Origin of the sequence: Halorubrum sp. ASP1, from assembly GCF_005435135.1 — an archaeon.
In the GTDB taxonomy this organism is placed as follows: Archaea; Halobacteriota; Halobacteria; order Halobacteriales; family Haloferacaceae; genus Halorubrum; species Halorubrum tropicale.
This window is the reverse complement of sequence record NZ_SGUA01000003.1, coordinates 167,283-222,608: the sequence shown is the minus strand read 5'-3', so window position 1 is coordinate 222,608 and position 55,326 is coordinate 167,283. Positions and strand designations below refer to the sequence as shown.

At 68.9% G+C, this 55,326-nt stretch carries 53 protein-coding genes, 1 other RNA gene and 1 pseudogene (2 of these 55 running past the window's edge); 15 read left to right on the top strand and 40 right to left on the bottom strand.

From position 1 onward, the window contains the following. Nucleotides 1–1,009, top strand: partial view of a hypothetical protein gene (locus EXE48_RS06030; RefSeq protein ID WP_137710983.1) — the 3' portion only. It extends 446 nt beyond the left edge of the window; the window shows 1,009 of its 1,455 coding nt (coding positions 447–1,455); its start codon lies beyond the left edge, outside the window; its stop codon occupies nucleotides 1,007–1,009. Between the two features lie 68 nt (nucleotides 1,010–1,077). Here the strand turns inward: EXE48_RS06030 and EXE48_RS06025 are convergent, their stop codons facing one another. From EXE48_RS06025 to EXE48_RS05970, 13 genes are all read right to left on the bottom strand, one after another. After that, a complete protein-coding gene (locus EXE48_RS06025) occupies nucleotides 1,078–2,226 on the bottom strand; it encodes a mechanosensitive ion channel family protein (protein ID WP_137710982.1) in 1,149 nt (382 codons plus the stop codon). An 83-nt stretch (nucleotides 2,227–2,309) separates the two neighbouring features. Beyond that, nucleotides 2,310–3,077 (bottom strand): HAD family hydrolase, encoded by a 768-nt coding sequence (locus tag EXE48_RS06020; RefSeq protein ID WP_053770484.1) that lies wholly within the window; start codon nucleotides 3,075–3,077, stop codon nucleotides 2,310–2,312. Beyond that, nucleotides 3,074–3,868, bottom strand: coding sequence for a phosphonate ABC transporter, permease protein PhnE (phnE, locus tag EXE48_RS06015; protein WP_137705047.1), 795 nt, complete (start codon nucleotides 3,866–3,868; stop codon nucleotides 3,074–3,076). Before phnE (EXE48_RS06015) ends, EXE48_RS06020 begins: the two co-directional genes overlap by 4 nt. After that, nucleotides 3,868–4,668, bottom strand: a complete 801-nt coding sequence (gene phnE, locus EXE48_RS06010) for a phosphonate ABC transporter, permease protein PhnE (RefSeq protein WP_053770482.1) — start codon at nucleotides 4,666–4,668, stop codon at nucleotides 3,868–3,870. Before phnE (EXE48_RS06010) ends, phnE (EXE48_RS06015) begins: the two co-directional genes overlap by 1 nt. Beyond that, nucleotides 4,669–5,499, bottom strand: a complete 831-nt coding sequence (gene phnC / locus EXE48_RS06005; protein WP_137705045.1) for a phosphonate ABC transporter ATP-binding protein — start codon at nucleotides 5,497–5,499, stop codon at nucleotides 4,669–4,671. Next, nucleotides 5,500–6,522: a phosphate/phosphite/phosphonate ABC transporter substrate-binding protein gene (gene phnD, locus EXE48_RS06000; protein WP_053770980.1), complete on the bottom strand. Its 1,023-nt coding sequence runs from the start codon at nucleotides 6,520–6,522 to the stop codon at nucleotides 5,500–5,502. Nucleotides 6,523–6,908: 386 nt separating this feature from the next. Beyond that, on the bottom strand, nucleotides 6,909–8,186 hold the full coding sequence (gene hisD / locus EXE48_RS05995) for a histidinol dehydrogenase (RefSeq protein WP_137705044.1): 1,278 nt from the start codon (nucleotides 8,184–8,186) through the stop codon (nucleotides 6,909–6,911). 38 nt (nucleotides 8,187–8,224) lie between these two features. Then, on the bottom strand, nucleotides 8,225–8,434 hold the full coding sequence (locus EXE48_RS05990) for a hypothetical protein (protein WP_053770479.1): 210 nt from the start codon (nucleotides 8,432–8,434) through the stop codon (nucleotides 8,225–8,227). A 9-nt stretch (nucleotides 8,435–8,443) separates the two neighbouring features. Beyond that, nucleotides 8,444–9,409, bottom strand: a complete 966-nt coding sequence (locus EXE48_RS05985) for a phytoene/squalene synthase family protein (protein WP_053770478.1) — start codon at nucleotides 9,407–9,409, stop codon at nucleotides 8,444–8,446. 158 nt (nucleotides 9,410–9,567) lie between these two features. Continuing rightward, a complete protein-coding gene (locus tag EXE48_RS19240; RefSeq protein ID WP_255409708.1) occupies nucleotides 9,568–9,699 on the bottom strand; it encodes an HVO_2523 family zinc finger protein in 132 nt (43 codons plus the stop codon). A 131-nt stretch (nucleotides 9,700–9,830) separates the two neighbouring features. After that, entirely contained in the window at nucleotides 9,831–10,391 is a 561-nt protein-coding gene (locus tag EXE48_RS05980; RefSeq protein ID WP_053770477.1) for a hypothetical protein, read from the bottom strand. Between the two features lie 152 nt (nucleotides 10,392–10,543). Next, on the bottom strand, nucleotides 10,544–11,116 hold the full coding sequence (locus EXE48_RS05975) for a cysteine hydrolase family protein (RefSeq protein WP_137710981.1): 573 nt from the start codon (nucleotides 11,114–11,116) through the stop codon (nucleotides 10,544–10,546). A gap of 120 nt (nucleotides 11,117–11,236) precedes the next feature. Then, nucleotides 11,237–13,483 carry an outer membrane protein assembly factor BamB family protein gene (locus tag EXE48_RS05970; RefSeq protein ID WP_158295106.1) on the bottom strand — a complete coding sequence of 749 codons (2,247 nt, stop codon included), beginning with the start codon at nucleotides 13,481–13,483 and terminating at the stop codon, nucleotides 11,237–11,239. A gap of 115 nt (nucleotides 13,484–13,598) precedes the next feature. On the opposite strand from EXE48_RS05970, the gene EXE48_RS05965 reads away from it, so the two are divergent. After that, nucleotides 13,599–15,338, top strand: coding sequence for an Hvo_1808 family surface protein (locus EXE48_RS05965; RefSeq protein ID WP_137710979.1), 1,740 nt, complete (start codon nucleotides 13,599–13,601; stop codon nucleotides 15,336–15,338). Nucleotides 15,339–15,453: 115 nt separating this feature from the next. After that, nucleotides 15,454–16,611, top strand: coding sequence for a nicotinate phosphoribosyltransferase (locus tag EXE48_RS05960; protein ID WP_137710978.1), 1,158 nt, complete (start codon nucleotides 15,454–15,456; stop codon nucleotides 16,609–16,611). A 40-nt stretch (nucleotides 16,612–16,651) separates the two neighbouring features. Here EXE48_RS05960 and EXE48_RS05955 read toward each other — a convergent pair whose 3' ends face one another. Then, nucleotides 16,652–17,254, bottom strand: a complete 603-nt coding sequence (locus EXE48_RS05955; protein ID WP_121600004.1) for a TIGR00296 family protein — start codon at nucleotides 17,252–17,254, stop codon at nucleotides 16,652–16,654. A 129-nt stretch (nucleotides 17,255–17,383) separates the two neighbouring features. On the opposite strand from EXE48_RS05955, the gene rnpB reads away from it, so the two are divergent. Continuing rightward, nucleotides 17,384–17,746: RNase P RNA component (gene rnpB / locus EXE48_RS05950), an RNA gene on the top strand. A 73-nt stretch (nucleotides 17,747–17,819) separates the two neighbouring features. On the opposite strand, the gene EXE48_RS18390 is transcribed toward rnpB, so the two are convergent. After that, nucleotides 17,820–17,960, bottom strand: a complete 141-nt coding sequence (locus tag EXE48_RS18390) for a hypothetical protein (protein WP_158295105.1) — start codon at nucleotides 17,958–17,960, stop codon at nucleotides 17,820–17,822. 212 nt (nucleotides 17,961–18,172) lie between these two features. Continuing rightward, complete coding sequence (htpX, locus tag EXE48_RS05945; protein ID WP_121600003.1) at nucleotides 18,173–19,042, bottom strand: zinc metalloprotease HtpX; 870 nt, start codon at nucleotides 19,040–19,042, stop codon at nucleotides 18,173–18,175. 140 nt (nucleotides 19,043–19,182) lie between these two features. Here htpX and EXE48_RS05940 point away from each other — a divergent pair, with 140 nt between their 5' ends. Further along, nucleotides 19,183–20,121, top strand: coding sequence for an NAD-dependent epimerase/dehydratase family protein (locus EXE48_RS05940; protein WP_137710977.1), 939 nt, complete (start codon nucleotides 19,183–19,185; stop codon nucleotides 20,119–20,121). A 30-nt stretch (nucleotides 20,122–20,151) separates the two neighbouring features. Here EXE48_RS05940 and arlJ read toward each other — a convergent pair whose 3' ends face one another. The 10 genes and pseudogenes from arlJ to EXE48_RS19345 form a co-directional block, all read right to left on the bottom strand. Further along, nucleotides 20,152–21,888, bottom strand: coding sequence for an archaellar assembly protein ArlJ/FlaJ (arlJ, locus tag EXE48_RS05935; RefSeq protein ID WP_053770470.1), 1,737 nt, complete (start codon nucleotides 21,886–21,888; stop codon nucleotides 20,152–20,154). A 46-nt stretch (nucleotides 21,889–21,934) separates the two neighbouring features. Continuing rightward, on the bottom strand, nucleotides 21,935–23,608 hold the full coding sequence (gene flaI, locus EXE48_RS05930) for an archaellum flagellar ATPase motor FlaI (RefSeq protein WP_053770469.1): 1,674 nt from the start codon (nucleotides 23,606–23,608) through the stop codon (nucleotides 21,935–21,937). 69 nt (nucleotides 23,609–23,677) lie between these two features. Then, the gene (gene arlH / locus EXE48_RS05925; RefSeq protein ID WP_053770468.1) at nucleotides 23,678–24,427 is read right to left on the bottom strand and encodes an archaellum protein ArlH; all 750 of its coding nucleotides are present in this window, start codon (nucleotides 24,425–24,427) and stop codon (nucleotides 23,678–23,680) included. Next, complete coding sequence (arlG, locus tag EXE48_RS05920; protein ID WP_053770467.1) at nucleotides 24,427–24,921, bottom strand: archaellum stator protein ArlG; 495 nt, start codon at nucleotides 24,919–24,921, stop codon at nucleotides 24,427–24,429. Before arlG ends, arlH begins: the two co-directional genes overlap by 1 nt. After that, on the bottom strand, nucleotides 24,922–25,395 hold the full coding sequence (gene arlF / locus EXE48_RS05915; RefSeq protein ID WP_137710976.1) for an archaellum stator protein ArlF: 474 nt from the start codon (nucleotides 25,393–25,395) through the stop codon (nucleotides 24,922–24,924). It lies immediately after the preceding gene. Beyond that, complete coding sequence (locus tag EXE48_RS05910; protein ID WP_137710975.1) at nucleotides 25,385–27,166, bottom strand: FlaD/FlaE family flagellar protein; 1,782 nt, start codon at nucleotides 27,164–27,166, stop codon at nucleotides 25,385–25,387. The genes arlF and EXE48_RS05910 overlap by 11 nt, the downstream gene beginning before the upstream one ends. A 171-nt stretch (nucleotides 27,167–27,337) precedes the next feature. Beyond that, on the bottom strand, nucleotides 27,338–27,925 hold the full coding sequence (locus tag EXE48_RS05905; protein WP_121599996.1) for a chemotaxis protein CheD: 588 nt from the start codon (nucleotides 27,923–27,925) through the stop codon (nucleotides 27,338–27,340). Then, nucleotides 27,922–29,112, bottom strand: coding sequence for a chemotaxis protein CheC (locus tag EXE48_RS05900; RefSeq protein WP_053770463.1), 1,191 nt, complete (start codon nucleotides 29,110–29,112; stop codon nucleotides 27,922–27,924). Before EXE48_RS05900 ends, EXE48_RS05905 begins: the two co-directional genes overlap by 4 nt. Continuing rightward, nucleotides 29,112–29,468, bottom strand: coding sequence for a chemotaxis protein CheY (gene cheY, locus EXE48_RS05895; RefSeq protein ID WP_053770462.1), 357 nt, complete (start codon nucleotides 29,466–29,468; stop codon nucleotides 29,112–29,114). Before cheY ends, EXE48_RS05900 begins: the two co-directional genes overlap by 1 nt. Before the next feature lie 121 nt (nucleotides 29,469–29,589). Then, nucleotides 29,590–31,956 (bottom strand): annotated as a pseudogene (locus EXE48_RS19345) (BGTF surface domain-containing protein). A gap of 208 nt (nucleotides 31,957–32,164) precedes the next feature. Here EXE48_RS19345 and EXE48_RS05885 point away from each other — a divergent pair. After that, complete coding sequence (locus tag EXE48_RS05885) at nucleotides 32,165–32,620, top strand: zinc ribbon domain-containing protein (protein WP_053770460.1); 456 nt, start codon at nucleotides 32,165–32,167, stop codon at nucleotides 32,618–32,620. A gap of 787 nt (nucleotides 32,621–33,407) precedes the next feature. On the opposite strand, the gene EXE48_RS05880 is transcribed toward EXE48_RS05885, so the two are convergent. From EXE48_RS05880 to EXE48_RS05850, 7 genes are all read right to left on the bottom strand, one after another. Then, nucleotides 33,408–34,184, bottom strand: coding sequence for a DUF7500 family protein (locus tag EXE48_RS05880; RefSeq protein ID WP_053770459.1), 777 nt, complete (start codon nucleotides 34,182–34,184; stop codon nucleotides 33,408–33,410). Nucleotides 34,185–34,266: 82 nt separating this feature from the next. After that, nucleotides 34,267–34,938: a flagellin gene (locus EXE48_RS05875; protein ID WP_137710974.1), complete on the bottom strand. Its 672-nt coding sequence runs from the start codon at nucleotides 34,936–34,938 to the stop codon at nucleotides 34,267–34,269. A gap of 2 nt (nucleotides 34,939–34,940) precedes the next feature. Further along, nucleotides 34,941–35,516, bottom strand: coding sequence for a flagellin (locus EXE48_RS05870; RefSeq protein WP_137710973.1), 576 nt, complete (start codon nucleotides 35,514–35,516; stop codon nucleotides 34,941–34,943). Between the two features lie 168 nt (nucleotides 35,517–35,684). After that, nucleotides 35,685–36,347 (bottom strand): flagellin, encoded by a 663-nt coding sequence (locus EXE48_RS05865; protein ID WP_137710972.1) that lies wholly within the window; start codon nucleotides 36,345–36,347, stop codon nucleotides 35,685–35,687. A gap of 2 nt (nucleotides 36,348–36,349) precedes the next feature. Beyond that, nucleotides 36,350–36,940 carry a flagellin gene (locus tag EXE48_RS05860; protein ID WP_137710971.1) on the bottom strand — a complete coding sequence of 197 codons (591 nt, stop codon included), beginning with the start codon at nucleotides 36,938–36,940 and terminating at the stop codon, nucleotides 36,350–36,352. A gap of 347 nt (nucleotides 36,941–37,287) precedes the next feature. Beyond that, entirely contained in the window at nucleotides 37,288–37,896 is a 609-nt protein-coding gene (locus tag EXE48_RS05855) for an SHOCT domain-containing protein (protein WP_137710970.1), read from the bottom strand. A gap of 191 nt (nucleotides 37,897–38,087) precedes the next feature. After that, nucleotides 38,088–38,426, bottom strand: coding sequence for a hypothetical protein (locus EXE48_RS05850; protein ID WP_137710969.1), 339 nt, complete (start codon nucleotides 38,424–38,426; stop codon nucleotides 38,088–38,090). A 187-nt stretch (nucleotides 38,427–38,613) separates the two neighbouring features. Between EXE48_RS05850 and EXE48_RS05845 the strand changes: the two genes are divergently transcribed. Beyond that, nucleotides 38,614–38,952, top strand: a complete 339-nt coding sequence (locus EXE48_RS05845; protein ID WP_137707333.1) for a helix-turn-helix domain-containing protein — start codon at nucleotides 38,614–38,616, stop codon at nucleotides 38,950–38,952. A gap of 27 nt (nucleotides 38,953–38,979) precedes the next feature. On the opposite strand, the gene EXE48_RS05840 is transcribed toward EXE48_RS05845, so the two are convergent. Then, a complete protein-coding gene (locus EXE48_RS05840; protein ID WP_004597593.1) occupies nucleotides 38,980–39,711 on the bottom strand; it encodes an RAD55 family ATPase in 732 nt (243 codons plus the stop codon). 144 nt (nucleotides 39,712–39,855) lie between these two features. On the opposite strand from EXE48_RS05840, the gene EXE48_RS05835 reads away from it, so the two are divergent. Continuing rightward, nucleotides 39,856–40,419 (top strand): HalX domain-containing protein, encoded by a 564-nt coding sequence (locus tag EXE48_RS05835; protein ID WP_053770451.1) that lies wholly within the window; start codon nucleotides 39,856–39,858, stop codon nucleotides 40,417–40,419. A 598-nt stretch (nucleotides 40,420–41,017) separates the two neighbouring features. Here EXE48_RS05835 and recJ read toward each other — a convergent pair. Continuing rightward, nucleotides 41,018–42,436, bottom strand: coding sequence for a RecJ family nuclease (recJ, locus tag EXE48_RS05830; RefSeq protein WP_137710968.1), 1,419 nt, complete (start codon nucleotides 42,434–42,436; stop codon nucleotides 41,018–41,020). Between the two features lie 197 nt (nucleotides 42,437–42,633). On the opposite strand from recJ, the gene EXE48_RS05825 reads away from it, so the two are divergent. The 3 genes from EXE48_RS05825 (at nucleotide 42,634) to EXE48_RS05815 (ending at nucleotide 47,422) form a co-directional block, all read left to right on the top strand. After that, nucleotides 42,634–43,935: an O-acetylhomoserine aminocarboxypropyltransferase/cysteine synthase family protein gene (locus tag EXE48_RS05825; RefSeq protein WP_137705020.1), complete on the top strand. Its 1,302-nt coding sequence runs from the start codon at nucleotides 42,634–42,636 to the stop codon at nucleotides 43,933–43,935. 1 nt (nucleotide 43,936) lies between these two features. Beyond that, entirely contained in the window at nucleotides 43,937–45,220 is a 1,284-nt protein-coding gene (gene metX, locus EXE48_RS05820) for a homoserine O-acetyltransferase MetX (RefSeq protein WP_053770448.1), read from the top strand. Between the two features lie 549 nt (nucleotides 45,221–45,769). After that, the gene (locus EXE48_RS05815; RefSeq protein WP_121599980.1) at nucleotides 45,770–47,422 is read left to right on the top strand and encodes a long-chain fatty acid--CoA ligase; all 1,653 of its coding nucleotides are present in this window, start codon (nucleotides 45,770–45,772) and stop codon (nucleotides 47,420–47,422) included. 44 nt (nucleotides 47,423–47,466) lie between these two features. Here EXE48_RS05815 and EXE48_RS05810 read toward each other — a convergent pair whose 3' ends face one another. Continuing rightward, nucleotides 47,467–47,907 carry a DUF5807 family protein gene (locus tag EXE48_RS05810; RefSeq protein ID WP_053770446.1) on the bottom strand — a complete coding sequence of 147 codons (441 nt, stop codon included), beginning with the start codon at nucleotides 47,905–47,907 and terminating at the stop codon, nucleotides 47,467–47,469. A 337-nt stretch (nucleotides 47,908–48,244) separates the two neighbouring features. On the opposite strand from EXE48_RS05810, the gene EXE48_RS05805 reads away from it, so the two are divergent. The 3 genes from EXE48_RS05805 (at nucleotide 48,245) to EXE48_RS05795 (ending at nucleotide 51,360) form a co-directional block, all read left to right on the top strand. Next, nucleotides 48,245–50,689, top strand: a complete 2,445-nt coding sequence (locus EXE48_RS05805) for a DEAD/DEAH box helicase (protein WP_137710967.1) — start codon at nucleotides 48,245–48,247, stop codon at nucleotides 50,687–50,689. Nucleotides 50,690–50,758: 69 nt separating this feature from the next. After that, nucleotides 50,759–50,971 (top strand): DUF7557 family protein, encoded by a 213-nt coding sequence (locus EXE48_RS05800; protein WP_053770444.1) that lies wholly within the window; start codon nucleotides 50,759–50,761, stop codon nucleotides 50,969–50,971. Then, a complete protein-coding gene (locus tag EXE48_RS05795; protein ID WP_137710966.1) occupies nucleotides 50,968–51,360 on the top strand; it encodes a PIN domain-containing protein in 393 nt (130 codons plus the stop codon). The genes EXE48_RS05800 and EXE48_RS05795 overlap by 4 nt, the downstream gene beginning before the upstream one ends. 6 nt (nucleotides 51,361–51,366) lie before the next feature. Here EXE48_RS05795 and EXE48_RS05790 read toward each other — a convergent pair whose 3' ends face one another. Together EXE48_RS05790 and EXE48_RS05785 are read right to left on the bottom strand one after the other, a co-directional pair. After that, nucleotides 51,367–52,455 carry a molybdopterin-dependent oxidoreductase gene (locus EXE48_RS05790; RefSeq protein ID WP_137710965.1) on the bottom strand — a complete coding sequence of 363 codons (1,089 nt, stop codon included), beginning with the start codon at nucleotides 52,453–52,455 and terminating at the stop codon, nucleotides 51,367–51,369. A 56-nt stretch (nucleotides 52,456–52,511) separates the two neighbouring features. Next, nucleotides 52,512–53,339 (bottom strand): MBL fold metallo-hydrolase, encoded by an 828-nt coding sequence (locus tag EXE48_RS05785; RefSeq protein ID WP_053770441.1) that lies wholly within the window; start codon nucleotides 53,337–53,339, stop codon nucleotides 52,512–52,514. A 124-nt stretch (nucleotides 53,340–53,463) separates the two neighbouring features. Between EXE48_RS05785 and EXE48_RS05780 the strand changes: the two genes are divergently transcribed. Continuing rightward, nucleotides 53,464–54,525: a succinylglutamate desuccinylase/aspartoacylase family protein gene (locus EXE48_RS05780; protein ID WP_137710964.1), complete on the top strand. Its 1,062-nt coding sequence runs from the start codon at nucleotides 53,464–53,466 to the stop codon at nucleotides 54,523–54,525. A gap of 28 nt (nucleotides 54,526–54,553) precedes the next feature. Here the strand turns inward: EXE48_RS05780 and EXE48_RS05775 are convergent, their stop codons facing one another. Both EXE48_RS05775 and EXE48_RS05770 read right to left on the bottom strand, forming a co-directional pair. Beyond that, nucleotides 54,554–55,039, bottom strand: a complete 486-nt coding sequence (locus EXE48_RS05775; RefSeq protein ID WP_053770439.1) for a Tfx family DNA-binding protein — start codon at nucleotides 55,037–55,039, stop codon at nucleotides 54,554–54,556. Nucleotides 55,040–55,165: 126 nt separating this feature from the next. Then, nucleotides 55,166–55,326, bottom strand: partial view of a TRAM domain-containing protein gene (locus tag EXE48_RS05770; RefSeq protein ID WP_053770438.1) — the 3' portion only. 313 nt of this gene lie beyond the right edge of the window; 161 of the gene's 474 nt are visible here — the last part of the coding sequence; the start codon falls outside the window, past its right edge — the gene reads right to left on this strand; its stop codon occupies nucleotides 55,166–55,168.

Below are 55,326 nucleotides of genomic sequence, written 5' to 3'. Positions count from 1 at the left end.
GGCGGCCGACGACCGGAGCGCCCTCCTCGCAGTCGCGGCCGCCGCGCTGCTTGTGGCGGCCCTCGCGGTCCTCGTCGCCGGTGGAGCGCCGGCGCTCGCCGGAATCCCGGGACTCGGGCCCGCGGCCGACGGCGCGGAGCCGACCGCTCCCTCGCCGCCGGCCGACGGGGAGTACGCGGCCGCCGCGGCCGCGATCGGAACGCCGGAGTCGGCGGAGCGCGCCGTGTCGACGCTCGACGACGCGGCGTCGCTCGGGCTCGACGAGGGCGGCCTCACGGGGACGGTCGGCTCGACCGCCAGGACGCCGCCCGGCGCCTTCCTGACCGGCGTGTACGACGCGGACGCGCTCGCCGACGCCCACGTCGCCGCCGCGGCGAACCTCTCGTCCGCGACCCTCCTCCTCGTCGCCTCGGGCCCCACGAACGCGACCGCCCTCGACGGGGGGACCGGCGACCGCGTGGGCATCGCGGGCGACGGCGGCGTCGAACTCGCGGTCGCGTCCGAGCGCCGGTACCGGCTCACCGCCTCGGCGAACGCCTCGATCGGGGGCGCGACCCGCGAGGGCACCGTCGAGGTGTACGCCGACGGCGACGCCGTCTACGAGCGGGCGGCGGGACCGTCCGGCGTCGAGGCCCGCCGCCTCGACCCCGCCGCGGCGCCGAACGCGACGGCGCTCGTCGGAGGGGCCGCCGCGGAGCCGATCCGCCGGTTCCTGAACGGGAGCGAGTCGACGGTTGGGGCGGCCGCCACCGCGGTCCCGCTGTACCGGATCGAGGTGCGCGGCGAGCCGCGCGCGCTCGGCGACGAGGCCGAGGACTTCCGGGCGGTTGCGTTCGTCACCGCCGACGGGCTCGTCGTCGAGCTGTCGGCGACGTACGTCCACGTGCCGACCGGCGAGCGCGTCCGGGTCGCGTTCCGGTACGGCCGGCTCGGCGACACCGTCGCGGTCCCGCCGTCGTGGTACTGGGAGGTCGCTTCCGACGGCGACGCCGGCGACGCGTCGGCGTGACCGTCGACGCGCCCTGACGCTCAGTTGACGGCGGCGTGGCCTGCGCCGGCCCTGCGCCGGCCCGACGCTCAGTCGCCGTCGCCGGCCCGTCGCTCGGCCGGCTCCGTCTCGGGCGTCGGCGACGCGGGCACCCGCTCCGTCCCGGGGTCCGGCGGCTCCGCTCCGGCGGTCCCCGCGATCGTCACGTCCCGCTTCGGGTACGGGATCTCGACCCCCGCCTCGCCGAGCGCCACGTACAGGGCGCGGTTGAGTTCGTGCTGCGCGCGGCGGCGCCGCGTCGGACCGTTCACCCAGCAGAGGATCTCGTACTGGAGCGCCGAGTCCCCGAACGAGCGGAACCGCGCCCGCGGCTTCGGGGAGTCGAGGACGAGCGGCTCCGCCTCCACGACCTCGATCGCCAGCGCCTCGAAGGCGTCCACGTCGGTCCCGTAGGCGACGCCGATCGGGACCCGCACGCGGCGGCGGCGCTGCGGCGCCGACTCGTTCGTCACCTTCGCGGCGTTGAGCGCCGCGTTCGGCACCGTCACCAGCACCTCGTCGCGGGTGAGCAGCGTCGTCGAGCGCACGCCGACCTTGATCACGGTCCCGGCGGTGCCGTCGTCTAAGACGATGTAGTCGCCGATCTTGTACGTGTCGTCGAAGTACAGCGCGATCCCGCCGAAGAAGTTCGCCACCGTGTCCTTCGCCGCGAAGCCGACGGCGATGCCGGCGACGCCCGCGGCGCCGAGCAGCGGCGTGATCTCGATGCCCCACAGCCACAGCAGGGTGCCGACGCTCCCGACCAGCACCGCGAGCGTCCAGACGTTCGAGAAGACCGGCGCGAAGTCGAACCGCCCGCCCTCGGCGTTGACCGCGGCGACGACCCGGTTCACGACCGCGTTGGCCGCGTACGCCCAGACGAGGACGATCACCGACAGCGACGGGCGCCCGAAGACGGCGTCGAGCAACTGCGGCTCCACGAGCACCGAGGCGCGCACCGCGGGGACCTGCGTGAGCACGAACACCCCCGCGAGCGCCGCGGTGACGACGAGCGGCGCCCGCAGCGAGGCGATGACGATGTCGTCGTAGCCGGTGTCCGTCGCCGAGACGTACCGCCGGGCGACGCGGAGGACGACGAACTCCATCCCCAGGGCGGCGACGAGCGATACGAGGAGAACGGCGACCGTCGCCTCCACCGCCGTGAACCCCTCGAACAGCGTCCCGAGCGACGGTATCATGCCTCCGAGACGCGGTGAGGGGTGATAACCGTTGCTGGGGGGACGCGCCGGTCCGGGGGTGCGGCGACCGGGGCGGCGCGACCCTATTCCGACGGGCGACCGCGGTCCGCGTCCGAGTTCGGCGAGTCGGCGGAGGGATCCGACGGCGCCGCGGACGGGTCGGAGGACGAGCCGCCAGCGAGGGCGAGCAGCTCGCGGAGGCTCTCGATCTCCACGGTCGGCTCGACGTCGGGGTCGCGGTCCGCGTTGTGGTCGCGCCGCAGGAACGCGCTGTCGATCCCGGCCCGGTCGGCGGCGATCACGTCGGTCGCCCGGTCGCCGACGTAGATCGCGTCGGTCGCGTCGAGGGCGTCGAGGGCCTCGTTGAGGTAGTGCGGGTCGGGCTTCCGACGCCCGTAGCCGTCGGGACCGGGGTCGCGGCCGCGGACGAACGCGAACTCGTCGAGCCGGAAGTGGTCGACGACGAACTCGACGGTCGGGTGGTAGTTGTTGCTCACTAGGCCGAGCGTCGCGCGGTCGGCCAGCGCGTCGAAGACCGTCACGTCCCGGTGGAGCCGTCGCATCCCGGCCGCCAGCCGCTCGACGGCGCGCGTCGCGCTCCGCTCCTCGCGCTCTCGGAAGAGGCGCGCGGGGTCGAGGCCGAGCCCCTCGCAGGCCGCGCGGAACGCGTCGTCGTAGGCGGGGCGCGCCAGCGACTCGCGGCGCGCCGGGGAAACGGTCACGTCCCGGTCGGCGAGCACGTCGTCGAGGGCGCGCGAGCGGACCGCCGGGGCGGTCTCGCGACCCTCGAGAACGACGCCGTCCATGTCGAACAGGACCGTCTCGTAGCCGTCCGGTCGGGGCGGGCTCATCGGACCAGCCCCCGAGTGTACGCCGACAGGCTCTCGGTGACGACCACGACCCCGAGGATGACGATCAGCACCATCGCGACCGACTGCCACGCGAAGGCGTTGACCGCGCGGAACAGCTCGACGCCGATACCGCCCGCGCCGACGAAGCCGAGCACCGTCGAGTCGCGGATGTTGATGTCCCACCGGTAGATCGACAGCCCGACGAGCGCGGGCTTGACCTGCGGGAGGATGCCGTAGAGCAGCACCTGCGCCTGCGACGCGCCGGACGCCCGCACCGCCTCGACCTGCCCGAAGTCGATCTCTTCGATCTCCTCGCCGAGCAGCTTCCCGAGGAAGCCGACCGAGCGGAACACGATGGCGACGGCGCCGGCGAGCGGTCCCGACCCGAACAGCACGACGAAAAACAGCGCCCAGATGATGGTGTTGACCGACCGACTCACCGTCACGATGAGCTTCCCGAGCCAGAAGGTCGCGCCGTTCGGCGTGGTGTTCTCGGCGGCGAGCAGCGCCACCGGAATCGCGAGCACTAGGGCGCCGAGCGTCCCCAGCGCGGCGATCTGGACCGTCTCGATCAGCGGTTGGACGATCCGCGTGGTGTACGCCACGTCCGGCGGGTACATCCGGGTCAGGAGGTCGCCGATCTCCCGCGGGATCGTCTCCGGCCTGACGACGCCGGTGTCCATGAACTGCCAGGAGGCGATCACGGAGACGGCGGCGGCGAGGAGGAGGACGAACCGGGTGATCCGTCGCCGCCGGTCGAACCGGTCCCAGCTCGGTTGCTCGACCGCCATCAGTTGTACCTCCGTCGCACGACCGCGCTGACGCCCTCGGCCACGAGGACGACCGCGATGATCGCGAGCAGGATGGCCGTGACGTACTGGTAGTCGTACCGGTTGAACGCGGTCAGCAGCACCGACCCGATCCCGCCGGCCCCGACGATGCCGATGATCGTCGAGGTCCGGATGTTGATGTCCCACCGGTACACGGAGAGCCCGGCGAACCGCGGGATGATCTGCGGGACGACCCCGTAGAGGAGCGTCTGGATCGGCGAGGCGCCGGACGCCCGGACCGCGTCGACCGACCCCATGTCGATGTCTTCGAGGTCCTCGGCGAGGAGCTTCGAGAAGAAGCCGACCGTCTTGAACGTGATCGTGAGGATGCCCGCGAGCGGTCCGAACCCGATGGCCTTGACCGCGATGATGCCGACGATGATCGCGTTGAACGCCCGGGAGACGGAGATGAACCCCCTGTTGATCGCGTACAGCGGCTTCGGCGAGAGGTTCTCCGCGGCCATGAACGCTATCGGGACGCTCAGCACGATGCCGGTGAGCGTCGACACCATCGCCATCGCGACGCTCTCGAGCATCTTGTCGAGGATCCGCTGGGCCTGTCGCGGGGTCGCCGAGGGCGGGAGGAAGTCCCCGACGAGCGAGCCGGCGCTCCCGAGCCCCTGCGCGATCCGCGCCGGATCGGCGCCGACCCCGACGCCGGACCAGAGGAAGAACCCGACGATCCCGGCGTACACCGCCCACTTGACCCCGCGTCGCGGGAAGGCGGTCGGCCGCTCCCAGGTCCGGTTGCCGGCGGCCATTCAGGGCTCCCCCGCGAGCGGTCGGTCCGCGTTCGACAGGGCGTCGCCGTCGGACCGCGACCGCGGCTTCTCGCCGTCGGTGTTCTCGGGCACCGCCGCGCCCCGGTACACCTGGTCGAGCCCGCGCTGGTCGAGCTCCGAGGGCGGGCCCTCGAACACGAGCTCGCCGTCGTGGAGCCCGACGATCCGGTCGGCGTGCTCCATCGCGAGGTCGACCTCGTGGATGTTGATCAACACCGGGACCTCGCGCTCTGCGGCGATGTCGGTCAGCAGTCGCATCACCGTGTCCGAGGTCTCCGGATCCAGGCTCGACGTCGGCTCGTCGACCAGCAGGATCTTCGGCTGCTGGATCACCGCCCGCGCGATGCCGACCCGCTGGCGCTGGCCGCCCGAGAGCTCGTCGACGCGTTTGTTCTCCATGTCGCCCAGCCCGACGCGGTCGAGGATCTGGTACGCCCGCTCGATGTCCTCGGGGGGGAACGATCGCCGGAACGCCTGCCACGCGGAGACGTACCCTAATCGCCCGGTGAGGACGTTCTCCATCACGGTCAGCCGCTCGACGAGGTTGTACTCCTGGAAGATCATGCCGATGTCGCGACGGGCCGACCGCAGCGCGTCGTCACCGAGCCCGGTCAGCTCCGTCTCGTCGAGGTAGACCTGGCCGCCGCTCGGCTCGGTTAGCCGGTTGACACACCGGATGAACGTGGACTTGCCCGCCCCGCTGGGGCCGATCATCGCGACGGTCTCGCTGCCCTCGACCGACATCGTGACGCCCTGTAGCGCCTCGTCGCCGGTGGGGTACGTCTTCCGGAGGTCGGTGACTCGCAGCATCTACGACCCGAGCGCGCTCCGCTCGTACTCGACGCCGTTGTACCGCTGGATGATCATGATGTCCTTCCAGACCGTCCTGTAGTCGATCGGGACGAACTTGTTGTACCCCGTCCGCTCCTGGTAGGCCGTCCCCGAGAAGTCGGACTCGAGGTACGCGCGCTCGATCCCCTCCTGGATCTCCGGCTTGAGGTTGTAGCGGTACGCGACCGGGCCGCTCGGGAACGGCGCCGACGCCCACACCACTTTGAAGTCGTCGAAGCTGAGGTCGCTCTGGGCCTCGACGGTGTCGACCATACACGTCGAACAGATCGGGCCGGCATCGTAGTCGCCGGCGGCGATGCCGCGCGTGGTGTTGCCGTGGCCGCCCGAGAAGTTGACCTCGTAGTCCTCTTCGGCGGTCACGTCGAAGTACTGGTCGAAGAGGGCCGAGGGGGCCTGGTGCCCGGAGTTCGAGGCGGGCTCGGAGTGGCCGATCTTCACGTCGTCGCGGGCGAAGTCCTCGACGCTCTGGATGTCGTCGGCGTCGGCGCGGGTGGTGGCGAACAGCCGGTAGCCGAACTCCTCCTCGGGGGTGAGCCCGACCGCGAACGGGACCGCGCCGCCGAGGTTGACCGCGAACGCGGTCGTGCCGGTCGAGAAGTTCGCGATGTGGGCGCGCTCCGAGCGCATCGCCTCGACTGACGCCGCGTAACTGTCGACCTTGCTGAACTCGACCGGCTTGCCGGTCTCCTCCTCGATGCGGTCGAAGACCGCCTGGAAGTCCTCCTCGAACCGCCCCTGGACGTCCTCGCTCGGGCTCTCGGTGAACACCAGCGTGTCGGGGTCGAGGAGTTCGCTCTCGTCGTCGGGCGTCTCGCGCACGGGTTCCCCGTGCGGCACCTCCTCGACCTCCCGGTTCCGCATGTTCTCGAGGTCGGTCGTCGACCCGCGCTGGTAGCCCGCGTCGACCAGCGCCGTCGACAGGTAGTTGTGCTCGTCCCAGGCCGGTTCCGCGGGGTCGAACTCGCTCGCGTCGGCCAGCATCGGGTCGCCGGACTCGCCGTCGCCCCCGTCGCTCCCGTCGCTCCCGTCGCCTCCGCTGCCACTCGAACCGCCGCCGCTCCCGTCGGCGCCGTCCGAGCCGTCGCCGCCCGAACTCGACGCGCCGGAGCAGCCCGCCAGACCGCTCAGCGCGGCCGCGCCGCCCGCGATGAGGAACTTCCGCCGCGAGTTCGATTCCCGTCGTCCGTCGGTGTCGTCCACCATTACGGCTCGAACAGGCGTCCTAGCGGGTAAGAAGGCTGCTATGAGCCGAATGTGGTAGTTCAGACCGCTCCGATCCGGTGAGTACCGCCGTTTCTGTTATTGAGTCGAGGTGTTCGGCGCGGAGCGCTATATAGGGCTATCGAAACCGCTCCGAGGGGGCCCGGCTACTCGAACCGCTTCCGCACGCTCTCGGCGTGCGCCTCCAGCCCTTCGGCGTCGGCGAGCGTCGTGACCGTCTCCGAGAGGTCGTCGAGGGCGTCGCGGTCGAGCCGCTGGACGGTCGAGGACCGCAGGAAGGTGTCGACGGAGAGTCCGCCGTACCGCTTCGCGCCGCCGTTCGTCGGTAGCACGTGGTTCGTCCCGGCCGCGTAGTCGCCGGCCGCGACGGGGGAGTACGGGCCGAGGAAGACGGAGCCGGCGTTGGTGATCCGGTCCAAGAGCGCCTCGTCGTCGTCCGCCACGATCGAGAGGTGCTCGGCGGCGTACTCCTCGGCGAAGAGGACCGCCTCGGGCATCGAGCGCGCGCGGAGGACGCCGGAGGCCGCGTTGTCGAGGGCGGCCCGGACCGTCTCCTCGCGGTCGCGCTCGGCCGCCTGCGCGTCGACCGCGTCGGCGACGGCCTCGGCGAGGGCGGCGTCGTCGGTGACCGCGACGACGGAGGCGTTGGGGTCGTGTTCGGCCTGCGCGACGAGGTCGGCCGCGACGAGGTCGGGGTCGGCCGTCCCGTCGGCGAGGACCAGCACCTCGCTCGGGCCGGCGAGGAAGTCGATCTCCACGTCGCCCTGGACGATCGACTTGGCGGCGGTGACCCACTTGTTCCCCGGCCCGACGACCTTCTGGACCCGCGTCACCGTCTCCGTCCCGTACGCGAGCGCGCCGATCGCCTGCGCGCCGCCGACCTGGTACACCGCGTCGGCGCCGGCCTCGTGGATGGCCGCGAGGGTGACGGGGTTGAGCTCGTCGGCCGGCGGCGTCGCGACCGCGACGTGGTCGACGCCGGCGACGACCGCCGGGATGATCCCCATCAGCGCGCTGGAGGGGTACGCGGCCGCGCCGCCGGGCACGTACACGCCGACGCGGTCGATCGGGCGGAAGCGCCGGCCGAGCTCGCGGCCGCCGAAGTCGTCGCGCCAGTCCTCCGGGCGCTGCCGCTCGTGGAACGCGCGGACGTTCGCGGCCGCCTCGCGGACCGCGTCGAGGACCGGGTCGCCCGCGTCGGCCAGCTCCTCGTGCGCCCGCGCCGCGTCGTCGGTGACGTCGATGTTCCCGACGGCGACGCCGTCGAACTCCTCCGCGAACTCGCGGACCGCGACGTCGCCCTCCTCGCGGACCCGCCCGACGATCTCTCGCACGTCTTCGCGGACCCCCTCGACGCCGGCGTCGCGCTCGAAGAAGGCGCGCCGCTCGGCCGGCGAGAGGTCCGCGACGGTTCGTACGTCCATACCGGTCGTCGGGGACGGCGGGGCAAGGGCGTTCCGACTCACCCCAGCCGCCGGATCCCGGTCACGTCGAGGACGGCGAGGACGAGGAGGGCGGCCAGGAGCGCGGCCGCCGCGAAGAGGACCGGGGCCGACACCGCGACCGCGACCTCGTAGGGCGCGACCAGCCGCGTCGTCCCGCGGAGGAGGAAGGAGACGAACACGAGGCCGAACGCGGCGAACGCGAGCGAGACGAACCGGGAGCGGTCCATGCGGGCCGCTCAGTCCGTCTGCGGGACGCCCGCGCCGTGGGGACCGTGCCCGTGGGACTCGCGGGCGGGGTCGAAGTCGGTACACATGTCGTAGAACACCGCTTCCGGGTCGCGGTTCCACTGCCACTTCCAGCGCGTGCGGACGAGCAGCGACAGCTTCCGGGTGAGCGACAGCTCCGGGGTGGCCGAGACGGTGTCGTAGCCGCGGTTCCGGATGAGCCGGTGGTGGTCGACGTACAGCACCGCCGCGAGCAGCACCGCCAGCTGGCAGTCCTCGGGGAGGTACTTGATCCCCGCGACGCCCTCCTCGTAGAGCCGCTCGGTGCGGGCCATCTCCTCCCGGATCGCGGCCGCGACGTCCTCGTCGAACTCTAAGTCGAGGATCTGCTGTTCGCTCACGCCGTGGCGGCGGAGCGTCTCTAAGGGGAGGTAGATGCGGTCGCGCTCGACCACGTCCTCGCGGACGTCGCGGAGGAAGTTCGTCATCTGGAAGGCCTCTCCGAGCTTCGTCGCGTGCGGGAGCGCCTCGGCCTCCTCCTCCGGGTCGAGGTCCATGATCGCCGTCATCATCCGACCGACGGCGGCCGCGGAGCCGTCCATGTACGCTTCCAGGTCGGCGTACGTCTCGTAGCGGTCGGTGTCGATGTCGCTCTCCATCGCGTCCACGAACGAGTGGACGTCTTCGTCGGGGATGTCGTTGCGCTCGACCACCTCGGCGAACGCCTCCAACACCGGGTCGTCCGTCGGCTCCTCGCCGAGCGCGGCCGCTCGGAGGCGGTCGAGTTCGGCCCGCTGTTCGGCGGGCGGTCCGGTGTCCTCGGCGTCGACGACCTCGTCGGCGATGCGGAAGAACCCGTACAGCACGTACGTCGGGTGGCGGATCCGCTGGGGCAGTAGCCGGGTGGCGACGTGGAACGTCTTCCCGGTGCGGCGCTGGATCCGCTTGCTCCGGGCAACCTGTGTTTGCTCTACCATGCTGACCCCGAGCGGTCGGCAAGGAGGGTCGCGTACGGGTCGCCCATCATAAGTGGAAATTCGGCCTCCAAGAACATAACAGTTCGCACGACACAGTTTGGATCCCGGGTACCCCCGTCGCGTCCGTCGATCGAACCGGCGCGCGGGGCGGCGAGAGCTCAGTAGAAGGTGTCGCTACAGTCGTAGACGACGCCGTGAGCCGGGCAGACGTACTTACAGTGTCGGTGGTACATCGGCGTCTCGCAGACCGGACACGGGCGGCCGCCGTCGTTCGCCGGGTCGTCGCTCACGACGGAAATACGTGGGCGAGGGACAAAACGCTACCCCACCGGACCCTCGGCGCCCGGCGGGCCGTGGAGGCCCGGCAGTCGCGGCGCCCGGCGGGCCGCGGCGCGGTCGCGACCGCGCCGAACCTGACTGGTCAGTCGTCGGCCAGTCGCTCGTACACCGACCGGGCGACCGACTCCTGTCCGAACGGGAGCGTCAGCACGCCTCCCCACTCGGAGCCCGTGAGCGCGTCGACCGTCTCCCGGTCGAGTTCGACGCGCCGCACCTCGGTCCCGTCGAGCGTCATCGACACCACGAACGCGGCCGGGTCGTCGGTCGCGCCGGCCTCATCGAGTCGGGTCCGGAACGCGTCGACGCCCGCCTCGGAGAGCACGACCTGCACGAGGAACTCCCCGTCCTTCGCGAAGACGCCCTTGACCACGTCGAGGTCGGTCGCCCCGAACAGCGTCGCGTCGGTGCCGTCGCCGCCGGTCAGCCGCGCTTCGAACGGCGCCTCGGGATCGACGGCGGCCGACTGCGGCGCCGTCTCCTCGTCCGTCCCGTCGCCCGTCGCCGCCGGGCCGTCGCCGCCGATACCGCCGAGGCCGTCGACCGCCGCGCCGTCGGTCACCGTCGCCGCGCCCGCGAAGCCGACGGCGCCGACCGCGCAGACCGCGCCGAGGCCCCCGAGCACGCCCCGTCGAGAGATGTCCATGCCTCCCGGTTCCGGCCGGCGGTGAAAAGCGTTACACGCCGATTTCCGCGCGCGATAATTGCGGAGATCCGGAACGTTCGCCGGTCGGCGTCCGCGACCGCGGAGGCGTCGGTCCGACCGCGGCCGCGAGGACGCCGGCCCGGCGCCCGGGACTACGCGAACGCGACCGCGTCGCGGGTCGTCGTCTCGCCGAACAGCCAGTCGGCGTGGTCGACGGCGTACTCCCGGTGCTCCTCGGTGATGTACCCGAGCGCGTCCTCGACCACGACCGGGCGGTAGTCCCGGAGCCCGGCGCTGCCGGCGGTGTGGAGGACGCAGACGTTCGCGAGCGTGCCGCAGATCAGCAGGTCGTCGACGCCGTGCGCGTCGAGGTACCCCTCCAGGTCGGTCCGGTAGAAGGCGTCGTAGGTGTGCTTCTCGACGACGTGGTCCCCGTCGCGCACGTCGAGGTCGGCGACGAGTTCGGCGTCCCACGACCCCTCGACGACGTGTTCGCCCCACCGGTCGAACTCGTCGTAGTAGTGCGTCTCGTCGAACTGTTCGGGCGGGTGGACGTCGCGGGTGTAAACGACGCTCGCGCCGGCCTCTCGGGCGCGCTCGACGAGCGCCGTCACGGGCTCGATCGCCGCCTCGCTCGGCTCGGCGTAGAGGCTGCCGTCCGGGTGGCAGAACCCGTTTTGCATGTCGACGACGACCACCGCGGTTGCTGTCGGATCGAACGCCATGCCGGGAGTTAGCGCGCGTGGGACAAAAACCCGAAGACTCGAAGACAGCCAGTACCCGAAGACTCGAAGACAGCCAGTGTTCAGATATGAGGAAAATTTGAACTTTCGTATTGATATACACTATTTGTTATTTATATTGAATCCTGTTACAAGATCTTCTTCAATAGATACAAGATAATCACCAATTACAGTAAATTGAGCTATTCCAGATAGTTTTTGTGGAACGTACGACCATTCTTCCTCGCCGGTATCACTATTAAGTCCAGAAATTTTTGTTTGTTCACGTATATATATACGATTTTTAAATTCTGTAGCATCTGTGATCCCATAGTGATCAGTTTGCCATTTCTGCCTCCCCGAAGAAGGGTCATACATAGCGGCATAGTATATATCTCCGTCCACGCGGTCTTGATATCCGCCTATAAATATTCCACTATTAGTCTTGATTGCCTCTCCAAGTGTGGCATCAGTCGACCAGATCTTCTCTCCTGTCTCTTTGTTTAACGCAACTAGATTGGATGTCTTTACGATTATTGAATCTTTATTTGATTTATAGGAAAATATCGAACCTACGCCACCTAATCCTGGTTTGGACTGATAAGTCCAATTAATTGATTTTGATTGGGCAGTTAGTTCTGGCTGTTCTACGGGAGTACTTAACATATGTAGTTCTCTTTTACCCCCATCAGACACATAGAGATTATTTTCTATTAGCTTCATAGGTCCAATGTATGAGTCTGTTAGCTTCCAGTCAGTTGTTCCACTTGATTTAACAATACAATATAAATCCATATTTAGTGATGATCCTTCAGTAGAAATGACATATATTTTATTATTAGTTGATGTGATAGACTCTACACTAGAGATTGGTTTTTTCCAATTGATGTCTCCAGAATCACGGTCAATGGAGAAAAGTGAGTTACTGCTATTCAGATATATGGCGTCTGAGGTGGTCTCAATAACTTGTAGAGTTATATTCTCTTTTGTGTCCAATTTTTTGGACCAGATGACTTGGCCCGAAGGTGGGTCAATTCGTTCTAAAGCATTTGTAGTTCTTTCAAGAAATATATTATTAAAAACATATGGAAGCCTCCAACGCTTATCCCGACTATATTCCCAAGCCTTGTCACCACTACCCGCATGAATCGCAACCCTATCTAACGAATTGGTAAGCACAACTACAAAATCTTCTCCGTTTTCCATAGATATCGAGTATAAGTGTTGAGCCTTTCCGGGTAGATCACACTCCCAATCTGGATCTCGATACTCATACTCTGGATCCTTACCTGGATAATTCGCTTTCCAATCAGAAACATCTCGTAGTTGTACACGATTATCTTGTACTTCAACAGCCGTATACCCAGTAAAATCAGTATTATTTATCTTTTTGACCGCAGATTTCCATAAATCACTCGACTGGCTTTCTAAAGATGAAATTAGCTTGTTATGAGAATTGAGATTCCAAGGAACCACAGGTATATTACTTCTATATGTGAAGTCATACGGTACATCAACAAAGTCAGATAAAAAGAGATTACCTGAGTAAGCCTTGAGTTGAGACATAATACCTTTCTCTGCTACTTTCGTAATCTCTTCGGACTGGCCTCGTACAGCAGCAGGCGGAGGAGAACTTGAAAACTTTTCACGATTATAATTCTGATCAAAAGCTCCGTCTATGATTTTTTCGTATTTACTCAGATCTTCAATATTTTTGTGATATATTCGGTCTTTAACGGGTATATTAGGAACATCGGATTCATAGAAATTTTGTGGACTATCTGCTGAGTATAGTTCTTCGTTGATTCTGGTATTTGAATATAATGTATAGTGATCGTCATATTTTAGATTGGTTATTTCATCACCGTCAAAAAAATGTCTGGCAACAGGATAGATAGCATTTGTATAATATATAATGTCCAATTTTGAAAAATAGTCGGGTTTTGCCGCGTTATTAGTTATAATTTTAAAAATGGCTCTAGCAGTAAGTTTATGAGAATCAATGATTCCAGACTTCGTATTCTCCCGTTCTGCAATTCTAATAGCCTCTTGGTAGCCCTCTCTCGTATTTTTGCTAATTGGACGTTCCAACTTATTGGCCAATTCATTCACCTCAGAACTAGAAAATGATCCACTATTTAGCCAATCTTGATATATTGCTTGAAAGCTAGATTTTTCGCTCTCATTTTCATCTGAGGATTGTTCTTTATTTTCATCTATAGATACTTCTGTTTCATTCTCATTAGAAGTATTATTCTCTAGATCTTTTCCGGCTTGATCTTCCGCTAAGCGATTACAACCGGCCAATGTGTATATTCCGATAGACCCTGTTAGACTTATAATAGACCTGCGGGAATGGTCCTTAACCATAGCGCAATTACATGTTAGTAGAGAATATATTTTTTGGGGGAGCACCGGCCGACTGCGGATCTCCAAGGACCGCGGCGCAGACAAACTACTTATTTGGTCGGCCATAGTTCTCCCTATGCGACGGGTTCTCACCCTCTCGACCGCGGCCGCCGCCGTCGCCGCGGTCGCCGTCCTCTGTGTCGCGTTCACCGCTGGCGTCGCCGCCGCCCCCGACGCCGGCGCGGTCCCCGCCGCGTCCGGCACCGGGCCGACGGCGCCGGGCGCAGCGCCCTCCGCGTCCGCAGACGAGTGCGACACCGGCGACGGCACGGAACTGGTGGGCTGCTGGAACGGGACCCACTACGAGGAGTCGGTCGACTTCGCGGAGACGGACGGGCTCAACGAGTCCCAGCTGTCGGCGCTGACCGACCTCACGATGGCCCGGGTCGAACACGTCCGAGAGCGCCCCTTCAAGGAGGACGTCCCGGTCGAGACGGTCACGCGGAGCGAGTACGCCAACGACACCGCGAGCGGCAACAGCTCCGAGGCGTTCCGGCGCTGGAACGACGGGGTGTGGGAGGCGCTGTTCGTCGTCGGCGACGAGACGAACGCCAACGACGAGATCGACTCGGTGTTCGGCGGCGCGGTCTCCGGCTTCTACTCGCCCTCGCAGGACCGGATCGTCATCGTCGTCCCCGACGGCGAGTCTCCGGACATCGACCCCTCGACGCTCGCGCACGAGCTGCTCCACGCGATGCAAGACCAGTACCACGACCTCACCGACCCGCGCTACGTCGGCGCGACCCAGGACGGCGACCTCGCGGTCGACGGGATCGTCGAGGGGGAGGCGGTCCACGTCGAGGAGCGCTACGCGGCCCGCTGCGCGGACAACTGGACCTGCGCCGAGGCGCCCGAGAGCGACGGGGGCGGCGGCGACGGCGCCGACTTCAACTTCGGCATCCTCCAGACCGTCCTCCAGCCGTACGGGGACGGCGCGCTGTACGTCCGCGAGCTCCGCGACGAGGGGGGGTGGGCGGCCGTCAACGCGACGATGAACGACCCGCCGGAGTCGACGGCGGAGGTGATCCACCGGAACCCCGACTACGAGGAGGGCAACGTCACGTTCGAGGACGCCGCGACCGGCGGCTGGGAGACCTACGAGGACCAGGGGGTCGCGGGCGCGGAGACCGCGGGCGAGGCGTCGATGTTCGTGATGTTCTGGTATCAGAGCTTAGAGTACGAACACGCCGTGTTGGAGCCCGACGCGACCGTCCGGCAGAACGTCCAGATCCACCTCGACGCCGAGGCCGAGCTCGAAACGCGGCAGGTCTACAACTACGCGCACCCCGTGACGGACGGGTGGGCCGGCGACGAGCTGTACCCCTACCGGAACGGCGACCGCGACGGCTACGTCTGGGCGACCGAGTGGCAGACCGAGGCGGACGCCGAGGCGTTCCGCGACGCCTACGTGCGGATGCTGACCGCGCACGGGGAAGCCGAGTACGCCGACGGGACCGTCTACGAGATCGGCTCGGAGAGCGACTTCCCCGGCGCCTACGGCGTCGAGCGCGACGGGACGAGCGTGACGATAACCCACGCGCCGTCGCCGGAGGGCGTCCTCGAACTCCGGCCTGACGCCGACCTGACGCTCCCGGACGCCGACGGCACCGACGGCGCGGACGGGAGCGACGGCGACGGCTCAGACGGCACCGACGGCGACGACGGCAACAGCAGCGACGGCGGCGACGCGGACGGCAGCGACGGCGCGGACGGAGGAGCCGGCGACACGAGCGACAGCACTCCCGGCTTCGGCGTCGCGGCGGCGCTCGTCGCCCTCGCGGGCGCGCTCGGGCTGGCCGCGCGACGGTCGGCGTAGCCCGGCGCGCGCAGCGCGCCGACGAGTGCGCCCCCGGCGACGGCCCCGACGACCGCGCGGTCCGCGGCCGCCGCGATACGGGTGGCTTTTCGTCCCGGCGGCCGAACCGAGGCGTATGAGCGAGTTCGACATCGTCGACGCGGCCGCGATCCGCGAGGGGCGCGCGACCGACGCGTACTTCGAGCGGACCGAGGCGGCGCTGGAGGCGGCCGGCCGGAACCCCCGCGTGGTCGCCGAGGTGACCGCGGACCAGTTCCCGGACGGGGAGTTCGAGCTGTTCGCCGGCCTCGGCGACGCCGTCGAGCTGCTCGCGGGCCGCGACGTGGACGTCGACGCGGTCCCCGAGGGGCGGCTGTTCGACGGCGGCCCGGTGATGCGGATCGAGGGGCCGTACCTGGCGTTCGCGCGGCTGGAGACGTCGCTCCTGGGCTTCCTCTCGCACGCCTCCGGGATGGCGACGGCGGCGCTGGACTGCCGGGTCGCCGCGCCCGACTCGCAGATCCTCTCGTTCGGCGCGCGGCACGTCCACCCGGCGATGACCGCGGCGGTCGAGCGCTCCGCGCTGGCGGCCGGGTTCGACGGCTTCTCGCACGTCGCCGCCGGCGACCTGCTCGGGCGGGAGGCCTCGGGGACGATGCCGCACGCGCTCGCCATCTGCTTCGGGCGCGGCGAGCAGGAGGCCGCCTGGCGCGCCTACGACGAGGGCGTTCCGGCGGACGCGCCCCGGATCGCGCTGTGTGACACCTACTCCGACGAGGTCGACGAGGTCCTCCGCGCCGTGGAGACGCTGGGCGACGACCTCGACGGCGTCCGCCTCGACACGACTGGCTCCCGGCGCGGCGACTTCGGACACATCGTCCGCGAGGTGCGGTGGGAGCTCGACGCGCGCGGCCACGGCGACGTGGCGGTGTACGTCTCCGGCGGCCTCGGCCCGGCGGACCTCCGCGACCTGCGCGACGTCGTGGACGGGTTCGGCGTCGGCGGCTACGTCTCCAACGCGGACCCCGTCGACTTCGCGCTCGACCTCGTCGCCGTCGACGGCGAGCCGGCCGCCAAGCGCGGGAAGCTCTCGGGCGCGAAGGCCGTCTACCGCACCGACGACGGCGCCCACGCCGTCGGGCTGGCGGACCGCTCGGGACCGGCGGACGCCGAGGCGCTCATGGAGCCCGTGATCCGCGACGGCGAGGTGGTCGCGGGCGACGCGTTTGACCTCTCGGCGGCGGCGGAGCGGGCGCTCGCGGACGCGGCGGCCGTCGGCTACGGGACGGACTGACGCGGGCGACGAGCCTGAAAAGACGCGGGCGGGTCGCGGGCTACAGCTCCTCGACGGCGCCGCCGTCGGCGCGCTCTCGGAAGACCTGGCCCTCGATGAGCGTCACCATCGTGTCCTCATCCTGCCACGCGGTCGGCGAGAGCTTCGCCTTCCGGCAGGTGCGCGAGAGGAACTCCGCGGCCGACCAGCCGTTCTCGACGGGCACCGTCGGGTAGAGCCAGCCGTGGGCGTTGCCGCTGTCGACGGCGACCCCGTGCGTGCCGATCTCGAGGTCCTCGGCGGGGTCGTTCGTGAGGACGGTGTTCGAGACGACGAACACCGAGACGGTGATGTTGTCGAGTTCCTTCGGCTCCACCTCGGAGCCGCAGGAGTCGCCGGACGCCGCCTTGATCGCGGCCTCGACGATGGCGTGGCCCAGCTGGTCCGACGTGTCCCACGCGCCGGCACAGCCGCGGAGGCGGCCGCGGCCCCGCGTCGACTGGAGCCGAACGAAGGCGCCCGTGCGGGCGTAAAACGCCTCTCGCATGCTCCCGGGCTGTTCGCGTTGCCCGTGTCGGACGAACGACTCGACCGCCTCCCGCGCGAGTTCGACCGCTCGTGCACCGTCGTCGTACGACAGCTGAACGGTCTGAGCCTCGGACATGAGAGTCCATTACAGTGCTGACGACTTGAACGCTTCCCTTGTGGCACCGCTCTCGCGGCGCTGGCGGCGTCTCGCCCGAGAGGCGCCCGACCGAACGCCTTATTCGCCGGCGGGAGAAACGGCGAACCGGACAGAGGGAGCCCGACTCCCGTGCCCTTGGCATGAGGAAAGTCCCCCCACCGGCCGGACAGGCGACCGGGCACACGCCCGGAGTCGGAGACGGCTGGCTCTGGAACAGCAACGACACCCCCCGCCCCGACCGATGAGTCGCGTGCGGTCGCCTCGGCGACCGACGGCGTTCGCGGGGTCACCCGCGAACGCGCGAACCGACCCGCAAGGGAAGGGAGTTAACCCGACGAGGGCCGACGGGCGGGAACGGATGGAACGGCGAATCCTCGCCGGTGCAAGTCCGCGCCACAAGGTAGTCCGGCCGCGGCGCGGACGCTCAGCCGAATGTCGGGACGAACCGAAGGGGGCTTACTCCCCTCAGTCCGCTCGCGCCGCGGAGCGGCGCAACCGCTCGACGCGGGACGCGTCGACGCGGAGGCCCGGTGGCGCGCCGTCCTCACTCCAGTATCTTTTCTACCAGTTTTATTACAACATTCACAGCCACGACGAGGCCGACCGTCAGCACGATTCCGAGGACGCTCGTCGCGCCGGTCCGAAGGAGGACGCCGATCGAGTGGCCTGCGATCAGGGGACCCATAACCACGATGTGGATACCGGTCCCGAATAAAGAATTTTGGTGTCGCGTCGCCGGCACCGACCGGTCCGTGCCGCGTCGGGCGGTCGGCTCGTCGCGATGAGGCGGACGGTATCGGAGTCCCGCCGCGGGATCGCCGTCGTCGGACTACGCTCCGGACGCGGCCTCGGTTCGAGGCCTCGACCGGGCGGAAGCTCGGACGGTTCGCCCGTAACTCACGCCGTCTCCATCTCCTTTTCCAGCTCGCGGAGCTTCTCGATGCGGTTCTCCGTCGAGGGGTGCGTGGAGGCGATCTTCCCGACGAAGCCGGCCTTGATCGGGATGATGAAGAACGCGTTCATCTCCGCCTCCTCGCGGAGGTCCTCCTCGGGCACCTTGTCCATCCGGCCGTCGATGGTCATCAGCGCCGAGGCGAGCGCGCCGGGCTTCCCGGTGATCAGCGCCGCGCCGCGGTCGGCGGAGTACTCGCGGTAGCGCGAGAGCGCGCGGATGAGCAGGAACGAGACCACCCACACCAGAAGCGACACGAGGATCGCGACGATGACGGGCGCGCCCTGCCGGTTGTCGCCGCTGAACAGCCAGCCCCACCGCACGATGAAGAAGGCGATGGTGGAGAGGAACGACGCGATGGTCATGACCATCACGTCGCGGTTCTTCACGTGGGCGAGCTCGTGGGCGAGCACGCCGTCCAGCTCGTCCTCGTCGAGGCTCTCCAAGAGCCCGGTCGTCACCGCGACGGTCGCGTTCTTCTTGTTCCGGCCGGTCGCGAAGGCGTTCGGAACGCGGGTGTTCGCGACCGCGACCGTCGGCTTCGGGAGGTCGGCCTGCTGGCTCAGCCGCTCGATCCGCCGGTGGAGGTCGGGGTACTCGTCGGGGTCGACCTCGCGGGCGCCCATGCTCTTCAGCGCGAGCTTGTCGCTGAAGAAGTACTGCGCCAGCGAGAACCCGCCGAGCATGATCAACGGGAACAGGAAGTCGCCGAAGTACACCGTCAGGGCTCCGACGAACACGACGTAGAGGGCGAACAGGAGGAACATCGTGAACGCCATCCGTCCACGCAACCCCCAGTCTGTCTTCCAATCCATGCGCGTAAGTTACCGTTCTGCGCGTTAAAGCTTGCCGGAGCGGGAAGCCGCGGTTGCCGACCGGCGCTCCGGACCGGGGGCGCCGTCGCCGGGAAGTCGTCGAGCAACGCGCTTTTGCCGTCGCTTCGCGAGGCGTTCGCATGGACACAGTCCTCGTCACCGGCGGCCGCGGCGCCTCCGGGCGCTGGGTCGCCGACCGGCTCGCCGGCGACTACGACGTCGTCGTCGTCGACTACGACCACCCCGGGCTCGGCGTCGACCCGGCTCCGAACGTCTCGTTCCGCGCGGCCGACCTCGCCGAGCGCGACCAGGCGCTCGACGTCGTCGCCACCGTCGACCCCGACGCGGTCGTCCACTGGGCGGCGATCCCGGTGGCGGGCACCCACCCCGAGGGGCGGGTGTTCGAGACGAACGCGCTCGCCGCGAAACACGTCTGCGACGCCGCGGGCCGCGCCGACGCCCCGGTCGTCCAGGCCTCCAGCGACGGCGCCTACGGCTTCTTCTTCGCCGATCCCACGCCGTTCCCGGACGAGTTGCCGGTCACCGAGGCCCACCCGCTCCGCCCGGAGGACCCCTACGGGCTCTCGAAGGTGACCGCGGAGGCGGCCGCCGGCGCGGCCGCGCGCCGTCACGACGTTCCCGCCGTCTCCGTCCGCCCGTCGTGGATCCAGTACCCCGGCGACTACGCCTGCCGCGCCGACGAGTACGTGACCGACCTCGACGCGGGCGCCGGCAACTTCTGGTCGTACGTGGACGCCCGCGACGTCGCCGACCTCGTCGCGGCCGCGCTCGCGGACCTCCTCGGCGACGACCCCGCCGTCGCTCCGGGCACCCACGAGGCGGTCAACTGCGTCGCGGCCGACAACGCGCTCGGCCGTCCCCTCCTCGACCTGTTGCGCGAGTCCTACGGCGAGGTTCCGGACGACTGCGCGGTCGACGCGGACGCGCTGGCCGAGGGCGACGACCGCGGCGCCTACGCCATCGAGAAGGCGTCTCGGCTGTTCGGGTGGACGCCGTCGCGCTCGTGGCGCGACGCGGCCGACGCGGCGGTCGCCGGGCCGACGCTGTTCGAGGAGTGAGCGGACCCGAGAGAGGAACCCCGTCCGCGGTCAGATCGACAGGATCGCGTTGACGAGCGTCCGCGTCGCGATGGCGGTGCCCGCGCCGAGCCACGTGAGGAGGACGAAGTGGATGTAGCCGTTCGCGGGGTTGCCGCCGTCGATCCGGCGGATCATCTGCGAGGAGAGCGCGGCGTTGAACAACACGACGGTGAGGAGGAGGTACTCGATGAGCGGGATGTCGTAGGCGCCGGGGTAGACGATCTGCCCGATGTCCATCTGGTCGAGCCCGAAGTCGGCGGTGAGGTCGGCCAGGATGGCGACGATCTCCAGCCCGATGAAGAAGGCGAACGTCGCGGCCGCGGTGATCCCGTACAGCAGCCCGATGAACGTCATCGCCGCCTGCCGGCGCTGCTCGCGCAGCTGGTTGACGGCGTTCATGTTCTTCGATATCAGCTCGCCGAGCAGCTTCGGGTCCCCGCCCATCCGCCGGCCGACGAGGTACATCTCGGAGAACTTCTGGATGAGGTACGAGCGCGTGTCTCGCGTGAACGCCCGCCAGGCGCCCTCGGTGCTGATCCGCATGTTGAGCCGGCGGTAGAGCCGCTCGATGGCCTCGGAGAGTTCGCCGAAGTTCTTGTCGCGCAGCGTCGTCAGCACGTCGGTGGTCGTGGACTGCTTCGCGCTCTCGGTCGCGCCCAGCGCGCGCACGAACGAGGGGAACTCGCCGTCGCGGGCGGTGATCGCCCGTTCCTCCTGCCGGAGGACGACGCCGGTGATGATCAGCGGCGAGATGGGAACCGCGAGGTACAGGGGCAGCCGGACGTCGTCGAGGAAGAAGAGGAGGCCGGGGAGCCCGGGGCCGTACCCGAACATCCCGGCGGCCGTGATCCCGATGAGCAGGAACGAGAGCCCGCCGCCGCCGATCAGCGAGGCCCACAGCTTCAGGTCGCCGGGGGCCCGCTCGTCCGGGTGGTACCAGATCGGGTCGTACGGCGACGTCGCGCGGATCATCGCGTAGAAGCCGAGCTGGACGAAGACGAAGAGGACGATGACGGCCGCCACGGTCGCGGTCGGGTCGTTGCCGGTGAGGATCGGGAGGACGACGGCGAACACCAGCGCGAACGTCATCGAGAGGATCATCGACATGTACAGGTCCTTCATGACCTCCAGGTTCGAGAGCGCGGACTCGTAGCGGGTCTCGTACTGCGCGAGCATGACGTCCTGCTCGGAGACGAGGAACTCCTCTAACGACTGGCCCGCGCCCATCGTGTAGCCGAGGCGGTCGAAGAAGTCGGCCATCGCGTCGGAGGGGACCTCCTGCGCGCGGCGGCGACAGGCGTCGTCGAGGCTCTGGTTCCACGTGTCGACGAGGTGGACGACGCGGCCGATCTCCTCGGCGGCGACGCCGTACTCCTCCTCTTGCGCCAGCGTCCGGAACACCTCCATCCGGTCGATGTTCGTCGTCGACAGCACCGTCATGTGCGTCATCACGAGGTGTAGCTGGTTGTCGATCTTCGTCTCCAGGCTGGAGAGGTAGATCTTCGGGTAGATGACGGCCGCGAACAGGACGAGCCCGCCGAACATCGGGATCGGGACGCGGGCGGCGAGGGGGAGCGGCAGTGCGACGAGGCCGACGACGCTGCCGACGAACACGAACACGGCCGGCACCAGCACGAGGCCGACGTACTTCCCCTTGGAGATGTCGAGCTGCTCGTACGACTCCATGACCTCGGAGGTCAGCCTGGCGGCCGTCGCGAGCCCGTCGCCCATCTGCTTGACCGCCATCGTCAGGGTGCCTCCGTCGTCGCGGTGGGTGATTCGCCGGGCATCGTCACATCGTGTTGCGGTGCATGTCGAAGGGGAGCCCCTCGACGCCGTCGCGCTGGAACGAGTTGATCGCGTCGTTGACCTCGTGGTAGCCTAAGATTCCCTCCTGGATCATCCGCTCGATCAGCTCCGCGCGGAAGTCGAGGTCGTCGTAGATGTCGCGGGTGTCGGCGTAGCCTAGGAGCGTCGCGATCTGCTCTTCGAGCACGTAGGAGTTGTTCATCCCCTGGAAGACGATCTCGTCTTCGACGGGGTCCCAGCTGAACACCTCGCGGGTGACGACCCCCTCCATCTCCTTGGAGTACCCCTCGATCTCCTGGACGCTCGTCACGCGGCGCAGGACCTGGTCGCCCTGCTTCACGCGATTCTGGAACAGCGCCACGTCGGCGTTGTCCATGAACGTCTCCGGGACGTTGATCGGCTCGGAGGTGAACCGCTGGATCATCGAGACGATGTCGGACGCGTGGAACGTCAGCATGACCGGGTGGCCGGTCTGGGCCGCCTGGAACGCCATGCGCCCCTCGGCGCCGCGGACCTCGCCCACGATGATGTAGTCGGGGCGCGACCGCAGCGCGGCGGCGACCAGGTCGAACATGTCCACGTCGGAGGAGCCCTCGCCGCCGCCCTCGCGGGTCAGCAGCTGCTGCCAGGTGTTGTGCGGCGGGATGACCTCCGCGGTGTCCTCCGCGGTGTATATCTTCGAGTCGTCGGGGATGTACGAGAGGATGGCGTTCAGCGTCGTCGTCTTCCCGGACGCCGTCTCCCCGACCACGAAGACCGTCTGCTCGTTCTCCAGGCAGAGCCAGAGGTACGCCGCCAGCTCCGGCGAGAGCGTCCCCCAGTTGGTGATCTGGTTGATCGACAGCGGCACCTCCTCGCCCTGGCGGATGGTGAGCGAGGAGCCCTTCAGCGACACGTCGTCGGAGTAGATGATGTTGATACGCGACCCGTCCGGCAGCGTGGAGTCGACGATGGGATCGGAGTCGGACAGCGGGTCGCCGATCCGCTCGCCCATGTTGCGCAGCCAGCTGTCGAACTCCTGGGGCGTGCCGAAGTCGACGGTCGTCTCCAGCATGCCGAAGGTGCCGTGGTCGACGTGGCACTCCTTGGGGCCGATGACGTGAATGTCCTCGTTGGCCGGGTCGCGCATCACCGGTTCCAGCGGCCCGAGCCCGACGATGTCGCGGTTGAGCCGGTATCGGATGTTCTCGTAGGTCTCCTCGGTGACGGACAGCTTCCCGAAGTTCTTGACCTTCGAGAGGCCCTTCTGTAACCCCGACGAGGTGTCGTCGACGTGGGTGACCTCCTCTAACAGCTCCTCGATGAGGTCGTCGTACTCGGCCTCGTTCTCCGGCGCGCTGTGCTGGCCGCTCACGGTCAGCAGCCGGTTTTTCACCTCGTTGAGGATCTCCGCCTGCGGGCCCGACACCTCGGGCTCGATGGCGTAGTACTTCGTGTCCTGCCCGAGGTCGCCGTAGATGTGGCTGTAGATGGGGCCGCCGACCGGGTAGATGACGTTCGGCCGCGGGGACTCGTACTCGTCTTTCGGCTCCTCGATGAACTGCGGGAACTCCCCGGTGATCTGTTTGAACTCGCGGAGGTGTTCCCGGAGGTGGGGGCGGCGCATGGCCGCCTTTCGGAGCTCTTCGGACGGTTGGGCGGTGCCGTGTTCGGTCATGTCTTGGGCCGGGTCGGGGTGGTCGCGGTCCGCGCGCGCGGACCGGCTGTGCGTCGACGGGCCATGGTGTTAGGCGACGCTGCGGCTCTCAATGACGATTCCGGTTCCGGAACGCACCGAGAACCCGATCGTGTCGCCGACCTGTTCGCCCATGCCCGCGAACCGCTTGACGTTGATCTGCCGGCGGATGTCGTTGCCGACCTCGATCATCTCCAGTTCGAGGAACACGTCGGCGATGGACCGGAACGGACCGATCGCGTCGTCGTCGACCGCCGATGGGTCGACGGTGAGCACGACGACCTTCCCCTGCGAGATGATCTCGCGGAAGAAGGAGATGATCTCCAGGGCGGCCTGCCGCTCCTCGTTCTTCCGGACCAGCGCCTCGAAGGTGGGGTCGTTCCGGAAGATGGCGTCGAACGTGTCGAGGAAGACGACGTCGGAGTTCCACATCGCCTCGGCGTTCATCAGGCGCTTGAGCAGCTCCTTGCGCTCGCCGTCGCCGTCGGAGAACGCGCCGCCGGAGTCGAAGTCGGCGTGGAGGAAGAGCAGCTCCTCCTGGAGCAGCGGCTTCACCATGTCGTACTCCAGCGAGTGCATCTGGTCGATGAACCCGCGGACGGTGAGCTCAGTCGACATCATCGTGACGGACGCGCCCTCCTGGACGAGGCCGTAGGCGAACCGCTGGGAAATGGCGCTTTTCCCGGCCCCGTAGTCGCCCTCCATGAGGACGATGCTCCCGCGGGGGATGCCGCCGCCGAGCTCCTTGTTGAGCCGGTCGCGGTCGCCGAGGCCCAGGGAGAGGAGGTTGTCGTGGGGCATCAGTTACCTCCCTCCACGCGGAACTGGAACAGCTCCTCGTCGCCGTTCACCGAGAGGAACACCCGGTGGTCGCCGTCGGCGAGCCCGTCGGAGCCGTCGATCCGGTTGGCGTCGATCGTGAGCCGGAGCACGTCGCCGCGGCTCCACGCGTTCGCGCCGTCCGCGGAGACGAGCTCCCCGGAGGTCGCGTCCGGCCGGACGTACGCGCCGTCGAAGACGACGTCGAGGTCGGAGCCGTCGGGCGCCAACCGATACGTGCCGGTGTTCTTTATCAACAGCGTGACGTTCTGGTCGCCGCTCGCGTTGTACACCCCCGCGCTGGGGTCCGAGATGATCGTCACGTCTGTCCGGAGCTGCTCGGTCGCGTCGAGGCCGGCGTCGTCGACGGCCGCGCTCACCCGGTCGACGCCGGTGGTGATCGTGCCGACGACGCCGGCGGCGATCACCAGGCTGGCGATGAACAGGATGAGGTGCGAGACGGGGACGCTGGCCATCTACGCGCTCACCTCCGTCACGGTCGCGGCGTCGCGGACGCCGGACTCGACGACCAGGACGACGCGCGTGCCCTCGCCGATCGTCGTGGCCGTGTCGCCCTGCGCGACCCGCACGGTGAGCGTCTCGTCGCCGAGCCAGAGCTCCGTGTCGCCGTCGCCGTCGACCGTCGTGGTGGCGTTCGGCCCGCCCACGTCGACGTACTCGTTGCCGACCACGAGCGTCGCGTCGTCGGCGACCAAGCCGATCGCCCCCTCGTTGGTGGCGTTGATGGTAAGGGTATCGGTGGTCGTGTTAAACGTCGCGTTCGTCACCGCAAACTCGGTGTTCTGCCGTTCGAGCGCGCGCTCGTTGACGCCGTGCTGGGCGTCGGAGACGCGGTCGAGCCCGTTGGCCGCCACGGGGTAAAACGTCGTGAACGCGAAGAACAGCCCCGCGACGATGATGGCCGTGGACGCGGAGACGCTAACGCCCATCTCCCCACCCTCCGTCGGCCGGATCGGCGCGGTCGGAACGGGGATTCGGGTCGTTCATCGGTCGGGTGGAACCGTTCCGCTCGCGCCGGTCGTCGCGGTGACCGTCGCGCCGGTCGGCGTCCGCTTCGGACGCCGCGTCGTCGCGGTCCGCGCCGTTCGTCCGCCGCTCGCGGTCGTCGGGGGCGTCCCGGCGACCGCCGTCCTGGTCGTTTCGCTCGGCCGCGCCTCGGTCGGGCCGCGCGTCGCGGCCGTTGCGTCCGCCCCGGTCTGAACTCGCCCGCCCGCCGCGACGGCCGCCGCGGGGCGCGTTGACCGGCCCGCCGCCGACCATCGAGCCGCCGGCGAGGTCGTCCCAGCGGTCCAGGAGGACGGTGTGGCTGCTCGTGCCGTTGAGCTGGGTCACGTACCGGAGGCTGCGGGTGTGGTGCTCGCGGACCAGCCGGTCCGTGCCCGGCCGGTCGACGAGGTTGCGGTCGATGGTGCCGAACCCGGAGAGGAAGTCGCGGAGCCGCGCCGCGGCGTCGGGGCCGATCCACTCGATCCGCTCGTAGTAGTTGATGGCGCGCACCGCGTCGGTGACGTCGCTCTCGGAGACGAGGAACTCCAGCCACTCCATCACGAGGAGGTCGCCGACGTAGTCGCCGGGAAGCTCCGTGAGGTACGGCTTGCCGCGGCCGCCGCTCCCCGAGAGGTCGTCCTCGCCGACGTACTCGAAGCCGCCGGTCGCCTCGGCCGGATCGCCGCCGGGCTGACGGTCGGCGGGCTCCGAGTCGGCCGCGTCCGCCGGTTCGTCGAAGTCGACGCCGTCGTCCTCGAGGTCGCCGCCGAGGTCGTCGTCGAACCCGTCGGCGGCGTCGTCGAACGAGTCGGTGTCGTCGCCGGGGTCGTCGAACGGGTCGTCGTCCGCGCCGTCGCCGTCCTCTTCGGCCCAGTCGGCCTCCCCGGAGTCGTACTCTTCTTTCAGTTCGCTGAAACTCTTTCCGTCTTCGTTCATATCGTCTCCGTCGTCCGCCGTTTCGGTCTCGGACGCGGCGTCGTCCGTGCTGTCGTCGTCCAGTTCGTCGAACTCCTCGTCGAAGTCGTCGAAGCCGTCGTCGCCGTCGAGGTCGTCGAACTCCTCGTCGTCGCCGTCGTCGTCGAGTTCCTCGTCGAACCCGTCGGCCTCCTCCTCGTCGAGGAGGTCGTCGTCGAAGAACCCGTCCGCGTCGGCGTTCGCGACGTCCTCGTCGAGGTCCTCCTCCTCGCCGCCGTCGTCGTCGTCGAAGATGCCGAACGACCCCTCGCCGCCGCCGGCGACGCTGTCGAAGCCGCCGGAGTCGTCGACGAACGGGTTGATGCCGCGGGTGACCATCTCGTAGATGTCGAGCAGGTTGCGGACGTCCTCCTCGATGTCGTCGACGGCGTTCGAGATCTCCTCGTTCTCTGAGCGGACCGTCGAGACGGTCGAGGAGAGCGACGCGACCTCGTTTTCGAGCTCGTCGAGCCGGTTCTCCAGCTCGTCGGTGGCCGCGCCGCCGCCACCGCCGCCGTCGTCGAACCCGTCGTCCCACTCGTCCATCCCGTCGAAGTCGTCGAACCCGTCGCCGCCGCCTCCGCCGTCGCTCATGCCGCCGCCGAAGGGATCGTCGTCGCCGTCCATACCACCGGAACCGTCGTCGTCGGACCCGTCGTCGTCGAGGAACCTGTCGAGGACGCTCGCACCGACGAGCCCCAGCGTGGCGACTGCCCAGACGGCCGTTGGAGCTCCCCACACCGATAGTTCGAGGCCCATTACCGTGTACGACCCGCAGAACCCACTTCAATTCACCCCTCAAAATATCAACAATGAGAAGGCGCGTAGTACGGCGGCCGGCGACCGCTGATGGGGGAGAACGCCGAGAAATCGGTACCGGTCGGAGGCGATTCAATCCGGTGACGGCGACGAGAGGCCCCGGGGGAGCGGTCAGATGGCTCGCTCGAAGCCGTCGGCGGCCCGGATGACGAGCCGTCCGTCCGGACCGAGCCGGACCGTTCGCCCGACGGCGTCGCCGACGTCGCTGGCGACGACCGGGACGTTCGCGGCGTCGAGCACCTCGCCGACCCGCTCGACGTTCCGGGGGCCGACCGCGTCGGTGAGGTCGAGCATCTCGGCGCCGCCGGCGACGCGCGCCTTCAAGCGGCGTGGGTCGGCGCCGGCGTCGTCGAGCGCCCCGATCAGCGAGTCGATCCCGGTGTCGACGTACTTCGCCGGCCGCGAGCCCGCGGTCGACCGTCCCTCGCTCGTGGGCAGCATGGCGTGGAGGAGCCCGCGGACGCTGGCCCTCTCGTCGACGAGCGCGACCGCGACGCAGGAGCCGAGGCCGCTCGTCGTCAGGACGGCGTCGCCGTCGGTGACCGCCAGCTCGCCCACGCCGACCTTGATCCGGCCCGGGTCGTCGCTCGCCGCGCCGCCCGTGACGGCGACGGGCTCCGCGTCGGCGACCGTGGTCCCGCCGCTCTCCGTCCGCTCCGCCGGGGCGTCCGGCCGATCGTCGGAGAGCGAGCGGGTCACGGCTCGGAGAGCCGGTCGAGCGCCCGGGCCAGTTCGCGCTCGTCGGGGAGCGCGTACACGTCACACCGCGCCTGGACCCCCTCCGTCCGAATCGCGGTGTCGATCACGAACCCGTAGTCCTGTCGCTCGCTCAGCTTGGCGACGAGCGGGCTGATCGTCGACGCGCCGATGTCGTGGACGAACTCCGGCGGGGAGTGGGTGATCGACGTGCCGAGCACGTTCGCCCAGCCGTCGATGAAGCCGCTCGTCATCACGTTGCCGAGCTCGCAGAGCGCGTTCTGAGCCATGTCACCGAGCGGCTCGTCGGGCTCCATCGGCAGCATCGCGTCCGCGACCGCCGCCGCCGACGACTCCTCGAAGAGGATGGCGAGGTAGCCGCTCGGCTCGCCCTGGAGTTCGAACACCGTGCCCGCGTGCGGATCGGTACCGACTTCCGCGGGTACGTCGGCGAGCGGAACGAACCGGAGCCGGCTCACGTCGACGCTCGTCTCCAACCCGGTCATCATCGCGATGTTGTCGGCAGCGTTCGCCGACCCCTTCTTCGCCAGCGAGGAGAACGTCGACAGCGACTCGTACGGGACCGCCGTGCTCTCCGTCCCGCCGTTCGCCGCGCCGCCGGCGGTTGCCGCGGGCGCCGTCTTCCCGACGATGAGGTCGCGGAACGGCCCCGAGTCGGGCAGCATGTAGATCGAGAAGTCGAGGTCCGTCGTCGTCGCGTCCAGCCGACTCTCGAAGAGGAAGACGCCGTCGCCCGCGAGCGCGCCGTCCGGCAGCACCGCCGCGCCGTCGGCCTCGAAGTACCGCGGGGGCGTCATGTCGATCGCCTTCCCGAGGTAGTTCGCCCACCCGTCGAGGAAGCCGCCGAGCGCGATGTTGCCGACCTCCGTCACCGCGCTCCGCTCCATCGACGCCCCGCCGGGGAGCAGCGAGAGCAGGGCGTCGGCGTTGACGGCATCGAACGCGAGGACCGCCTCCCCGTCCAGCCCGCCGCGGAGCCCGACGCGCACGCCGATCGACTCCCGGCCCGCGAACGCCTCGGCGAGGTCCTCGCCGCTGGCGACGCTCGCGCCCGTGACCTCCACCGCGAGGTCGGTCCCGGTCAGGTCCGAGAGCGCGCCGGCGGCCTGTTTCGCGCCCTGCTCCGCGAGGCGGTTACAGGCGCCGAGCGCGCGGACGTCGACGCGCATTATACCGCCGAACCGATGGCGTCGAGCACGTTCGGCTTCTGGAACGGCTTCGTGATGTACCCCTCCGCGCCCGCCTTGATCGCCGCCTTCATCTTCTCCTCCTGCCCGACGCTGGTACACATGATCACCGTCGCGTCGGGGTTCTCCTCGAGGATCTCCGTCGTCGCCTCGATCCCGTCGCGGATCGGCATCACGATGTCCATCATCACGAGGTCCGGCCCGTGCTCCTCGTACATGTTCACCGCCTCCACGCCGTTCTCCGCCTCCCCGACGATCTCGAACTCGCCTTCGAGGATCTCCCGGAGGAGATTCCGCATGAACTCCGAGTCGTCGGCGATGAGTACCCGCGTAACCATTGTTGTCTGAAGCGGGGGAAGGCGAACACTTAATCGCTCCCCCGCGGTTCTCAGCGCTGAGAACGGATGTGAAACGGTCCAGGCGGCGGGCTCGTTCGAGCCGGTGGCCCGGCAGAGCGTCTCAGACCCAGTGGCCGAGGAGGTGGACCGCGCCGACGAGGACCGTGCCGCCGAGCGCCTCGCGGGTGCCGAACGGCAGCGGGAGCATGCCGACGGAGTCGGGGGCGTCCCCTGCCGGCGCGTCGCCGTCGCTCGTCTCGCCGGAGCCGCCGTCGCCGTCGGTCTCGGTGCCGTTCGAGGCGGCGTCCGAGTCCCACCCGTTCGCGGCGGTCGAGTCTCGTTCCGAGTCGCCGTCGTCGCCGCCCGCTCCAGCCTCGTCGCCGGTGCCGTCGGCCGCGCCGTCGTCGTCAGGGTCGGTGCCGTTGGCCGCGCTTCCGTCGCCCTCGTCGTCGATCGTCGTCGTCGCCGGGTCCTGCTCGACGACCAGCGTCCCGCCGTGGGTGTCGCCGTCGAGCCGGAGGGTAAACGGGTACCTGCCGGGGTCGAGGTCGGCGGGTACGGAGGCGAAGTCGTAGGTCCGGGACTCGTCCGGCGTGAGACGGACGCCCCACGAGCCGCCGAGGCTGCCGTTGTCGACGGTGAGGGCGAGCTCGCCCTCGCCGGTGAGCCCGCCCGCGTTGCGCGCGACGACCCGGAGCGCGGAGAGGTTCCCGCCCTCGGTGACCGTGACGTTGTCGGGGGCGTCGTCGATCACCAGCTCGTCCGGGTTGTCGACGTCGCTCACGACGATGGCCGTCCGGCTGTCGCGGAGCGTGGACCCCTCGTACAGCTCGTAGTTCAGCCGCGTGCCGGGGACGACCTCGTCGAGGTCGACGCCGACCGTGAAGTTCCCGTCAGCGATCTCCAGCGGCGACTCGGCCCGGAAGGGCGCGTCGCCGGCGTCGTTCACGAGCGTCGCGGTCATCTCCCGCCGCGGCAGCAGCGACGTGGTCCCCGTGAGCTGTCCCTCGTCCACCTCGACGAGGAGGTCGCCGTCGTCGGTGACGTGGTCGTACCGGAGGTACCGCTCTCGGATCGTGAACGACGCCTCGGCGCGGACCGTGCTGTCTGCCGCCTCCCAGTAGGGGAACTGGGGGGCGTCGTCGGGCCCCGACGCGGACGCGAACGCGGCCGGCGGCTCCTGCCCGTCGGCGAACGCGTACCGCTCGCCCTCGGTCCCCTCCAGCGCGAACGCGACGGAGAACTCGTCGCCCGGCTCGAGCTCCTCGGGGAAGTGGTCGCCGTCGCTCGTGTCGATCACGAGGTAGAAGCGACCGGGGGCGTCGGGCGACTCCAGCTCGGCCGCGTCCGCGATGATGAGCGAGACGTCCTCCGGGTCGGCGCGCGAGAGGTCGAGCTTCGCGGGGCGTTCGTTCATCTCCGCGTTCGTCTGTCTGACCCGGAGCGACACGCCCGACTCCTTCTCCAACAGGTCGGCCAGCACGCGGTGGTCGACCGCCTCGCCGGCCTCGATCGGACCCGCGCCGCGCTCCGCGGCGAAGTGCGACAGGGCCCCTCAGATGCCGGTCGACTCGAAGCCGAGGACGATCCGGTTCCCCTTGGTCACCGCGGACCGCTCGGCCCCGTTCTCGCGGAGCACGCCGAGCGACTCCGCGTCGACGTCCTCGCCGAGCGCGTCCCGGTCGGCGGTGGTGAACACCTCGACGTCCTCGCTGAACCGCGGCTTCTCCAACACGAGGTCGGCCTGATCGGCGGCCGCGGCCGGCGTCACCACGCCGGAGTCGTCCATGATAAACGTCCCGTTGGTGATCGCGAGCCGGTAGCGCTGCGGGACGAGCGGCCGGGCGAGCCCGCCGGCGCCGGTCGCCCCCGAGAGCGCGCTCAGGTTCTCAGCGACCGTATCGCCGCTCTCGTCGACGAACTCCAGATCGCACGTCGTACCTTCCAAGCCGCAGCTCTCGACGTTGCTCGCGTCGGTGCCGATTGTTCGCGTGTTGAACGTCGTCTCACTCGTACCGGATATCTTGACTACGTCCACGAAGCCGACCGTCTTCCCCGTGTCACTGAGCCGGTTGCCGCCGATCAGGAGGTACTCGGCTCCGTCCGGATTATCAGCGGCGTATCTGATTCGGACTGGGTCCCCTGCGACGCCGGTGTAGGTCGGCCGGGGGAACCCGCCGCTGATCTCCGGCCGGTCGGTCGGGCCGACCGGACCGGGGGCCTCGACCGCGACGGGCGCCGTCGGTTCGGCGGCGACGGACGACGCGGACGAACCGACCGCGAGGCCGGCCGCGACCGGGGCGGTCGCGAGAAGTCCGGCGAGCACGACGAGGACGGCGAGGCCGATCACGCTCGCATGGAACACCGACAGGTCGGTGCCGAACGAACGGAGTCGCCGTCGCGGTCCGGAGCCGCTCGTCCGATCGCCGTCGGTCGCCGTAGGGTCCGTCGAGCGCGTGTCGGTCGCGTCATTTCGTTCCAGTGTCATGAGGGCGTGGGCAACGAGTGCGGGCTGTCGGCCGGCCCGCACCTTGTTGCCGACGACTCCGCGGGTCGCCGACTGAAGCGTACCCACCCGATTATCATTGCGTGTAACGAGATCGGAGGAAGAGAGGGGTAGACGCAGAAATCGCCCGACGTGGGCGAGGTCCTCGGTCCGAAGAATTAAGCCGGGGCGGCGCCCGATCCACGCCAAGATGCCATCGTGTCCCCGCTGTGACGCACCGATCGACGACGACGCGCGGTACTGCGCGCAGTGTGGCGCCCCGCAGACGGAGGACGCGGCGGAAGAACTCGACGAGTACGTCCAGCGACAGGCGGAGCAGGTCGCCGGCGGCAGCGGCGGCGGGAAGCCGGAGGGCGGCGGGTCGGCCGGGAGCGACGCGTTCCCCCCGATGGAAGAACTCTCGGACCGGGAACAGCTGTGGCGGCGCGGGTCGTACGTCCTCGGGTACGGGACGATCGTCGTCGCGCTCACGCGGGTTCCGGCCGCGGAGTCGTGGCCGCTGATCCTCGGCGGGATCGCGATCCTGCCGCCGATCCGGCGGCTCACCGCGGAGCCGCTCGGAAGTCCACTGAAGCGCGAGGTGATGGCGGGGGCCTACGCGGTGTTCGCGCTGATCGGGATCGCGCTGTTCGTGCTGTTAGGGTGACGGTCGGTAACGAGATCGCGCGCTGTTTCACAACGCACGGAGATATCCTGGGAGGTGTTGGTTACTAGAGACGCCGAGCCGCGAGCGAGAGCGCCGCCGCCGTGAAACGATCGGGCACATGGATCTAGTCCTTTCAGCCGAATAGACGCCGAATCAGCCGACTGTTCCCCGAGTGACACCCGTTTGCCCCGCCGCAGTGGATCCGTGTTCGAACGTGTGTCACGACGCGACAACGCCGCCCCGAAACCGGACCCGAACGAGCGGGAGTGAGCACAGTTCGGTCGAATCAGGCCCTCATAACCGGAAACGTGGGAAAATTCATAATCTGTAACGACGGAGAGAGACACGCCACGCACAGGTAAATATATACGATAATTGAATTATTGAATCCGTTCTGTCGGATCACCCCGGGAACACCCGGGGTGTTCGAACGGATCCGCGATTTTCTCGCTATGATATATCCGGCGCTCACAGCAGGGGGACGACCCGCTCCGGGCTGGAACGTCAACTGCCGGATCCCACAGCCGGCGAGCGGTTTCCGGCACCGTGACGGCTGCGATCACCCGGGCAGGAGGTTTCGCCGACACCGCAGTGACGGTCTCTGACCCAGCGAGCAGGTATGACACCCGTTTGTCTGCGTGTGACTGCGGCGGGAATCGGTCGGTGTAACGTCCCGGAATAAGTCTGTTTGAGCGGGTCTGGCGGGAGATTCCGTTGTGTGATCGCTGTCAACTCGGCGGGAGTCCGCGATAGACCGGAGAGCGATCCAGGAGGTTTGTTGTGGGCCTCACTCGAGTCGGAAACCGCCCTCCTCCTCGGCGGCGCGCACCAGGTCGCCGATGCTGTCGCTCGCCGTGAGGCCCTGACTCGCCGCGAACCGCTTTATCATCACCGGCGGGATGTCGACGGTCGTCTCGGAGGCCGCGAGCAGTAGTCCGATCGCCTCCGGCGTCGGCGAGCTGGGGCCGGCGTTCGACGCGAACCACGAAATGAGCGTGTCAAACGTCGCCGTCACGTCATTCGACACCGTCCGCTGCCGGGTGGTGTCGCCCTTCGCGTGGAGCGTCGCGTCGATCCCGTAGTCGAACCCGTCGCCGTCGAAGGAGTTCGCCAACCATCGGCTCACCGACTGACGGTCGACCGCGCCGGCTCCGGCCGCGGTCTGGGCCCGGGGATGCCCCTGCGCGTTCGGCGGCGGTTGGCCGCCCCCGGCCGGCTGTCCACCGGATTGCTGTCCGCCGCTAGGGTGCCCAGCTCCAGCTTGTCCGCCGGGGGGTTGCCCGCGTTCGCCGACGCCGGGGCCGGCCGCGCTCGCCCGCGGGTCGTCGCCGGCGGGCCGCCGCTCGTCCGGGCTCGCGGGGTCGGCCGCGGTGAAGCCGGAGTCGTCCTCCGGCGGCGCGCGGCGCTGCCCCCGCGATCGGCCGACGTTGGGGCGACCGTTCGTCCCGACGACGTAGCGGCCCTCCCCGATCTCGACGACGTTCTCGTCGTCGGTGAAGTCGAGCTCCTCCGGATCGGCCGGGACCGCGTCCGGGTCGTTCGCCGGGGGATCGTGGTCGCTCATGAGTTGTGATAGCGTGCGCCGCAAAATAGGTGTTGCGGGCGGCCGAACCGCCACAGCGTGGTTTCCGCGCCGTTCGAACTCCTCAGAGCCGGACCGCTTCGCCGCCCTCGGTAAAGAGGTCGGGTGCGTGGAGGTCGACGCTGGTCGTCGCGCCCGACGGCGAGACGATGGCGAGCGAGGTCTCCTGCCCCTGGCTGAAGGCGTCGTCGGTCGCGCCGAACGGCGCCGTCTCCGGGTTGAAGACGATCGTGAACCGCTCGTCGTCGTTCAGGACCGCGTCGCTCGCGGGGACGAACTCGCCCGTCGAGTCTTGGACGGCGAACGCGCCCTCGGGGATGTCGCTGACGTTCCCGATGCGGGCGGCACCGCCCGCCACGGTCGTGTTGGTCTGGTTCGTCCCGGTGAAGATCAGGTTCTTCTGTCCGTTGGGCCCGACGGCCTGTATCGTCGCGGAGCTCAGGTCGATCTGGTCGGCGCCGGCCGCGCCGGCGACCCCGACGCGGAGCTCGGCGAGCGTCGTCGGGTCCGAGGTGTTGTTGACGATGCCGACCGTGCTCGTCACGTCGATGCGCTCGGACACGAGGTCCGTGCTCTCTTGCCCGGTCGCCTCCGCCTGCGACTGGAGGAAGCCGGCCGTGTTGATCAGCACGCCCGCCGCGATCGCCGCCACCAGCACCATCGCGATGAACACGATGAGCGTGCCGATACCGACCTGCCCGCGGTCGCCGTCGTCGTCAGTGATGAACTCGAACATCGTTACAGCCTCACCGAGGTCTGGTCCTGCGTCAGCGTCGTCGGCACGCGGATCTCCGCGGTCGTCGTCGCGCCGGACGCCGTCGTGAAGGTCACGGCCAGTCGCTCGCCCTCGTCGAGGGCGCTGTACCCTTCGACGTCCGCGCTGGTGACGTCCACCGTCACCAGCGCGCGGTCACTGCTGTCGGTGAGCACGTCGTTTTCGGCGCCGAGGATGTTCTCGACGTCGGTGACGAGGTTCTCGACCTGCACGGTCGCCTGTCCCTGCGACCCGATGACCTCGATGGTCGTTTGGTTCAGATCGATGTACCCCGATCCGGGGGCCTTCGCCACCACGAACTGGAGCTGGTCGACCGTCTGTGCGCCGGTCACGTTCCCGGACTGACTCACGATCTGAATCCGGTCCGAGACCTGCGATGTACTCTCCTCTCCGGTCGCTTCCGCCTGCGTCTGCAGAAAGCCGGCCGTGTTGATCAGTACGCCCGCCGCGATCGCCGCCACCAGCACCATCGCGATGAACACGATGAGCGTGCCGATGCCGACCTGACCGCGGTCGCCGTCAGTTGTTGCGTCGAACATTTGTATATCGAGCGCCCGTGAAGGTCCGCTCCCGGGCTCTACACGACCGGACGCGAGACCGGTTGATAAAGAACCGGTCCAATATATTGAACGTAATAATCAGCAGAAGGCGTTGAGATGTGTCTCAACGTGACAGAAAAACAAAAATTAGACCGCTGGTTCGAAGCGTTACAGGCGGACCGCTTCGCCGTCCTCGTTGAAGAGGTCGGGTGCGCGGAGGTCGACGCTGGTCGTCGCGCCCGAGGGCGAGACGATGTCAAGCGACGACTGGTCACCCTCTCCGAAGAAGCCACCGGTACCGGTGCCAGTACCGAACGGCTGGGTCTCGGGGTTGAACACGATAGTGAACCGGTCTTCGTCGTTCAACACCGCGTCACTCTCGTTGACGAAGCTCCCGCCGGAGCGCACTGCGAACGTCCCTTCGGGGATGTTGTCAACGTCGCTCAAGTTTCCAGTGTTCGTCACGTTTGAGGTGCTGTCGGTGAAGATCAGGTTCTCCTGCCCGTTGGGACCGACAGCTTGTATCGTCGCAGAGCTCAGGTCGATCTGGTCAGCGCCGGCGGCGCCGGCGACGCCGACACGAATCTCTGAGAGCGTGCCGTCGGTGCTGTTATTGACGATCCCGACCGTGCTCGTCACGTCGATGCGCTCGGACACGAGGTCCGTACTCTCTTGGCCCGTCGCCTCCGCCTGCGACTGCAGGAACCCGGCGGTGTTGATCAGCACACCGGCGGCGATAGCGGCGACGAGCACCATCGCGATGAACACGATGAGCGTGCCGATACCGACCTGACCGCGGTCCTCGTCGTTGTTAGTGATGAATTCGAACATTGTTACAGCCTCACCGAAGTCTGGTCCTGCGTAAGCGTCGTCGGCACGCGAATCTCCGTCGTCGTCGTCGCGCCGGACGCGGTCGTGAACGTCACCGAGAGCCGGTCGCCGGCGGAGATATTGTCGTAACCCACCGCACTCGCGTCGAGATCGACCTTAATCTCCGCGCGGTCGCTACTGTCGGTCAGGACGACGTCATCGTCCGCAGGCTCGGTGAAGATCGTGACGTTGCCAGCGAGCTCGTCGAGTTCAAAGGCGACTTGCCCGTTTGTGCCAATAATCTCGACGCTCGTCTGATTCAGATCGATGCTTCCCGCACCAGGGGCCTTCGCGACGACGAAGTCGATCTCGTCGACGCCCTGGCTCCCGCTAACGTCGGTGACGTTACCGGACTGGCTCACGACCTGGATCCGGTCCGCCACCTGACTCGTACTTTCTTCGCCCGTTGCCTCCGCCTGCGTCTGGAGGAATCCGGCCGTGTTGATCAGGACGCCGGCGGCGATCGCCGCCACCAGCACCATCGCGATGAACACGATGAGGGTCCCGATCCCCACTTGACCGCGTTGTTCCTCGTGCGTGATTGCTTCGAACATTGGTTGTGTTGCGTCGGCCCCCGGCCTGCCCGGTGGGCGTTATCGTTGGAGATGGGGATTTCATACTTAAGATCACCCACCCGATTATTCGTTCTGATAAACCGCTTACGTCGTGCGGTTTTCGAGTTCTTTTCACGTGATTAGTTACAGAACTCATCAACGATTTCGCGGAGAGAGTATCAGACTTGGATCTGGGAGATATCAGCGCGCCTCGGCGGCGGATCCGGGCGGCGAGCGCGAGGCCGAGCGGTGCGTCGAACGGGAGGGGGGCGGCGGACGCACCGCGAGGCGCGCTTCGCGAGGGGCGGTCGCGTCCGGGACCGGGCCGGAGCGGCCGTGCGCGTTCGTCAGCGCTCGCGCTCGCGCGGGAACGAGTCCGAGTATTCCGAGCGGTCGCTCGCGTCGGGTCGACGCCGCGGCGCTGTCCGGTCGGGCTCGCGGTCGGCGGCCAGCAGGCGGTCGAGCCGACGCTCGAACTCGGCGTCCGTGAGTTCGCCCTCGACGTAGCGGTGTTTGAGGCGCTCCACCGGCGCGGTCGCGTCGTCACCGGCGGGCGCCGCGCGCGGGGACGCGCGCTCCGCGGCGATGCGATCGGCGAGGTAGCCGCCCAGCGCGCCGCTGCCGACGACGTACGCGGCGCCGACGAGCGTGAGCGCGAGGACGCCGACGGTCGCCGCGGGCGACACCGCGGCGGCGACCCAGACCGCGAGGAACGTCAGCGGCAGCGACAGCAGCGCGACCAGCGCGCCCGTCGCGGCGCCGATCCGCGGGCCGCGGGGCGCCTCGGCCTCGTCGGTCCAGCTCGCCACGCCGGCGCCGACCGCGGGCGCGACCAGGCCGACGACCGGCAGGACGCTCACGAGCACCGTCACCCCGGCTCCCACGCCGGCGCGCGCGGCGAGGTCGGAGAGGCGAGCGACCGTCGAGCGATCCCTGCGGGCCTCGGCGGTCGTCATCGCCGGTGCTCCCACCGTCGGATCGATTCGTCCGTCCGGCACCGGCGCGGCGCCGTTCGCGCGCTCGCACCCCCGCCACGACAGCGATTTGTCATCGACATCACTACGGGACGCGAAATAAAAAACGCGTCGGGGAGGCCGGCTCGGTGGCGAACCGAGACAGCGGAACCGGGTGGAAGGGGCCTCGTTTTTCACCGGTCGCGCAGGCGCGACAGTTCCGACTCGGGGATCACGAACTCCTGGGTGCCCGGCTCGTAGACGACGAGGCTCCCGGCGACGAGCGCCATCGAGGCGGCGAGCAGCCCGGTGTTGACCAACAGCAGCGCCTCGGCGTTCCCGAACGCGGTCCAGAAGGCGGCCGCGGGCGTCCCCACCGCCGCGACGACGACGAGACCGAAGCCGACCGCCAGGTACGCCATCGCCGTGCGGCCCGACGACCGGTACGCCGCGACCGCGAACGCGACGAGCGTCGCGCTCGCGCCGGCCAGCACGGTGGTCGTCACCAGGTACAACCCCTCGATGAGCTCCATACACCTCCTGCTCGAACGGCGGTCATAAACCCACGGGAGCGGGTATCAGTGGCGATAACACGGTTCGACGGCGCGGGGCGGTCGAGGACGGTCGCGGCCCCGTCCCGCGCGCCGAACGAGCGCGTTCGTCGCCCGAGAGGGCCACCGGTACCCTTATAAGCCATAAAAATCAATCTCGATAACGTGAATGGTGGGGGACGATCTGATCACCGTACTCGGTAACAAATACAACACGGACATCCTGACGGCGACGGGCGACCCGAAGTCGGCACAGGACCTCAGCGATCAGCTGGACGTCCCGATCGCGACGTGTTACCGACGGATCAACGAGTTAGAGGAGGCGGACCTCCTCGAACTACACGACCGCCCGCTCTCCGACGAACACCGGCGCGTGAAGGTGTACCGTCGGAAGGTCGACGGAGTCGAGGTCGACTTCCGCGACGGGCTCACGGTCGAGGTAGAGGAGCGGTCGGCGGTGAAGAATCGCCTCGACGACGTCTGGCGCGACCTCTCGTCGCGGGAGTAACACCGTTCCCCGGCGGTTTCCGACCCGTCAGAACGACGGTTGGTCGTCGGAGCCGCCCATCATCGAGAAGCCGCCCGCGCGCTCGTGGACGGTGATGCCGCCCTGCCCGATCTCCATCGGGAAGATGTCGGTGTCGATGTCCTGTTTCCGCATCTTCGCCACCCAGACGTAGCGGTTGACGCCGGAGTCGGTCGGGGTCTGGATGAAGTAGATGTTCCCGTCCGTGAGGAAGTTCTCCAAGCCGACCTCCGTGTCGGGGAAGACGGCGCCCTGCTCGTTGATGAGCAGCGAGGTGAGCCCGTTCGCCTTGAGGATGTCGGAGAACTTCAGCAGGTACGTACGCTTCTCCTGTTCGGCGTCGAAGAACAGCTGGAACATCGACAGCGAGTCGAGGACGAGCCGGTCGAAGTCGCCGTCCTCGACGGTGTCGAGCAGCCGGTCGACCGCGGTCGAGAAGTCGGTCTCCCGGAGCATCTCGCGTTTGTCGAGGATGACGATGTCGCCGTCGTCGACCATCTCGTCGAACCCCTCGAAGCCGACGGACTCGGCCGCGCCGCGGATGTCCGCCTCGTCCTCCTCGAAGGAGACGTAGACGCCGCGCTCGCCGTGTTCGGAGACGCCGTGGTGGAGGTACTGGATACCGAAGATGCTCTTGCCGGTGCCCGGGTTCCCCGAGACGAGGACCGTCGACCGCTGGGTGATGCCGCCGGTGAGAATGGAGTCGAGCCCCTCGACCCCGGTGGAGACGAGTTCTGACATTCGTCTCCCCTTACACGGCCGGAGTATATAAAAGACGGTTCGGTACACCGAGCGAACGGACGGCGACAGTTTTATCTCTCGACACGCCGCCCGTTCGTGTATGCCCGGTGAAGCGTGTCCGGTCGCTCCCGGCGGTGATCGACGGTGACCGATCCGTCGATACTCATCGTGGAGGACGAACCAGACATCGCGGCGCTGTACGCCGGCTTCTTAGAGGAGCGATACGCGGTCGACGTGGCCGAGACCGCCGCCGACGCGATAGACCGCGTCGACGCCGCCGTCGACGTGGTGCTCCTCGACCGCCGCCTCCCCGACGGGAGCGGCGACGACGTCTTGGGACACATCCGCGAGGAGGGGTACGACTGCCGCGTGGCGATGGTGACCGCGGTCGAGCCCGACTTCGACATCATCGACATGGGGTTCGACCTGTACCTCACCAAGCCGGTGAGCCGCACGAAGCTGCTCGCGGCCATCGACACCCTCCTGACCCGCAGCGAGTACGACGACCTCGTCCAGGAGGCCGCGGCGCTTGCCAGCAAGCGCGCCGTGTTGAGCTCGCAGAAGCCGGCCGCCCAGCGCGAGGGGAACGAGGCGTACGCCGAACTCGTCGACCGGTTGGAGGAGTTGGACGCCGACATCGACGACCTCGGCGAGTCGCTGTCGACCGACGACTACCGCGCGATGTTCCGCGACCTCGGCGAGGCCTGACGCGCCGCCGCCCGGCGTTCCCGCAGTGGGACCGACCCGCGATCCACCGCTCGCTCGATTCTTCCGACGCGGCGCCGAACGCAACAGCGTTTCTTCGTCGCTCGCGCGCGCGAGCCGAACGTTACCGCGCTCCGACGGAAAACGTCTATGGTGCTCCGACCGAGAGCGACTGCCCGAACCCGCCGACTGCGGCGGGATACCGAACGAAGTTTGAACGGATCCGAGGCGGACTCCGAACGGATGTTGTCCGGTCGTTGAAGAATCTATATCCCCGCCGTCGACCTCGTCGGGGGCATGATGCGACGAGACGCGCGATGGCCGGCCCGGGCGTTCGGTCGCAGCGCGACGACGGCAGTGTCCGCGGGCGCAGCGGCCGTTGCGGGCGTGGTTCAAGTGACCGCGATCCCGAGGTAGTGTATGATCGACGTTACCGAACAGCGCGACGCGCCGCTCGCGGCGGCGGCCGGCGCGGCCGCGGGCTCGTACCTCGCCACGGGGTGGACGCCCGCGTTCGTGGTCAGGCCGGTCGACCAGGCGATCGTCAACCTGAAGCGACGGGCGAGCGGGTCGCCGCGGGCGGCGCGGCGGCCGGACAGGCTCAGGAGAGCTGTTCGCCGACGATCCGGTCGGCCTCGGCGAGGAACGCGTCGCGCTCGTCGGTCGGGATCGTCGCGCCCGCGGCCACGTCGTGGCCCCCGCCGTCGCCCCCGACGGCCTGGCTCGCCTCGCGCATCACCGCGGACAGGTCGAGCCCCCGTCTGACGAGCGCGTGCGAGCCGCGAGAGGACACCTTCAGCTCCGTCGCGCTCTCCTCGGCGAAGGCGATCACCGGCTTCGAGCGGTCGACCGCGGGGGAGCCGACCGCCATCCCCGCGACGATGCCCACGATGGTCTCGCGGATGCGGGAGCCGGCGTCGAACCACTGGAGGTGCTCCTCGTGGGTGACGCCCTCGTTTTTGACCCACTGGAGCCCTTCGGAGAGGTTCTGCCGGTGGGTGCGGAGCAGCCGGCGCGCCTCCGCGAGGGCGTCGCCGCGGTCGCCGAGACACACCGCGAGCCCCACGTCGCCGCGCTCGTAGCGCGCGGTGGCGTTGAGCAGGGTCGAGAACTCGCTGACGTCGCGCAGCTCGGTGCCGGGCTTCTCGTCGACCAGCGTGTAGGCGGTGCCGACGAGCGCCTCGATCCGGTCGGACGGGACGCCGGAGGCGACCGCGCGGCGCATCAGCGCCGACGCGAGAGTCCGTCGCTCCCCGCCGTCGAGGTCGACCCAGCGCCGCCACTCGCCGTCGCGTTTCACGTCGACGTCGAGGTCGGTGAGGAAGGCGATCGCGCCCGCCTCGTCGTTCGAGACCCCCGGGATCTTCACGTCCGAGGCGTACTCCAGGAACTTGGGGAGCGGGCGGGTCTGTCTGCCGTACAGGTCGAGGTCGGTCTGGGCCTCCAAGACGCCGGCGTCGACGCCGTCGGCGACGATCGACTCGTTGGCGCCGACGAGTCCGCCGTCCGAGTCCTGCATGTCGCCGACCGCGCCGACGACCGCGAGCGCGGCGAGGTCGCGGTTGTCGCCGTTCGGCCCCTCCAGCGCGCGGGCGAGGACGTAGCTCGCGCCGGCGCCGGAGAGCTCGCTCGCGCCGTCGATCCCCTCCAACAGGGGATTGAGGTGGTAGCGCGTGTCGCGGTCGGCCGGCTGGTGGTGGTCGGCGATGACGGGGACGAAGTCGCCGCGCTCCTCGTGGTCGGCGATCACGTCGAGTTGGCCGGATCCGAAGTCGGTGAAAAGCACGACGTCGAACTCGCGGGCGGCGACGCCGGCGATCGCGTCGGCGTCCAGCTGCTTCTCGAAGACGACCTCGTGGTCGATCCCGGCCCGGGCGAGCGCGGTCGAGGCGACCGCGGCGCTCGTGATCCCGTCGGCGTCGATGTGCGACGCGAGCAGCACCCGGCCGGCCTCGCGCAGTCGGTCGGCGCAGTCGGTCGCGCGGTCGGCGAGGTCGGGGACTGGGGCGGCGACTGCCATTACCACCGGTTGGCGCCCGACCGGTCATAAACGCACGCTTCGGCGGGGCGAGCGCGGCCCGGATGGCCCGACGCGGGGCCTGCGCGCGCCCGGCGCGGCGTGGCCCCGGTCCCGGCGACGCCCGGCGTCACCGGCGAAGGGGCATCAATTGCCGTAACTGTCAGTTATAGAAGTTTGCAGACGTATGAGCAACAAACATGACACGTGGGTTTTCCACCCGGAGTCTCCACGCCGGCGCCGAGCCCGATCCGGCCACCGGCGCCCGCGCCACGCCGATCCACCAGACCACGTCGTACGTCTTCGACGACGCGGACGCGGCGGCGGAGATGTACGCGCTCCGGGCGGAAGGTCACATCTACTCCCGGCTCTCGAACCCGACGGTGAACGCCTTGGAAGACCGGATCGCCGACCTCTCCGGCGGGTCGGACGCGGTCGCGACGGGCTCGGGGATGGCCGCGTTCGACGCGATCACGACCGTCCTCGCGAGCGCGGGCGACAACGTCGTGGCCAGTTCCGAGATGTACGGCGGGACCGCGGCGTACCTCACCAGCATCGCGGACCGCCGCGGGATCGAGACGCGGCTCGTCGACACGCTGGACTACGAGGCGTACGCGGACGCGGTCGACGACGGCACCGCGTTCGTCCACGTCGAGACGATCGCGAACCCCTCGCTCGTCACGCCCGACTTCGAGCGGCTCGCCGCGATCGCCCACGAGCACGCGGTGCCGCTCGTCGTCGACAACACGTTCGCGACGCCGTACTGCTGCCGCCCGTTCGAGCACGGCGCGGACGTCGTCTGGGAGTCGACGACGAAGTGGATCACCGGCAACGGCACCACGGTCGGCGGCGTCGTCGTCGACGGGGGGCAGTTCCCGTGGGACCACCCCGACGCCGACTACGACGAGCTCGACGGGCAATCGCCCGCGTACCCGATCGACTTCGTCGAGCGGTTCGGCGACGCCGCGTTCGCCAACGTCGTCCGCCAGCGCGGCGTGCGCCCGACCGGCGGCCAGCAGTCCCCCTTCGACGCGTGGCAGACGATTCAGGGGCTCAACACGCTGCCGCTGCGGATGGAGCGCCACTGCGAGAACGCGCGGGAGGTCGCCGAGTTCCTCCGCGACGACGACCGGGTCGACTGGGTGAGCTACCCCGGCTTCGAGGGCCACGAGAGCCACGGGAACGCCGCCGAGTACCTCGACGGCTTCGGCGGGATGGTCACCTTCGGCGTCGACGGCGGCTACGGGGCCGCCAAGGCGTTCTGCGAGTCGGTCGAGCTGACGAGCTTCCTCGCGAACATCGGCGACGCGAAGACGCTCGTCATCCACCCGGCCTCCACGACGCACGCGCAGATGGACGAAGATCAACAGCGGCACGCCGGCGTCTACCCCGAGATGCTCCGGCTCTCGGTCGGTATCGAGGACCCCGAGGACGTGATCGCCGACCTCGACGCGGGGCTGGCGGCGGGCGAGCGTGCGGTCGGAGCCGAGGAGGGGAGCTGAAATGAGCGCCGTCCCGACGGACCACGGGGTCGCCGAGCTCGGCGAGTTCACCTTCGAGTGCGGCCAGTCGGTCCCCGACTTCGAGGTCGCCTACGAGACCCACGGCGAGTTCGACGGCGACAACGTCGTGCTGATCTGCCACGCGCTCACGGGGAGCCAGAACGTCGCGCGGTCGCCCGAGCCGGAGCGCGACGCCGGGACGGCCGGGCAGGCCCGCGCGTGGTGGGACGACGTGGTCGGGCCGGGGAAGGCCATCGACACGACCGAGTACTACGTCGTCTGCGCGAACGTCCCCGGCTCCTGTTACGGGACCACCGGCCCCGCCAGCGAGCGGCCGGCGGACCTCGATTTGCGCGAGGAGCCCGACCACGACCGGTGGGGGACCGCGTTCCCGCCGGTCCAGGTCGAGGACTGGGCGCGCGCGCAGCGCCGCCTCCTCGACCACCTCGGGGTGGGGCGGCTGCGCGCTGTCGTCGGGGGCAGCGTCGGCGGGATGAACGCCCTGGAGTGGGCGAAGCGGTACCCGGACGACGTCGACCGCGTGGTCGCCATCGCGACCGCGGGGCGGCTCGACGCGCAGTGCCTCGCGCTCGACGCGGTCGCGCGTCGGGCGATCCGCGCCGACGCCGACTGGAACGGCGGCGACTACTACGGCGACGACCGGCCGGACCCGACCGAGGGGCTCGCCATCGCCCGACAGATCGGGCACGTCATGTACCTCTCGAAGGCGTCGATGGAGCGGAAGTTCGGGCGCCGGTCGGCCGGTCGCGACTCCTTGACGCGCGAGGACGGCGACCTCGGGCTGCCGCCGGAGCCGACGGCCGGCTTCTTCCCGTACCGCGAGGTGGAGTCGTACCTCGACTACCAGGCGGAGGGGTTCGGCGACCGCTTCGACGCGAACAGCTACCTCTACCTCACGCGCGCGATGGACGAGTACGACCTCGCCGCCGGCCACGGCACCGACGCCGGCGCGCTCGGCGCGTTCGAGGGCGAGGCCCTGCTGATGAGCTTCACCGCCGACTGGCACTTCACCGTCGAGCAGTCCGGGTCGCTCGCCGACGCCTTCCGCGAGACGGGCGTGCCGGTCGCGCACCACGTCGTCGACTCCGACCACGGCCACGACGCGTTCCTCGTCGAGCCCGAACACGTCGGCCCGCCGGTCCGGGACTTCCTCGCCGACGGCGTCGACGGCCGCGCCGTCTCCGACGACGGCGGCGACGACGGCGACGACCCGCGCCCCGACTCGGACCACGCGCCCGTCCACGCGAGCCTGTTCCGGGGGTAATCGTCCGAATCGGTCCCCTTGAACCCATATGCGGTGGCGCGCGCCTCCGAGTGGCCGCCTCCGGCGGCCGCGAGGAGCGCGCGCGAGGGAGTCAGTCGCCGGAGCGAAGCGACGGCGGCTGACGAGGCTGTGGAGGCGTGAGGTGCTGTGCGGGGCTGGACTCGAAGGGGCAGTCGCGAGGACGAAGCACGGCGACGTAAGCAGCGTGGCGCGACGCGCCACGGGCAGCCGGCGGCGGAGCCGCCGGCGGCACTGGAAGGAGCGAACGAAGTGAGCGACTGAAGCGCGTGGTTCGAGAGAGCAAAGCTCTCTCGTCATCCCGAAAATCCTCGATTTTCGGGCGACAACGAGCCGCGCGAGTCCTCACGACAGGGGCTTCGGCGGTGTTCTCCGTGGCGGCAGCTACGTATTATCGAGTAACTGAAACTTTGGCGGTGTTCTCCGTGGCGGCAGCGACATCGCACCGATCAGCGTCGGGGTCGCCCGCGTCCTACAATCACGATCAATCATGATAACGTTCATAGTTCCCGACCGCGTGGTGTGAGAGGTATGCCAGGCGGACACGCTCAGACCCTGCGACCGTTCATGTGGCGCGCGGAACGACTGTACCCCGACACGGAAATCGTCTCGCGCACCCACGAGGGGCGGACGCGGCACACCTACGCCGAGTACGCCGGCCGGACCGCGCAGCTGGCGAACGCCTTGGACGACCACGGGATCGAGCGCGGCGACCGCGTCGCGACGTTCTGCTGGAACCACACCCGGCACTTCGAGACGTACTTCGGCGTCCCGAACACGGGCGCGCAGCTCCACACGATCAACCCCCTGCTGCCGGACGAACACATCCGGTACATCGTCGACGACGCGGACGACGAGATCGTCTTCGTCGACCCGTCGCTGGCCGAGAAGATCGCGGGCGCCGCGGAGGGCGCGGAAGAGTTCGAGGGCGTCGACTTCGTCGCCATGGGCTCCGAGGGGATCGACGCGCTCGACGCGCCCGCCTACGAGGAGTTCATCGCGGACCACTCGACGGAGTACGACTGGCCCGACCTCGACGGCGACCAGCCCGCCGGCCTCTGTTACACCTCCGGCACGACGGGGAAGCCGAAGGGCGTCGAGTACACCCAGTCGATGCTGTGGAGCCACACGATGGCCTCCCAGACGCCGCAGGGGATCCCGATGGAGGACTCCGACGTGGTGATGCCCGTCGTCCCGATGTTCCACGTCAACGCGTGGGGGATGCCGTTCACCGCGGCCGCCGCGGGCGCGAAGCACGTCTACCCCGGGCCGTCGCCGGACCCGGCCGACCTCGCGGCGCTGATCGAGGAGGAGGGCGTCACCATCTCCGCGGGCGTACCGACCGTGTGGCTCGGCCTGCGCGAGTACATCGAGGGGGGCAACGAGGTGGACCTCTCGACGCTCGACACCGTGATCATCGGCGGCGCGGCCGCGCCGCAGGCGCTGATAGAGTGGTACGACGAGCGCGACGTCGAGGTGCTCCACGCGTGGGGGATGACGGAGCTGTCGCCGATCGGTACCGTCTCGCACCTCAAGGATGACCTGCGGGACGCCGACTACGAGACGCAGGTGAACAAGCGCTCGAAGCAGGGCCTCGTCGCCCCCGGACTGGAGTTCGAGGTCATCGACGAGAACGGCGAGGAGATCGCGTGGGACGGCGAGGAGTTCGGCGAGCTCCGCATCCGCGGCCCGTGGGTCACGAAGGAGTACTTCAAGCGCCCCGAGGCCAACGAGGAGGAGTTCGTCGACGGCTGGCTGAAGACCGGCGACGTGGTCACCGTCGACGAGGACGGCTACATGCAGCTCGTCGACCGGACGAAGGACGTGATCAAGTCCGGCGGCGAGTGGATATCGAGCGTCGAGTTGGAGAACGCGATCATGGCGTACGACGGCGTCAGCGAGGCGGCCGTCGTCGGCGTGCCCCACGAGCGCTGGCAGGAGCGGCCCGTGGCGTTCGTCGTCGTGGCCGAGGGCGTCGACCGCGAGGCCCTCGTCGACCGGATCGAGTCCGGCCTCCGCGACGACTACCCGAAGTGGTGGGTGCCCGACGCGGTGGAGTTCATCGACGAGGTACCGAAGACCGCCACCGGGAAGTTCTCGAAGAAGGACCTGCGCGAGCAGTACGGCGACCAGTCGCTCGTCGAGGGCGCCGTGCCGGAAGACGACGCCCCCGACGGGGAGTAACGCGCCGCCGCGCGCAGCGAGCGCACCGTGCGCTCGCCCAGACTTCAGTCGTCGCGGTCGCCGATCACCCACTTGTGCGAGTAGCTCTCGCCGCACGTGCAGTGGGCGTACGCGTGGACCACGTCGCCCTCGGCGTAGAGGCCGCCGACCTCCTCGTTCTGCGCCTCCGCGAACGCGAAGACGAACCGGATCGCGTGGTCGTCGGCGTCGGCGTCGTCCGCGAACGGGCACGCTCCGTCGTCGAGCGAGCGCGCGATCTCGCCGTCGGCGTCCATCGCCGTCTTCGCGAACTCCATCGCGCCCATGCCCGTGCCGGCCTGGAACGCGGACCGCCCGGTCTCGCCGTCGAGGATCAGTCGCACGCCGCCAGCCGTCTCGGTCCCGACCGCGCGCAGCCGGGAGTCGTCGTCGAGGTACTCGTCGCTCAGGTAGAAGACCACGTCGTCGAGCCGCTCGCCCGCGAGGAACTCGTCGAGGTTGCTCATGGCGGTCGGAGGCGCGTGAGCGGTAAAAGGCGTGCGAGTCGGCCCGAGCGCCGAGCGGGCCCTTCCGACCGGAGGCGGCGCGCGTCGCGGTCGACCGACCGGCGAGATCCGGCCGGACCCGTGCTAAATCATGTAGAATCGGGGCAACTGTTAAGACGTATCACGGAGATCCGTCGCGTGATGAGTGCGAAAACCCGATCCGGCGACCGGCTCGCTGAGTGGGCACAGCTGGTCGACGAGGACGTTCCGGAAGAGCTCCGCGAGGAGCGCTCCGCCGACGGATAACTTTCACCCCGCTTCGCGAAGGCTTTAGGCCGACGGCGGCGAAGCACCGCCGATGGGGACCGAGGCCGCCGGGATCGACAGGGATCTGCTCGTCGACGGGTTCTTGCAGCGACGCCGGTACCAGCTCCAGCTGGCGGACGCCGCCGCCGACGAACACACGCTGGTCTGTCTGCCGACCGGCCTCGGCAAGACGACGGTCAGCCTGCTCGTCACCGCCGAGCGGCTCCGCGAGGCGGGCGGGAAGGCGCTCTTTTTGGCCCCGACCAAGCCGCTCGTCCAGCAGCACGCAGACTTCTACCGCGAGGCGCTGCAGATTCCGGACGAGGAGATCGTCGTGTTTACCGGCGACGTGAAGCCCGCCGACCGCGCCGCGCTGTGGGACGACGCGCGGGTCGTGATCGCGACCCCGCAGGTCGTCGAGAACGACCTCGTCGGCAACCGGATCTCGCTCGCGGACGTGACGCACCTCACCTTCGACGAGTGCCACCGCGCGACCGGCGACTACGCGTACGTCTACATCGCGGAGCGGTACCGCGCCGACGCGGCCGACCCGCTCGTCACCGGCATGTCCGCGTCTCCGGGCGGCGACACCGAGGAGATCGAGACGGTCTGTGAGAACCTCGGGCTCGGCAACGTCGAGGTGATGACCGAGGAGGACGCGGACGTCGACGAGTACACGCACGACACCGACGTCCAGTGGGAGCAGGTCACCCTCCCGGACGAGGTCCTCGCGATCCGCGACGCCCTCAACGAGGTGATCACGGACCGGTTAGAGAAGCTGAAGCGGCTCGGGGTGACGAACACGACGAACCCCGACCTCTCGCAGAAGGACCTCAACAAGATGCGGGGGCAGCTGAAGCAGATGATGGACAACGACCAGTCTGACGGGTACAAGGGGATGAGCACCCACGCCGAGGTGATGAAGCTCCGGCGCGCGACCGAGCTGGTCGAGACGCAGTCGGTCGAGTCCGTCCGGCGCTACTTCGAGCGCCAGCGCGAGGCCGCCCGCTCGTCGGGCGCCTCGAAGGCGAGCCAGCGGATGGTCGCGGACCCGAAGGTGCGCGAAGCGATGCGGAAGGCGGAGTCGTTCGACGGGCTCCACCCGAAGTTCTCGAAGGCCCGGATCCTGCTCGCCGAGACGCTCGGGATCGACGGCGGCGAGCGCGCCATCCTGTTCACCGAGTCGCGCGACACCGCGGAGGCGCTCGTGGACTTCCTCTCCGCGAGCTTCGACGTGCGGAAGTTCGTCGGGCAGGGCGACAAGGACGGCTCCGACGGGATGACCCAAAAACAGCAGCAGGAGACGCTCGACGAGTTCAAGGCCGGCGAGTTCGAGGTGCTCGTCTCCACCTCCGTCGCCGAGGAGGGGCTCGACGTGCCCGAGGTCGACCTCGTCTGCTTCTACGAGCCCGTCCCGACCGCGATCCGGTCGATCCAGCGCAAGGGCCGAACCGGCCGGCAGGCCGAGGGGAAGGTGGTCGTCCTGATGGCCGAGGACACCCGCGACGAGGCGTTCTTCTGGATCTCGCGCCGCCGCGAGAAGGAGATGGCCAGCCAGCTCGCGGAGCTGAAAGCGGCGACCGACGACATCGAGGACTCCGTCGGCGACGACGGACAGGCCGGCCTCGACGCGTTCACAAACGAATCCGGCGGGGACGCGGAGTCGACCGAGGACGCCGGCGGCGAGGGGGAGACCGGCGCGGACGACGGCGGCGACGCCGGCCTCACCGACTTCGCGGAGGCGGTGCGCGAGAGCGACGAAGGCGACGGCGACGCCACCGGCGAGAGCGAGGAGGCCGCAGCCGATTCCGACGACGACGGCGTCGTCGCGACCGCCGGGGTCGAGGACGGCGTCGAGGTCGTCGTCGACCAGCGCGAGCTCGACTCCTCCATCGCCAAGGACCTCTCGACGCGCGACGGGCTCGTCACCCGGCTGGAGACGCTCGCGGTCGGCGACTACGTGCTCTCCGACCGGGTCGCCGTCGAGCGCAAGTCGGCGGCCGACTTCGTCGACTCCATGCTCGACGCCGACCGCTCGATGTTCGAGCAGGTCGGCGAGCTCTCGCGGGCGTACGCCCGTCCCGTGATGGTCGTCGAGGGCACGAACCTCTACGGGCAGCGCGACATCGATCCCAACGCGATCCGCGGCGCGCTGGCGTCGCTCGCGGTCGACTTCGACGTGAGCGTGCTCCGCACCGAGGACGAGGGGGACACCACCGAGCTGCTCGCCACCATCGCCGGGCGCGAGCAGGAGACGCGCGACCGCGAGGTGAGCGTCCACGGCGAGAAGACGACGAAGACCCGCGCGGAACAGCAGGAGTACGTCGTCTCCTCCATCGCCGACATCGGTCCCGTCACCGCCCGGTCGCTCCTGGAGCACTTCGGCACCGTCGAGGCCGTGATGACCGCGCGCGAGGCGGACCTCCTGGAGGTCGACGGCGTCGGGCAGGTGACCGCGGAGCGCATCCGCGAGGTCGTCGGCAGCGAGTACGAGTAGCGTTGATCGAGGGGACGAACGACAACAGCGGCGAAAGGATATTGTATACGAGGTAGTATACGAGTAGACATGAGCAAGAGCATCCGCGTCGACGAGGAGACACACGCCGCGCTCGCCTCACTGAAAGGCGACGACGAGACCTTCGACGACCTGCTGACGCGGTTGCTTCGCGAGCGCCGCGAGGATATCCGGTCCGGGGCCGGCCTGTGGGAGGGAAGCGACGCGCCGGAGCGCGCCCGAGAGAAACGCCGGGAGATGAAACGCGGGGTCGACTCGCGGTGACCCTGTACGATAGTAGCGTCCTCATCGATTACCTCGCGGGACGATCCTCCGCCGTCGAGTATGTCGAGTCTCACGCTGACGAGCGTGCGGTCGCACCGCCGCTCGTGCTGTTCGAAGTGTATCAAGGAGAGGTGTTCAAGTCGGGAGCGACGGACCTCGGCGCGGTCGACGAGGCGCTGGACTGGATAGATGTGATCGATACGTCGGCGGCAGTCGCTCGCGAAGCGGCGGTGCTTCAGGATGCGCTCCGTGATCGAGGAGATCCCCTCGCGGCCCGCGACGCTTTCATCGCGGGGGCCGCCGTCGCACAAGACGAACGGCTCGCCGTGTCGGACACCGACTTCAACGTCGACGGGATTCGTGACGCACTCGATTTCGATTTCGTCTGAAGGGGCTCAGTCGAACCCGCTCACCAGCGTCACCACCCACTGCCCGAGGTCGTACTCCGCGCGGACCTCCACGCGCGTCACCCACTTCACCCACTGGAAGCCGCGGCGGTCGGGCGCGACCAGCCGCGCCGGCGCGCCGTGGCCGTGTGAGAGTCGCTCGCCGCCGACGTGCGTCGCGAGCAGGGCGTCCTCGGCCTCTTCGATCGGGAGGCTCCAGCGGTAGCCCGTCACGGACGTGAACCGGACGTACGCCGCGTCGTCGTCGAGGTCGCCGGCGGCGTCGAGCAGGTCGCCGACGCGGATCCCGCCCCACTCCTGGACCGTGTACCAGCCGCTCGTACAGTCGAGCAGCGCCTCCGTCTCGTGGCCCGCCGCCAGTTCGTCGGCGGTCAGCTCGACGGGGTCGCTGACGAGCCCCGCGACGGTCAGTCGGTAGTCGTCGCGGTCGATGGGGTCCGGGTCGTCGGCCACCCACGAGGTGATCGGGAAGGCGCCGTTGCCCGCGCCCTCGCGCGGCTGCGAGCCGGTGAACCGGCGGTCGGCGCCGGCGGTGTCGAGCGCGTCGTTGACCCCCTGCTGGATCCGGTAGGTCGCGCCGCCGGCCGCCAGCAGCGCGAAGTAGGTGACGGCGGTGCGCCGGCGCTCGAAGTCGACGCGGCGCGGGAGCCGGAACCGAGTGGACGCGTGGGCGGCCACGAGCGGGACCAGCGCGAGGCCGAACCCGACGTGAACCGAGAGCAGCGTCCAGTAGGAGATCCGCACGTCGAGGCCGAACACCCACGCGACCCCGGTCCCGATGGCGCCGACGGCGGCGACGAGCGTCAGGACGGAGAGCGCGGTCGACCGCCGCCACAGGTTCGGGTCGGTGAGCCGGCGGCGGACGCGCGCGAGCTTCCACGCGAGCAGCGCGACGATGCCGACGCCGAGCGCGCGGTGGAGCCAGAACAGCGGCCACCCCTCGGGGACGCCGACGGTGAACGAGACCAGCCCGGTGAGCGCCTCGGCGACGACGAACGCGAACAGCGACCAGTCGACCGCGCGCGGCGGCGGCTCTACGCGGTCGAGCGCGGTCCGGAGGCGGTCCGTCGCGGCCATCTACGCGCGATAGGCGCTAGCGAGACAAAAGGGTACAGCCCGCGGCGCGCCGTGACTCACAGCTCGTACACTTCGCCGTCGACCGCCAGCGGCTCCGCGAACGCCTCGTCGGCCGGGTAGTAGTGCGCGAGGTGGACCAGGCGGGTGCGGTCGGCGTCGAGCTCGTCGGCGAGCGCGAGCGCCCCCTCCCGGGTCATGTGCTTCGTGCCGAAGGTCCGCGGGACGCCGTCTGGCCCCTCGTGGCGCCCGCCGATCGGGTGGTGTTCGCACAGCGACGCGGGGACGATGGCGTCGGCGAGCAGGAGGTCCGCGCCGGCGAGCGCGTCGCGGGAGCGCTCCGGCACGTCGTAGCTGGTGTCGCCGGTGAGCGAGAGCGTCGCGCCCGTCTCGGGGTCCTCGATCACGACCCCGTAACAGACGAGCGGCGGGTGGTCGACGGGGACGAACCGCACCTCGAAGCCGCAGGTCTCGAACGGCTCGAACGGGTCGCGGGCGTGGACGCCGATCCGGTCTTCGAGGTAGTCGTACTTGCGCCGGATCGTCTCCGCGACGCTCTCGTCGGTCGCGGGGTCCGTCTCGTTCGGCGCGTGGACCGGGAGCCCGTCGACGAGCCGGTAGACGTTCCCCAGCCCGTCGAGGTGGTCGAAGTGGATGTGCGTCACGAGCCCGGCGTCCGGGAGGGGGACGTCGGCCGCGAGGAACTGCTGTCTGAAGTCGGGACTGAAGTCGACGAGCAGCGACTCGCCGGTGCGCTCGTTGGCGACGTGGACGGAGAAGCGCGACCGCGACACCCCGCGCTCGCGGGCCGCCTCGCAGGTGTCGCAGTCGCAGCCGACGGTCGGCGTCCCCGTCGTGTCGCCCGTCCCGAGGAGGGTGACCCGCATGGGACGGGATGCGCGGGCCACGGCCTTAGCGTCCGCGGTCGAGGCCGCCGCGGCCGGCGACCCGGGGCGACCGCGTCGCGCTCGCACCCCGGACGTATAACTCCGCGCCGCCCCGATCCGAACCGTGCACACCAGTCGTACCCTCACCCTCGCGCGGCTCCCCTCTGGCGTACCGATCCGGACGACCGTCCACGCGTACGGCGAGGGGCGGCTCGTCGACGGCGACGACGGCCCCGTCCTCGACGCGCCGGGCGACGGTCCCGTCGTGTACGCGCAGGCGGCCCAGCACGGCCGCGAGGTGAACGGGACGGCGGTCCTCCGGCGCCTCCACGACCGGCTCACGGGCGACGCGGCGGAGGGGTCCGGTACCGGCGACGCGGAGCGCGCCGACGGACCGAGCGCCGCCGACCTCGACGGGACGCTCGTGGCGGTGCCCGTCGCCGACCCGCTCACCTTCGACCGCGCCTCGTACACGACGCCGGAGTCGCTCGACTCGCGGCAGCCGAACATGAACCGCTGTTGGCCCGGCGACCCCGAGGGGTCGCTCCACGAGCGGATGGCGGCCCGGCTCTGGGCGTTCGCGAGCGAGGCGGACGCGATCGTCGACCTCCACACCGGGTCGCCGTCGATGGCGACGCACACGGTGTACATGCGCGGCGACGACGCCTGCCGCGGGCTCGCGGAGGCGTTCGGCACCGACCTCCTGCTCGCGGAGGCCGCGGGCGACGACGCGGACACCGAGTGGGACGAGCGCGGCTTCGCCGGGAAGCTCCGCGTCGCGGCCACGCGCGAGGGGATCCCGACGATCACGCCCGAGCTCGCCCACAGCAAGGAGATCGTGCCCGGGGCGGTCGAGACCGGCGTGGCGGGAACCCTCGGCGTCCTCCGACGCGAGGGGCTGCTCGGCGGCGATCCCGACCCGTGGGACGGCGTCGTGGCGCGCAACCACCTCGGCCGCGTGATCGCCGACGACTCCGGGCTGTTCGTCCCCGAGCCCGACCTCGCCGTCGGCGACCGCGTCGCGGCGGGCGAGCGGGTCGGCGAGGTGTTCGACCCGACGACGTTCGAGACGCTCCAGGTCGCGCGCGCCGACCGCGACGGGATCGCGTACTCGGTCGCGCGGGAGGCGACCGTCACCGCGGGCGCGACGCTCGTCGGCGTCGCGGAGCGGATCGACGGGGAGTAACGGGGCGGCCGGCGGGCGAAACGAGCGGCTACGGCCGGCGGACGCGGATCCGTCCGTCGGCGGCGACCGTCACGAAGAGCCGGTTGCGGACCTCGCGGCCGCGGACCGCGTCGCCCGCGCGGTCGCCGATCGACTTCATCAGCTCGGGCGCGGTCTGGTTCACCTTCACGCCCGCCTCGTCGCAGGCGTCGTACACGCGCTTGGGCGCGTCGTAGAGGTCGGTCCCGGCGTCGATCTCGACGCGGACCGGGGCCGACAGCGCCTCCGCGAACGCGACCGTCTCGCGGGCGCGCTCGACGTTGTCGCGGGCGCTCGCCTCGACGCTGGAGACGTTCGCCCGCGAGGTGCCGAGGCGGTCCGCGATGTCTGACTGCCGGAGCCCGCGCTCGCGGAGCGCCAGCACTTCGGCCTGCCGACGGGTGAGCACGCTCTCGTCGGCGTCGAAGCCGGCTCGCTCCAGAATCGAATCGGCGTCGACGTCCGCCGGATCCGGCCGCTCCTCGTCTGCCACCATGTGGTCACCGACGGGCCGGGCCGTCAAAAAACGGCGGATTCGCGGGCGGGCGGAGACGGGCGCGTGTCGCGCGGAGAATCGACGGCGTCCGGACTGTCCGTGGGGCGGGGCTCCCCCGGGACGCCGTCACTTGCCCCAGAAGTTCTCGCGGCTGCCGAGCCGTTCGCGGTCCGGGCGGTCGCGGCGGCTGCGCTCGTCGTCCGCGTCCTCGTCGTCCCCCTCGTCGCCGTCCGCGGCCTCGCCGTCGGACTCCTCGTCCGGGTCGTCCGGGAGGCGCTCGACCACTT

What these genes read in the sequence shown, in the direction of transcription:
- arlH (WP_053770468.1), bottom strand. Translation starts at nt 24,427, where the DNA reads ATGCCCCACGACAACCTCCTCTCCCTGGGCCTCGGCGACCGCGACCGG.
- flaI (WP_053770469.1), bottom strand. Translation starts at nt 23,608, where the DNA reads ATGACCGAACACGGCACCGCCCAACCGTCCGAAGAGCTCCGAAAGGCG.
- EXE48_RS05880 (WP_053770459.1), bottom strand. Translation starts at nt 34,184, where the DNA reads ATGAGCGACCACGATCCCCCGGCGAACGACCCGGACGCGGTCCCGGCC.
- EXE48_RS05855 (WP_137710970.1), bottom strand. Translation starts at nt 37,896, where the DNA reads ATGACGACCGCCGAGGCCCGCAGGGATCGCTCGACGGTCGCTCGCCTC.
- EXE48_RS05800 (WP_053770444.1), top strand. Translation starts at nt 50,759, where the DNA reads ATGAGCAAGAGCATCCGCGTCGACGAGGAGACACACGCCGCGCTCGCC.
- cheY (WP_053770462.1), bottom strand. Translation starts at nt 29,468, where the DNA reads ATGGTTACGCGGGTACTCATCGCCGACGACTCGGAGTTCATGCGGAAT.
- EXE48_RS05785 (WP_053770441.1), bottom strand. Translation starts at nt 53,339, where the DNA reads ATGCGGGTCACCCTCCTCGGGACGGGCGACACGACGGGGACGCCGACC.
- EXE48_RS06025 (WP_137710982.1), bottom strand. Translation starts at nt 2,226, where the DNA reads ATGATACCGTCGCTCGGGACGCTGTTCGAGGGGTTCACGGCGGTGGAG.
- arlG (WP_053770467.1), bottom strand. Translation starts at nt 24,921, where the DNA reads ATGGCCAGCGTCCCCGTCTCGCACCTCATCCTGTTCATCGCCAGCCTG.
- EXE48_RS05965 (WP_137710979.1), top strand. Translation starts at nt 13,599, where the DNA reads ATGCGACGGGTTCTCACCCTCTCGACCGCGGCCGCCGCCGTCGCCGCG.
- EXE48_RS05975 (WP_137710981.1), bottom strand. Translation starts at nt 11,116, where the DNA reads ATGGCGTTCGATCCGACAGCAACCGCGGTGGTCGTCGTCGACATGCAA.
- EXE48_RS05840 (WP_004597593.1), bottom strand. Translation starts at nt 39,711, where the DNA reads ATGTCAGAACTCGTCTCCACCGGGGTCGAGGGGCTCGACTCCATTCTC.
- phnE (WP_137705047.1), bottom strand. Translation starts at nt 3,868, where the DNA reads ATGGCGGTCGAGCAACCGAGCTGGGACCGGTTCGACCGGCGGCGACGG.
- EXE48_RS18390 (WP_158295105.1), bottom strand. Translation starts at nt 17,960, where the DNA reads ATGGGTCCCCTGATCGCAGGCCACTCGATCGGCGTCCTCCTTCGGACC.
- EXE48_RS05910 (WP_137710975.1), bottom strand. Translation starts at nt 27,166, where the DNA reads ATGGGCCTCGAACTATCGGTGTGGGGAGCTCCAACGGCCGTCTGGGCA.
- recJ (WP_137710968.1), bottom strand. Translation starts at nt 42,436, where the DNA reads ATGGCAGTCGCCGCCCCAGTCCCCGACCTCGCCGACCGCGCGACCGAC.
- hisD (WP_137705044.1), bottom strand. Translation starts at nt 8,186, where the DNA reads ATGGACGTACGAACCGTCGCGGACCTCTCGCCGGCCGAGCGGCGCGCC.
- EXE48_RS05860 (WP_137710971.1), bottom strand. Translation starts at nt 36,940, where the DNA reads ATGTTCGAAGCAATCACGCACGAGGAACAACGCGGTCAAGTGGGGATC.
- arlF (WP_137710976.1), bottom strand. Translation starts at nt 25,395, where the DNA reads ATGGGCGTTAGCGTCTCCGCGTCCACGGCCATCATCGTCGCGGGGCTG.
- EXE48_RS05885 (WP_053770460.1), top strand. Translation starts at nt 32,165, where the DNA reads ATGCCATCGTGTCCCCGCTGTGACGCACCGATCGACGACGACGCGCGG.
- EXE48_RS05980 (WP_053770477.1), bottom strand. Translation starts at nt 10,391, where the DNA reads ATGGACATCTCTCGACGGGGCGTGCTCGGGGGCCTCGGCGCGGTCTGC.
- EXE48_RS05940 (WP_137710977.1), top strand. Translation starts at nt 19,183, where the DNA reads ATGGACACAGTCCTCGTCACCGGCGGCCGCGGCGCCTCCGGGCGCTGG.
- EXE48_RS05825 (WP_137705020.1), top strand. Translation starts at nt 42,634, where the DNA reads ATGACACGTGGGTTTTCCACCCGGAGTCTCCACGCCGGCGCCGAGCCC.
- EXE48_RS05970 (WP_158295106.1), bottom strand. Translation starts at nt 13,483, where the DNA reads ATGGTTAAGGACCATTCCCGCAGGTCTATTATAAGTCTAACAGGGTCT.
- htpX (WP_121600003.1), bottom strand. Translation starts at nt 19,042, where the DNA reads ATGGATTGGAAGACAGACTGGGGGTTGCGTGGACGGATGGCGTTCACG.
- EXE48_RS05790 (WP_137710965.1), bottom strand. Translation starts at nt 52,455, where the DNA reads ATGGCCGCGACGGACCGCCTCCGGACCGCGCTCGACCGCGTAGAGCCG.
- EXE48_RS05850 (WP_137710969.1), bottom strand. Translation starts at nt 38,426, where the DNA reads ATGGAGCTCATCGAGGGGTTGTACCTGGTGACGACCACCGTGCTGGCC.
- EXE48_RS05845 (WP_137707333.1), top strand. Translation starts at nt 38,614, where the DNA reads ATGGTGGGGGACGATCTGATCACCGTACTCGGTAACAAATACAACACG.
- EXE48_RS05955 (WP_121600004.1), bottom strand. Translation starts at nt 17,254, where the DNA reads ATGTCCGAGGCTCAGACCGTTCAGCTGTCGTACGACGACGGTGCACGA.
- EXE48_RS05990 (WP_053770479.1), bottom strand. Translation starts at nt 8,434, where the DNA reads ATGGACCGCTCCCGGTTCGTCTCGCTCGCGTTCGCCGCGTTCGGCCTC.
- EXE48_RS05775 (WP_053770439.1), bottom strand. Translation starts at nt 55,039, where the DNA reads ATGGTGGCAGACGAGGAGCGGCCGGATCCGGCGGACGTCGACGCCGAT.
- arlJ (WP_053770470.1), bottom strand. Translation starts at nt 21,888, where the DNA reads ATGGCGGTCAAGCAGATGGGCGACGGGCTCGCGACGGCCGCCAGGCTG.
- metX (WP_053770448.1), top strand. Translation starts at nt 43,937, where the DNA reads ATGAGCGCCGTCCCGACGGACCACGGGGTCGCCGAGCTCGGCGAGTTC.
- EXE48_RS05900 (WP_053770463.1), bottom strand. Translation starts at nt 29,112, where the DNA reads ATGCGCGTCGACGTCCGCGCGCTCGGCGCCTGTAACCGCCTCGCGGAG.
- EXE48_RS05875 (WP_137710974.1), bottom strand. Translation starts at nt 34,938, where the DNA reads ATGTTCGAGTTCATCACTGACGACGACGGCGACCGCGGGCAGGTCGGT.
- EXE48_RS06020 (WP_053770484.1), bottom strand. Translation starts at nt 3,077, where the DNA reads ATGAGCCCGCCCCGACCGGACGGCTACGAGACGGTCCTGTTCGACATG.
- phnD (WP_053770980.1), bottom strand. Translation starts at nt 6,522, where the DNA reads ATGCTGGCCGACGCGAGCGAGTTCGACCCCGCGGAACCGGCCTGGGAC.
- phnE (WP_053770482.1), bottom strand. Translation starts at nt 4,668, where the DNA reads ATGGCCGCCGGCAACCGGACCTGGGAGCGGCCGACCGCCTTCCCGCGA.
- EXE48_RS05815 (WP_121599980.1), top strand. Translation starts at nt 45,770, where the DNA reads ATGCCAGGCGGACACGCTCAGACCCTGCGACCGTTCATGTGGCGCGCG.
- EXE48_RS05805 (WP_137710967.1), top strand. Translation starts at nt 48,245, where the DNA reads ATGGGGACCGAGGCCGCCGGGATCGACAGGGATCTGCTCGTCGACGGG.
- EXE48_RS05985 (WP_053770478.1), bottom strand. Translation starts at nt 9,409, where the DNA reads ATGGTAGAGCAAACACAGGTTGCCCGGAGCAAGCGGATCCAGCGCCGC.
- EXE48_RS05870 (WP_137710973.1), bottom strand. Translation starts at nt 35,516, where the DNA reads ATGTTCGACGCAACAACTGACGGCGACCGCGGTCAGGTCGGCATCGGC.
- EXE48_RS05960 (WP_137710978.1), top strand. Translation starts at nt 15,454, where the DNA reads ATGAGCGAGTTCGACATCGTCGACGCGGCCGCGATCCGCGAGGGGCGC.
- phnC (WP_137705045.1), bottom strand. Translation starts at nt 5,499, where the DNA reads ATGCTGCGAGTCACCGACCTCCGGAAGACGTACCCCACCGGCGACGAG.
- EXE48_RS05865 (WP_137710972.1), bottom strand. Translation starts at nt 36,347, where the DNA reads ATGTTCGAATTCATCACTAACAACGACGAGGACCGCGGTCAGGTCGGT.
- EXE48_RS05810 (WP_053770446.1), bottom strand. Translation starts at nt 47,907, where the DNA reads ATGAGCAACCTCGACGAGTTCCTCGCGGGCGAGCGGCTCGACGACGTG.